The organism is Salinibacter ruber DSM 13855 (genome assembly GCF_000013045.1).
Lineage (GTDB): Bacteria > Bacteroidota > Rhodothermia > Rhodothermales > Salinibacteraceae > Salinibacter > Salinibacter ruber.
This window is the reverse complement of the sequence record NC_007677.1, coordinates 1,377,132-1,434,101: the sequence shown is the minus strand read 5'-3', so window position 1 is coordinate 1,434,101 and position 56,970 is coordinate 1,377,132. Positions and strand designations below refer to the sequence as shown.

The 56,970-nt window shown below is 61.4% G+C and carries 49 protein-coding genes, 1 other RNA gene and 4 pseudogenes (1 of these 54 cut by a window edge); 22 read left to right on the top strand and 32 right to left on the bottom strand.

The window, feature by feature from the left end; translation table 11 throughout:
* Positions 1-110 precede the first annotated feature (110 nt).
* On the top strand, positions 111-2,507 hold the full coding sequence (gene ppsA, locus SRU_RS06075; protein ID WP_112903718.1) for a phosphoenolpyruvate synthase: 2,397 nt from the start codon (positions 111-113) through the stop codon (positions 2,505-2,507).
* Between the two features lie 52 nt (positions 2,508-2,559).
* Here the strand turns inward: ppsA and SRU_RS06070 are convergent, their stop codons facing one another.
* Together SRU_RS06070 and SRU_RS06065 are read right to left on the bottom strand one after the other, a co-directional pair.
* A complete protein-coding gene (locus SRU_RS06070; RefSeq protein ID WP_011403891.1) occupies positions 2,560-4,173 on the bottom strand; it encodes a Na+/H+ antiporter NhaC family protein in 1,614 nt (537 codons plus the stop codon).
* 126 nt (positions 4,174-4,299) lie between these two features.
* Positions 4,300-4,614 (bottom strand): hypothetical protein, encoded by a 315-nt coding sequence (locus SRU_RS06065; RefSeq protein ID WP_011403890.1) that lies wholly within the window; start codon positions 4,612-4,614, stop codon positions 4,300-4,302.
* A gap of 266 nt (positions 4,615-4,880) precedes the next feature.
* On the opposite strand from SRU_RS06065, the gene SRU_RS06060 reads away from it, so the two are divergent.
* Positions 4,881-5,882 (top strand): D-alanine--D-alanine ligase family protein, encoded by a 1,002-nt coding sequence (locus SRU_RS06060; protein ID WP_112903716.1) that lies wholly within the window; start codon positions 4,881-4,883, stop codon positions 5,880-5,882.
* 46 nt (positions 5,883-5,928) lie between these two features.
* Here SRU_RS06060 and SRU_RS06055 read toward each other — a convergent pair whose 3' ends face one another.
* Positions 5,929-6,255, bottom strand: coding sequence for a DUF5615 family PIN-like protein (locus tag SRU_RS06055; RefSeq protein ID WP_118826301.1), 327 nt, complete (start codon positions 6,253-6,255; stop codon positions 5,929-5,931).
* Positions 6,252-6,470 carry a DUF433 domain-containing protein gene (locus SRU_RS06050; protein ID WP_011403888.1) on the bottom strand — a complete coding sequence of 73 codons (219 nt, stop codon included), beginning with the start codon at positions 6,468-6,470 and terminating at the stop codon, positions 6,252-6,254. The genes SRU_RS06055 and SRU_RS06050 overlap by 4 nt, the downstream gene beginning before the upstream one ends.
* Positions 6,471-6,692: 222 nt before the next feature.
* Here SRU_RS06050 and SRU_RS06045 point away from each other — a divergent pair, with 222 nt between their 5' ends.
* The 4 genes from SRU_RS06045 to SRU_RS06030 all read left to right on the top strand — a co-directional run bounded on the left by SRU_RS06045 (position 6,693) and on the right by SRU_RS06030 (position 10,698).
* Positions 6,693-7,898 carry a KamA family radical SAM protein gene (locus SRU_RS06045; RefSeq protein WP_011403887.1) on the top strand — a complete coding sequence of 402 codons (1,206 nt, stop codon included), beginning with the start codon at positions 6,693-6,695 and terminating at the stop codon, positions 7,896-7,898.
* 99 nt (positions 7,899-7,997) lie between these two features.
* Positions 7,998-9,413, top strand: coding sequence for a GGDEF domain-containing protein (locus SRU_RS06040; RefSeq protein WP_011403886.1), 1,416 nt, complete (start codon positions 7,998-8,000; stop codon positions 9,411-9,413).
* A gap of 98 nt (positions 9,414-9,511) precedes the next feature.
* Positions 9,512-9,904: an Mth938-like domain-containing protein gene (locus SRU_RS06035; RefSeq protein ID WP_112903709.1), complete on the top strand. Its 393-nt coding sequence runs from the start codon at positions 9,512-9,514 to the stop codon at positions 9,902-9,904.
* A gap of 14 nt (positions 9,905-9,918) precedes the next feature.
* Entirely contained in the window at positions 9,919-10,698 is a 780-nt protein-coding gene (locus tag SRU_RS06030) for a 4'-phosphopantetheinyl transferase family protein (RefSeq protein ID WP_112903707.1), read from the top strand.
* A gap of 28 nt (positions 10,699-10,726) precedes the next feature.
* On the opposite strand, the gene SRU_RS06025 is transcribed toward SRU_RS06030, so the two are convergent.
* The 3 genes and pseudogenes from SRU_RS06025 to SRU_RS06015 form a co-directional block, all read right to left on the bottom strand.
* Complete coding sequence (locus tag SRU_RS06025; RefSeq protein ID WP_237701991.1) at positions 10,727-11,947, bottom strand: amidohydrolase family protein; 1,221 nt, start codon at positions 11,945-11,947, stop codon at positions 10,727-10,729.
* Between the two features lie 61 nt (positions 11,948-12,008).
* Positions 12,009-13,301, bottom strand: coding sequence for an amidohydrolase family protein (locus SRU_RS06020; protein WP_011403883.1), 1,293 nt, complete (start codon positions 13,299-13,301; stop codon positions 12,009-12,011).
* 317 nt (positions 13,302-13,618) lie between these two features.
* A pseudogene (locus tag SRU_RS06015) lies at positions 13,619-14,478 on the bottom strand (IS5 family transposase).
* Positions 14,479-14,864: 386 nt separating this feature from the next.
* On the opposite strand from SRU_RS06015, the gene SRU_RS06010 reads away from it, so the two are divergent.
* Positions 14,865-15,971 carry a hypothetical protein gene (locus SRU_RS06010; RefSeq protein ID WP_112903701.1) on the top strand — a complete coding sequence of 369 codons (1,107 nt, stop codon included), beginning with the start codon at positions 14,865-14,867 and terminating at the stop codon, positions 15,969-15,971.
* A 24-nt stretch (positions 15,972-15,995) separates the two neighbouring features.
* On the opposite strand, the gene sucC is transcribed toward SRU_RS06010, so the two are convergent.
* Entirely contained in the window at positions 15,996-17,174 is a 1,179-nt protein-coding gene (gene sucC, locus SRU_RS06005) for an ADP-forming succinate--CoA ligase subunit beta (protein ID WP_011403880.1), read from the bottom strand.
* Between the two features lie 145 nt (positions 17,175-17,319).
* Here sucC and SRU_RS06000 point away from each other — a divergent pair, with 145 nt between their 5' ends.
* The 3 genes from SRU_RS06000 (at position 17,320) to SRU_RS05990 (ending at position 22,001) form a co-directional block, all read left to right on the top strand.
* Complete coding sequence (locus SRU_RS06000) at positions 17,320-18,405, top strand: LptF/LptG family permease (protein WP_103016141.1); 1,086 nt, start codon at positions 17,320-17,322, stop codon at positions 18,403-18,405.
* A 144-nt stretch (positions 18,406-18,549) separates the two neighbouring features.
* Positions 18,550-19,971 (top strand): cystathionine beta-synthase, encoded by a 1,422-nt coding sequence (locus tag SRU_RS05995; protein ID WP_112903699.1) that lies wholly within the window; start codon positions 18,550-18,552, stop codon positions 19,969-19,971.
* Positions 19,972-20,021: 50 nt separating this feature from the next.
* Positions 20,022-22,001 carry a DUF3467 domain-containing protein gene (locus tag SRU_RS05990; RefSeq protein WP_112903697.1) on the top strand — a complete coding sequence of 660 codons (1,980 nt, stop codon included), beginning with the start codon at positions 20,022-20,024 and terminating at the stop codon, positions 21,999-22,001.
* A gap of 191 nt (positions 22,002-22,192) precedes the next feature.
* Here SRU_RS05990 and SRU_RS05985 read toward each other — a convergent pair whose 3' ends face one another.
* Together SRU_RS05985 and SRU_RS05980 are read right to left on the bottom strand one after the other, a co-directional pair.
* Positions 22,193-22,435: a hypothetical protein gene (locus SRU_RS05985; RefSeq protein WP_103016138.1), complete on the bottom strand. Its 243-nt coding sequence runs from the start codon at positions 22,433-22,435 to the stop codon at positions 22,193-22,195.
* Positions 22,436-22,491: 56 nt separating this feature from the next.
* Complete coding sequence (locus SRU_RS05980) at positions 22,492-22,770, bottom strand: hypothetical protein (protein ID WP_112903695.1); 279 nt, start codon at positions 22,768-22,770, stop codon at positions 22,492-22,494.
* A 121-nt stretch (positions 22,771-22,891) separates the two neighbouring features.
* On the opposite strand from SRU_RS05980, the gene rsgA reads away from it, so the two are divergent.
* Complete coding sequence (gene rsgA / locus SRU_RS05975; protein WP_011403874.1) at positions 22,892-23,866, top strand: ribosome small subunit-dependent GTPase A; 975 nt, start codon at positions 22,892-22,894, stop codon at positions 23,864-23,866.
* A gap of 75 nt (positions 23,867-23,941) precedes the next feature.
* Here the strand turns inward: rsgA and topA are convergent, their stop codons facing one another.
* From topA to SRU_RS05960, 3 genes are all read right to left on the bottom strand, one after another.
* Entirely contained in the window at positions 23,942-26,530 is a 2,589-nt protein-coding gene (gene topA / locus SRU_RS05970) for a type I DNA topoisomerase (protein WP_011403873.1), read from the bottom strand.
* A gap of 292 nt (positions 26,531-26,822) precedes the next feature.
* The gene (gene dpsA / locus SRU_RS05965; protein WP_112903693.1) at positions 26,823-27,404 is read right to left on the bottom strand and encodes a DNA starvation/stationary phase protection protein DpsA; all 582 of its coding nucleotides are present in this window, start codon (positions 27,402-27,404) and stop codon (positions 26,823-26,825) included.
* Positions 27,405-27,652: 248 nt separating this feature from the next.
* Complete coding sequence (locus tag SRU_RS05960; RefSeq protein ID WP_202795398.1) at positions 27,653-28,900, bottom strand: acyl-CoA dehydrogenase family protein; 1,248 nt, start codon at positions 28,898-28,900, stop codon at positions 27,653-27,655.
* A 207-nt stretch (positions 28,901-29,107) separates the two neighbouring features.
* Between SRU_RS05960 and SRU_RS05955 the strand changes: the two genes are divergently transcribed.
* On the top strand, positions 29,108-29,611 hold the full coding sequence (locus SRU_RS05955) for a hypothetical protein (RefSeq protein ID WP_013061647.1): 504 nt from the start codon (positions 29,108-29,110) through the stop codon (positions 29,609-29,611).
* A 57-nt stretch (positions 29,612-29,668) separates the two neighbouring features.
* Here SRU_RS05955 and SRU_RS05950 read toward each other — a convergent pair whose 3' ends face one another.
* From SRU_RS05950 to mazG, 3 genes are all read right to left on the bottom strand, one after another.
* Positions 29,669-30,073, bottom strand: a complete 405-nt coding sequence (locus SRU_RS05950; RefSeq protein WP_011403869.1) for a hypothetical protein — start codon at positions 30,071-30,073, stop codon at positions 29,669-29,671.
* A gap of 91 nt (positions 30,074-30,164) precedes the next feature.
* A complete protein-coding gene (locus tag SRU_RS05945; protein WP_011403868.1) occupies positions 30,165-30,767 on the bottom strand; it encodes a hypothetical protein in 603 nt (200 codons plus the stop codon).
* A 93-nt stretch (positions 30,768-30,860) separates the two neighbouring features.
* Positions 30,861-31,706, bottom strand: a complete 846-nt coding sequence (mazG, locus tag SRU_RS05940; protein WP_011403867.1) for a nucleoside triphosphate pyrophosphohydrolase — start codon at positions 31,704-31,706, stop codon at positions 30,861-30,863.
* A 199-nt stretch (positions 31,707-31,905) separates the two neighbouring features.
* Here mazG and ssrA point away from each other — a divergent pair.
* From ssrA to SRU_RS05920, 4 genes are all read left to right on the top strand, one after another.
* Positions 31,906-32,274: a transfer-messenger RNA gene (ssrA, locus tag SRU_RS05935) on the top strand.
* Between the two features lie 1,075 nt (positions 32,275-33,349).
* A complete protein-coding gene (locus SRU_RS05930; RefSeq protein WP_164923569.1) occupies positions 33,350-35,101 on the top strand; it encodes a hypothetical protein in 1,752 nt (583 codons plus the stop codon).
* A 342-nt stretch (positions 35,102-35,443) separates the two neighbouring features.
* Positions 35,444-36,367 (top strand): ribonuclease H family protein, encoded by a 924-nt coding sequence (locus SRU_RS15755; protein ID WP_011403865.1) that lies wholly within the window; start codon positions 35,444-35,446, stop codon positions 36,365-36,367.
* A gap of 201 nt (positions 36,368-36,568) precedes the next feature.
* On the top strand, positions 36,569-37,042 hold the full coding sequence (locus SRU_RS05920) for a hypothetical protein (protein ID WP_164923568.1): 474 nt from the start codon (positions 36,569-36,571) through the stop codon (positions 37,040-37,042).
* 142 nt (positions 37,043-37,184) lie between these two features.
* On the opposite strand, the pseudogene SRU_RS05915 reads toward SRU_RS05920, so the two are convergent.
* Positions 37,185-37,837, bottom strand: a pseudogene (locus SRU_RS05915) (IS1 family transposase); the annotation flags it as partial.
* 86 nt (positions 37,838-37,923) lie between these two features.
* Between SRU_RS05915 and rnhA the strand changes: the two are divergent.
* The 4 genes and pseudogenes from rnhA to SRU_RS05895 form a co-directional block, all read left to right on the top strand.
* Positions 37,924-38,025, top strand: a pseudogene (rnhA, locus tag SRU_RS16025) (ribonuclease HI); the annotation flags it as partial.
* Positions 38,026-38,184: 159 nt separating this feature from the next.
* A complete protein-coding gene (locus tag SRU_RS05905) occupies positions 38,185-38,640 on the top strand; it encodes a hypothetical protein (protein WP_164923567.1) in 456 nt (151 codons plus the stop codon).
* A gap of 256 nt (positions 38,641-38,896) precedes the next feature.
* Complete coding sequence (locus SRU_RS05900; protein WP_164923566.1) at positions 38,897-39,262, top strand: hypothetical protein; 366 nt, start codon at positions 38,897-38,899, stop codon at positions 39,260-39,262.
* A 52-nt stretch (positions 39,263-39,314) separates the two neighbouring features.
* The gene (locus SRU_RS05895; RefSeq protein ID WP_164923565.1) at positions 39,315-40,370 is read left to right on the top strand and encodes a DUF3883 domain-containing protein; all 1,056 of its coding nucleotides are present in this window, start codon (positions 39,315-39,317) and stop codon (positions 40,368-40,370) included.
* Between the two features lie 161 nt (positions 40,371-40,531).
* Here the strand turns inward: SRU_RS05895 and SRU_RS05890 are convergent, their stop codons facing one another.
* The 4 genes from SRU_RS05890 to SRU_RS05875 form a co-directional block, all read right to left on the bottom strand.
* The gene (locus SRU_RS05890; RefSeq protein WP_164923564.1) at positions 40,532-40,690 is read right to left on the bottom strand and encodes a hypothetical protein; all 159 of its coding nucleotides are present in this window, start codon (positions 40,688-40,690) and stop codon (positions 40,532-40,534) included.
* A gap of 58 nt (positions 40,691-40,748) precedes the next feature.
* Entirely contained in the window at positions 40,749-41,330 is a 582-nt protein-coding gene (locus SRU_RS05885) for an IS3 family transposase (protein ID WP_011403862.1), read from the bottom strand.
* Between the two features lie 23 nt (positions 41,331-41,353).
* On the bottom strand, positions 41,354-41,647 hold the full coding sequence (locus tag SRU_RS16020; protein WP_164923730.1) for a transposase: 294 nt from the start codon (positions 41,645-41,647) through the stop codon (positions 41,354-41,356).
* Positions 41,648-42,434: 787 nt separating this feature from the next.
* Positions 42,435-43,316 (bottom strand): DUF6731 family protein, encoded by an 882-nt coding sequence (locus SRU_RS05875; RefSeq protein WP_164923563.1) that lies wholly within the window; start codon positions 43,314-43,316, stop codon positions 42,435-42,437.
* Between the two features lie 49 nt (positions 43,317-43,365).
* Here SRU_RS05875 and SRU_RS15630 point away from each other — a divergent pair, with 49 nt between their 5' ends.
* Complete coding sequence (locus tag SRU_RS15630) at positions 43,366-43,581, top strand: IS3 family transposase (RefSeq protein ID WP_259084996.1); 216 nt, start codon at positions 43,366-43,368, stop codon at positions 43,579-43,581.
* 186 nt (positions 43,582-43,767) lie between these two features.
* Here the strand turns inward: SRU_RS15630 and SRU_RS05865 are convergent, their stop codons facing one another.
* The 11 genes and pseudogenes from SRU_RS05865 to SRU_RS16010 form a co-directional block, all read right to left on the bottom strand.
* On the bottom strand, positions 43,768-44,418 hold the full coding sequence (locus tag SRU_RS05865; protein WP_011403860.1) for an AAA family ATPase: 651 nt from the start codon (positions 44,416-44,418) through the stop codon (positions 43,768-43,770).
* 414 nt (positions 44,419-44,832) lie between these two features.
* Complete coding sequence (locus SRU_RS05860) at positions 44,833-45,399, bottom strand: AAA family ATPase (protein ID WP_164923562.1); 567 nt, start codon at positions 45,397-45,399, stop codon at positions 44,833-44,835.
* Positions 45,400-45,456: 57 nt separating this feature from the next.
* Positions 45,457-48,606, bottom strand: a complete 3,150-nt coding sequence (locus tag SRU_RS05855; protein ID WP_011403859.1) for a type I restriction endonuclease subunit R — start codon at positions 48,604-48,606, stop codon at positions 45,457-45,459.
* 96 nt (positions 48,607-48,702) lie between these two features.
* Entirely contained in the window at positions 48,703-49,731 is a 1,029-nt protein-coding gene (locus tag SRU_RS05850; protein ID WP_011403858.1) for a DUF4268 domain-containing protein, read from the bottom strand.
* A 39-nt stretch (positions 49,732-49,770) separates the two neighbouring features.
* Positions 49,771-50,544: an RDD family protein gene (locus SRU_RS05845; RefSeq protein WP_011403857.1), complete on the bottom strand. Its 774-nt coding sequence runs from the start codon at positions 50,542-50,544 to the stop codon at positions 49,771-49,773.
* 37 nt (positions 50,545-50,581) lie between these two features.
* The gene (locus SRU_RS05840) at positions 50,582-51,808 is read right to left on the bottom strand and encodes a restriction endonuclease subunit S (RefSeq protein WP_011403856.1); all 1,227 of its coding nucleotides are present in this window, start codon (positions 51,806-51,808) and stop codon (positions 50,582-50,584) included.
* A gap of 42 nt (positions 51,809-51,850) precedes the next feature.
* On the bottom strand, positions 51,851-53,419 hold the full coding sequence (locus tag SRU_RS05835; protein WP_011403855.1) for a type I restriction-modification system subunit M: 1,569 nt from the start codon (positions 53,417-53,419) through the stop codon (positions 51,851-51,853).
* A gap of 133 nt (positions 53,420-53,552) precedes the next feature.
* Complete coding sequence (locus SRU_RS05830) at positions 53,553-53,819, bottom strand: hypothetical protein (RefSeq protein WP_011403854.1); 267 nt, start codon at positions 53,817-53,819, stop codon at positions 53,553-53,555.
* A 223-nt stretch (positions 53,820-54,042) separates the two neighbouring features.
* Complete coding sequence (locus SRU_RS16015; RefSeq protein WP_374982344.1) at positions 54,043-54,387, bottom strand: transposase; 345 nt, start codon at positions 54,385-54,387, stop codon at positions 54,043-54,045.
* Positions 54,388-54,576: 189 nt separating this feature from the next.
* On the bottom strand, positions 54,577-54,726 hold the full coding sequence (locus SRU_RS05820; RefSeq protein ID WP_164923560.1) for a hypothetical protein: 150 nt from the start codon (positions 54,724-54,726) through the stop codon (positions 54,577-54,579).
* 1,191 nt (positions 54,727-55,917) lie between these two features.
* Positions 55,918-56,007, bottom strand: a pseudogene (locus SRU_RS16010) (transposase); the annotation flags it as partial.
* Positions 56,008-56,825: 818 nt separating this feature from the next.
* Between SRU_RS16010 and SRU_RS05810 the strand changes: the two are divergent.
* A protein-coding gene (locus SRU_RS05810; protein WP_164923559.1) for a hypothetical protein crosses the window boundary here: on the top strand, positions 56,826-56,970 show its 5' portion. Its footprint extends 512 nt past the window's final position; the window shows 145 of its 657 coding nt (coding positions 1-145); its start codon is at positions 56,826-56,828; the stop codon falls past the right edge of the window.

Below are 56,970 nucleotides of genomic sequence, written 5' to 3'. Positions count from 1 at the left end.
TGCCTTTACAAGTCTAGTGTATACAAGGCAGGTTGTTTGGAACCAGCGCACATGCCTCTTCTGGACACCGGTCCTCCTCATTCCTTTCGTCAGTAGTTCCCCCATCCCCTATGCCCAACGCCACGACGCCCTCCAGGACAGCCTCCGCGATCCGTTGGTTCGAGACGCTCGACAATGAAGACATCTCCTTGGTCGGTGGGAAGAATGCCTCCCTCGGTGAAATGATCGGGGCCCTGAAGGACTCCGGCATTCGTGTGCCCGACGGGTTTGCAACGACCGCCGACACCTACCGACGCTTTTTGGAGGCGAACGACCTCACGGAGCACATTCGGGCGGAGCTCGACGCCTGGAACGCAGGGGAGCAGTCCCTAAACGAGACGGGCACGACCATTCGCACACGAATCCGGCAGGGGGCCTTCCCCGAGGACGTGGCGGAGGAGATTCGGGAGGGCTACCGGTCCCTCAGTGCCGCCTACGGCGCCGACGCCGCAGACGTGGCCGTGCGGAGTAGCGCAACGGCTGAGGACCTGCCCGACGCCAGCTTCGCGGGCCAGCAGGAGAGCTACCTGGACGTGCGCGGGGTCACCGCCGTCCTCACGGCCTGCAAGCGGTGCTTTGCCTCCCTCTTCACCGACCGTGCCCTGGGCTACCGCGAGAAGCAGGGCTTCGACCACCTCGACGTCGCCCTGTCGGTGGGCATCCAGAAGATGGTGCGGGCGGACAAGTCGGGCGTCCTCTTCACGATCGACACCGAGACGGGCTTTCCCGACACGAGCGTCATCAACGCGGCGTATGGGCTTGGCGAGAGCGTCGTGAAGGGCATTGTCAACCCGGACCAGTACACCGTCTACACCCCCTTCGTGGAGGACGAGACCCTCTCTCCCATCCTGGAGAAGACCCAGGGCGACCAGGCCCAGAAGATCGTCTCCACGGGTGAGGGCGGCACGACCACGATGCCGACCACCGAGGACGAGCAGTCCGGCTTCGTGCTGTCCGACGAGGAGATCCTCGCACTCACCCGGTGGGGGAAAATCATCGAGGAGCACTACGACCGCCCGATGGACGTGGAGTGGGCCCGCGACCGGGACAGTGGCGACCTGTTCGTGGTGCAGGCCCGGCCCGAGACGGTGCAGTCCCAGCAGGCCGCAGGCACGCTCCGCACGTACCGGCTGACGGAGGAGGCATCGCCGTTGGTCACGGGCGTCGGCATCGGGACGTCCATCGTGTCGGGGACGACCCGCGTGCTCGACAGCGTCGACGAGGCCGAGCGGTTCGAAGACGGGGACATCCTCGTCACCGAAATGACGGACCCCGACTGGGGCCCCATTCTGGAGCGGGCCGGCGGTGTGGTCACGAACCGGGGGGGCCGCACGTCCCACGCCGCAATCGTGAGCCGGGAGCTCGGCATTCCGGCCGTCATCGGCTCCGAAACCGCCACGGAGGCGCTCCGGGACGACCAGACGGTGACCCTGTCGTGTGCCCACAGCGACGCCGGGCAGGTCTACGAGGGGGAGCTCGACTACGAGAGCGAGGAGATCGACCTCGACGCGCTCCCGGACCCCGACACCCGAGTGATGCTGAACCTGGCGAGCCCGTCCGCGGCGCTCGACTGGTGGAAGCTGCCGGTGGAGGGGGTCGGCCTCGCCCGCATGGAATACGTCATCAACAACATCATCAAGGTCCACCCGCTGGCGCTGGTGGCATTCGACGAGGTGGAGGACAAAACCGCTCAGCGTCGCATCGAGAAGCTCACCGAGGGGTACGACGACAAGGGGGAGTACTTCGTCGACCACCTTTCGCGGGGCATCGCCACGATTGCCGCCGCCCAGCACCCCCATCCGGTGATCGTCCGCCTCAGCGACTTCAAGACCAACGAGTACGCCGACCTCATCGGCGGAGGGGGCTTTGAGCCCGAGGAGGCAAACCCGATGCTCGGCTGGCGCGGTGCCTCCCGCTACTACAGCGACGCCTATGAGAAGGGCTTCGCGCTGGAGTGCCGCGCCCTCAAGCGCGTCCGGGACGAGATGGGTTTCACGAACGTGGTGGCGATGGTGCCCTTCTGCCGCACGCCGGAGGAGGCCGACCGGGTGCTTGACGTGATGGCCGACCACGGCCTGAAGCGCGGCACGAATGGACTGGAGGTGTACGTGATGGCCGAGATCCCGGCCAATATCGCCCTGGCCGACAAATTTGCGGAGCGGTTCGACGGCTTCTCCATCGGCACGAACGACCTGACACAGCTCACGCTGGGCGTGGGCCGGGACGCGGAGCGCCTCACCCACCTGTTCGACGAGCGGAACGCGGCGGTGAAGCGGCGGATCGCGGAACTGATTGAGGACGCCCATGCCGCCGGGCGCCCGGTAGGCATCTGCGGGCAGGCCCCCAGCGACTATCCCGAGTTTGCGGAGTTCCTGGTCGAAGCCGGCATCGACTCCATCTCCGTCACCCCCGACAGTGTCCCCAACGTCCTCCGGCACGTTGCTCAGGCAGAAGCCCGCGCCGCGTAGCCGGGCGCCCCTCGCGTCCGCGCCGCCTGCATGAATCGCCTACGCGAGTCGCCTATACGAGGAGCACAACCAAGACCGTGTAGAGGACGATGGCCAGCCCGCCGGCGACCGACGCGAGGGGAAGCTGCGTGTTCACGTGGTCCATCAGGTCCGCCCCCGTCGCCAGTGACGAGAGGACCGTGGTGTCCGAGATGGGCGAGCACTGGTCCCCGTAGACGCTTCCCCCCACGACCGCCCCGAAGCAAAGCGTGATGAAGAGCGGGTCCTGCGAGACGCTCCACGCCAGCGGCAGGGCCACCGGGAAGACGACCGCGTAGGTGCCCCACGACGTGCCGGTGGAGAAGGCGATGATGAGACAAAGGACCACCAGCAGGCCCGGGAGCACGGCGGGCGGGATCGCCTCGCCGACGCTGGCCACCACGTACTCGGCGGTGCCCATGGCGTCGGCCACCTCCTTCAGCGACACCGCCAGCGCGAGGATGATGGCGCCGATGGTGACCCCCTTGCAGCCGTCGATGAACCCGTCGATTGCCTCCTGAAACTCCATTCCCTTGAACAGCGCCAGGCCCAGCCCCGCCAGCACCGCCAGCACGAACGCCTCGGCGATGAGAAGGGTGGGGTCCTCGGTATTGCCGAGGTAGAAGTAGGTGTACAGGTACGGCAGGATGGCGACCGCCAGCAACGTCCCGATGGGCCCAACGAAGTCGACGAGACCGGGCGTGTAGTCGTCCGGCACGTTCATCTCCGTCAGCTCCCGCGAGGTGAGGGGCGTGGCCTCGTCCCGGTCGAGCTTGCCGGTCGTGCGGGCCCGCTCGGTGGCGTCGCGCATCTTTTTGCTCGGGACCCACGGCAGCACCTCCCAGGCGAAGAGAAGCGTCAGGGCGACCGCAAAGAGCGCGTAGAAGTTGGCCCAGATCGACGAGAAGAAAAACGCGATGCCCTCCTGTGACGTCTCGATGAGCGGAATGGTGCCCGCCACCAGCCCGCCGACGTAGATCGGCCACACGTTGAACGGAATAAGGGTGGCGGCGGGAGACGCCGTCGAGTCGACCACGTACGACAGCTCCTCATGCGACACGTCGTGCTGATCCCCGATCGGGCGGGCCGTCGCCCCGGTGAGGACCGTCGAAATGGTGCCGCCCTGGTGGAAGAGAAGCCCCATCAGCCAGGTAAAAAACTTGGCGGTCTTGGGCCCGGTCACCATTTTCTCCCCCGCCCATTCCGCAAACCGAATCGCCCCGCCCGTCCGGGTCCAGAGCCCGATGAGCCCGCCCAGCGCCCACAGGTAGACCAGCAGGATCAGCGCAAAGTCCTCCGTCCCGATGGCCGGCAGCAGAAACGCGTCGATGATGTTGACCTGCCCCGCAATGATGCCGCCCGCCGCGATGCCAATGAAGAGGGCGCTCACCACCTCCTGCAGCCAGAAGGCCAGCACGATGGCGATGAGCGGCGGCAGGACCGACCAGAAGCCGTAGTGGCCGTTGGTCTTGGGAATGTCGCCGGCCACGTAGACCGCCGCCCCGAGCCCCCCCAGCACCAGCGCCGCCACCAGCCAGCGCCGCCACCACGGCGTCCCTCCATCAGGGTCCTCGTCGGACTCGGGAGCAACAGATCCGGATTCCTGCACGTCAGTGATCGAGGCGTCGGGCTCGGCGGCGTCGGGCATGAACGAAAAAAACAGGTTATTGGCGGCGCATCGCAGCCCCCAACTAAGGCATCGACGGACACGGACGCCAACTGCGCAGCACATCAACGGCGCAGCACAGTGGGGGCGGGGGCCGCGCGGGCCCACTCAACGAAGCGGCTCGTCGGGGGGTTCGGTCCCGTTGCCGTCAATCAGTCCCCCAACATCCCGCATAATCTCCTCGACGACCGACTGGGCCTCGGACTCGGCACGCTCCAGGGCTTCCACCGCCACCGTGGGTCCCTCGCCCCGTTGCTCCAGGACCACGAGCGCCGCGTGGCACGGGGCGCCGCCCGCCTCTCCCGCCCCGCCCATCGGACGGACGGTCGCCACCCGCCATCCCTTTTCGAGGTGACGATTTAGCTGCTTAAGCCCCTCGTGGCCGTCGGGCCCCGTGCGTACAATCAGCGCCTTCTGGGTCATCGGTTTGGAGTTTTGCTCCCGCAGAGTCGAGACGCGGAGTGAACGACGCTAGGCGGGATTTGTTGAACGGATCTGTCCGCCGTATGAGCACATCGGACCCCGACCTTAGAAGTCGCTTCAGGCTATTCGGGTGAGCCGTGACTCGTGACGCGTGACGGGGACGATTCCTCACGCATCACGCTTCACGTTTCACGACGCCCGCCCTAGCAGGAGCCCGACGAACGATCCCGCGCGAACAGACCCGACCGTCTCCCTCAACCTCTCCCATGCGCATCGGCCTCCTCTACGACACCTTCGACGCCTATTCGTGGGCCGACGACGACCCGCCGGACGCCGACGCCGAGTACGAGCCCGAAGAGACGGTCGACACCCTCGCGGCCGCCGTGGAGCACCTCGGGCACACCCCCGTCCGCGTCGGGACCGCGGCCGACCTGCGCGACCGGCTCGGGGAGGGACTGTCGCTCGACGCCGCGATCAACATCACGGAGGGGGCCCACAGCCGCAACCGGGAGGCCTACGTCCCGATTCTGCTGGAGATGGCCGGCGTCCCCTGCCTCGGCTCCGACGCCCTCACCCTCTCGGTGACGCTGGACAAGGCCTGGACGAAAGACCTCGTCGCGGCCGCCGACATCCCCACCCCGCCGCATCGGGTTTACAGCGCGCCCGAAGCCGTCGACGCAGACGACCTTCCGGGCGCTTTTCCCCTGTTCGTGAAGCCGCGCTACGAAGGGACGTCGAAGGGCATCACGCCCGACAGCAAGGTCGAGGACGTTGCGGCCCTGCGGCGCGCGGTGGACCGCATCACGACGACGTACGACCAGGACGCCGTGGCGGAGCCCTTCGTGGCGGGCGGCGGCGAGTTTACGGTGGCCGTCGTGGGGCACGACCCGCCCGAGGCGCTGCCCGTTCTCCAGCGCGGGGTGGAGCCGACGACAGGCCTCGGCCTGCACGCCCTGGAGCACCGCGGCGCCCCCACCGCCGATCAGGACTGGGAATACGAATTGCGGGGCACGCTCGCCCCCGCCCTCGAAGACCGCCTGCAGGCCCTCAGCCGCAGGGCCTTCGACACGCTCGACTGCCGCGACTTTGCCCGCGCAGATTTCCGGGTGGACGGCGACGGAACCCCCTGGTTTCTCGAAATCAACCCGCTGCCGACGTTTAAGCCCGACGATACCTTCGCGATCGTCGCCGAGCTCATGGGCCGCGACTACGTCGACTACCTCGCCGAGGTCTTCGGACGGGGGCTGCGGCGATTGGGACTCTCGTAAGCCACAGCGGAATGGTTGTGCTCGCGGGGTCGGCGAGAAGTCAGCGTCAGTTCAGCGTGACCACCTCTCGGGCCGACCCTGCCCGTGAACAGGCCTCAACCAAGCGGTCCATCCGAGACGTCAGGACATCGGGGGTTGCGGGATGGACATCCAAAACAACCACTCCGAGGGAAAAGGCATCGATATTCCGCTGGTAAGGGAGGCTCATATCCATCGTTACCAAAACTGCGAAATTGTTGTCCATGGCCGCATTCAGAAGCTCATCGTCTTCGTAGTCTTCCCAGCCGAGAAACTGGGCAGTGTAGACATCGTGGTCTTTTGGGAACAGTCGACGAAGCTCATGCGGAATGTTGTGGTCACGCAGAACCCTCACACTTCAGCCTTTCTGTCTGTCGTAAATGAGTCCCGAAGTGCTTCGATGAACCCATGCACCAGATTGGGGTCAATCTCATATTGTTCGAGGAAAGCATCGACCGTGTAGCTCTCCTCAAGATAATCGAAAAGAACCCGCACGGGAATCCGCGTCCCCCGGAACACGGGTGTTCCCCCTAGCTTCTCAGGAGTTACCTCAATAAAGTCATTTACCATGACACTATCTCTCCAGAAGAAAAGGGTTTGTTGAGCACCGCGAGCTGTGTACATCACCGTAGATCCCACTGGTTCCCTCTCGCCTCCCGCTGTGGACTTCTGCCTCGGGGAAGGTGAATCAACCGACTGAGCTACGTGTGCATTATCGGGACGGCGTCGATGCCTGAATTGACGGCGTTTAGGGAACGCTTCGCGGATTCATTCACAAAATGATCGCGCCGTATGTCTTCTTCCCCATCCCGCTCGGGGTCTGTTCCTCGGCACAAGTGGACCGACTGGCGCTGGCAGATGCAAAACCGCATCCACAGTGCCGAGGCGCTTCGGAAGTGGATTCGCCCGACGGACGACGAGCGCGCGGCCATCAAGCGGGCCGGGGACGCGTTTCGGTGGAACGTGACCCCGTACTACGCCCACCTGATGGCCCCCGACGACCCGTCGTGCCCGGTGCGGCGCCAGGCCGTGCCCACGATGGACGAGTTCGGGCCCGACATCGTCGACGAGCTCGACCCCCTCGACGAGACCGGGCACGAGCCGGTCAAAAACCTGATTCACAACTACGAGGACCGGGTGGCCTTCTGCGTCACCGCCGAGTGCGCCATCTATTGCCGCTACTGCCTGCGCAAGCGGATGGTGGGGGACGCCGAGTACTTCATGCGCACCGATGAGCACCAGGCGGCGATCGACTACATCGCCGCCCACGACGAGATTCGCGACGTGCTACTCACGGGCGGCGACCCGCTCACCTTCAACGAGGCCAACCTGGAGTGGCTTCTCAGCAGGCTGCGGGCGATCGACCACGTAGAGCTCATCCGCTTTGGCTCCCGCATGCCGGTGAAGCTTCCGTACCGGATTACCGACGATCTCTGCGACCTTCTGGCCCAGTACCACCCGCTCTGGATCAACACCCACTTCAACCATCCGAAGGAGTGTACCGGCGATGCCGCCGCGGCCATCGGCCGCCTCAAGGACGCCGGCATCCCCGTGGGCAACCAGACGGTGCTCCTGCGGGGCGTGAACGACGACCCCGACACAATGAAAGCCCTCAACGAAGGGCTCGTCCGCATGCGGGTGCGCCCCTACTACCTCTACCAGGCACAGATTATTGGCGGCACCGGCCACCTGCGTACACCCATCGAGGTGGGCATGCACATCATGCGACAGCTCCGGGGACGAACGTCCGGGTTTGCGATTCCAGACTACGTCCTCGACACGCCCCACGGCAAAGTGCCCCTCAACCGCAGCTATGTGAAGGGCCGAGCCGGCGACCACGTGCTCATGGAGAGCTACGACGGGACGCTCTGGGCCGAGCCGAATCCGGTGCCCGAGGGCCGCGATCTCCCGTTCCGGCTCCCGCCGGTCGACCTGCCTCCCGACGTCGATACCATTCCGACGAACGGCTCGCTGGAGGCACGCCCTGCCAGCGCGTAGTGCGAATCGGGATTCATTCTGTTGACATTACCGGTGGGTCGAGATACCTTCTATTCCCCGTCACTTTTCACTCGCACAGGGAGTTCCGTCCCGCCCCGAATGGTCCGTTTCCTGCTCGTGCTTTTGGCCGTCCTCGTCGTCGGACTTGCCGTTCTGTTCGGCCGTCCGTGGCTCTACGTCGCGACGGGTCTGATCCTCGTCGGCGGCCTCGGGGGGTTTGGCTGGTGGCTCTGGACCGCGTTCGGGCAGGACCAGGCGGCCCCAGAGCCCCCCAGCCCTGCGCCCGACACCGAGGACCCGTCGCTCGACGACCTCGGAATCATGGACATCCAGCCGAAGGAGGCAGGGCCCGACGCGTCGGAGCCCCCCTCGGACGAGGCGGCCGAGCACAGCGGCCCCCGGACGCCCCCAAACACGGCCGCCCCCGCTGAATCGGACGCATCCTCCGGGCCCCCTCCGACATCCGTCGACACGCCTCAGCCCTCGTCCGCCACGGACCCACCGGCACAGGAGGATACGGACGGAGAGGAGAATTCCGTGTTCGCGCCTCTGCTTGAAGCCGCGCGCGCAGCCCTGGACGCCCGAACGGTCGGTCTTCTCGTCCAGGAAGACGTGGCGCTGACCTACCGGATTGAGGCCCTCGCCAGCCGCCACCCGTCGGTTCGGAAAAGCGGCTCGTTCGACACCCAGACGCCCCTTCTGACCGCCACAATGTCGCGGGAATCGGTGGCCTACCGGTCCCTCACCGGGGCTGAGGTGGCGGTCGAAGACCTGGGCTACTACGACAATCCGCCGACGGTAGACCACCTGGCCCTCGCCCCCGTCGCCCAGCCGGATTCGTCCTCCACGACGTTTCTCGTGGCGGACGCTTCCTCGGACGTCGACCTCGGGGCGTCTCGGGCGCGCACTGTGCTGTCCCACTTCGCCGACACGGTGGCCCTCCTGCTCGACACGGACCGGTCGCCCGACGGGCCGGAGCCAACCTCCTCGCCCGAAGGCGCCCACGAGGTTGAGGACGCCGATTTGCTGGCCCCGAATGCAAACGGCACACCGGAGGCCGACCTCGAGGCGGACGAGGACCCGGAGGCGTCGCCCCGTCCCCGCCGCGAACTCATCGCGGAGGAGATGGAAACCGCCCGCTCATCGTCGGAGCCGCTCGCTCTGGCCCTCGTCCACCTCAACCGGGCCGAATCCATCGCCCGCCAGGGCGAGGAGGCCGTCGCCTCTGCCGAGCGCCTGTTTGAGGCCCGCCTGGAACAGAAAGCCCCCAGCCAGCGGGTCGAACGTTTCGGTGAGCTCACGTACGGCGTTTTCTTCCGGGCCGGGCCCGACACCATCGAGCCCTGGATCGCAGACTTCGAGGCGGCAATGGCGCAGGAGCAGGGACAGCTCGAAGGCGGAGCGAGCGTCGGCGTGGCCCTGTGGACCGACGAGACCCCCGAGGCACTCCGGACCGCCGCCACGGAGGCCCTGCGGGAGGCGTACGAGACGGGCACCTGCACGATCGTGACGTAGTCGGGCGTGAACCTGCCCCCCAGAGTGGCGTTTTGGGAATGGTCTCCTCATTGGGGGATACGTCACACGTCGCTTCCGTCACGCGCCCTTTCGTCGCCATGCCAGAGCTCGATTCGTCGCCGCGCATCACGCACGTGTCGTGGGGCCGCCTTGAGGTCGAATGCGCATCTGACGACGGCACCCGGTCGTTCAAGGATGCCAAGTTGTATCCGGGCGGGGCGCGCACATGGGACTGGAACGAGACCGGCACGTCCCACACGCCGGGCATTCAACCGGCCGACGTGGAGGAACTGCTGGAGCATGGGGCCTCGGTCGTGGTCTTGTCCCGCGGCATGAACGAGCGGCTCCAGGTACAGCCGAAGACCCTCGATCGGCTCGACGACGCGGGCGTGGACATCCACGTGCTTCCGACCGACTCGGCCGTGGACCGGTACAACGAGCTGCAGGCCGCCGACGAGGCCGTCGCGGGCCTCTTTCATTCCACCTGCTAGCACGGCGCCCCGACATGCACCTGCCCGCCCCCACATGGACGTCGTCGTGGCCGACGGGGCGCCCGGTGGGCGTCTGGCGGCTTCGCCTGAATGCCCTCGGCGGCGATCCGGAAGCGGTGCTGCGCCGGCTGACCGTTCCGTCCGAGCACGACCGGGCTCGTCGCTATGCGTTCGCGGCCGACCGGCACCGCCACCTCGCCGGCCGTGCCCTCGTCCGCCTCGTCCTGTCCCGCTGGCAGAACTGCACGCCCGCCTCGCTCGCAATCGCGGAGGGCCCTCACGGCAAGCCCAGACTGCAGGACCCGCCGGCCGATGGCCCCCGCCTCCACTTCAACATCGGCCACACCGGCCCCGTGGTCGTCGCGGCCGTCAGCGAGGCTCAGCCCGTAGGAATCGACGTGGAGCCCCACACCCGATCGGTCGACGCCCCGTCGCTCGCGGAACGGGTCCTTACCGCTTCGGAGCGGGACCGATGGCGGTCCCGGCCCGCCTCTTGCCGACAGGCGGCCCTCCTGCACCTGTGGACGTGCAAGGAGGCGTTTCTCAAAGCGACCGGCGAGGGCCTACGTCGTGCGCCGACGACCGTCGAGAGCATCGCCGACGGCTCCACGGTCGTGGCACTCCGCGACGCGCCCGGTTCCAGCGCCCCCTCTTCCGCCCCCGCAGATGAGTGGTCGGTTCGGCCCTTCTCGGCGACGGACGGCGTCCTCGGGGCGATCGTGCGGAAGGGCACGATGCCCTCCCCGGTCTCCTGGGTCGACGCGACGGACATCGTGACGCGGTCGGCCGAATGAGGCCCCTGTTCCCCCACTTGTCCCCCGCCTACTTGCACTCGTCGCTCACGACCTCTCCCCCACTCAGGACGGTGCAGACGTGCGTGGTGTACTCGAACGGGTCGCCGTCGAAGAGCGCGAGGTCGGCGCGCTGCCCCGGAGCCACGGTCCCGACGTTGTCCAACCCGAGGATCTCGGCCGCCTCGCGGGTGATGCTGGCCAGGGCCGCCTCGCGGGGCAGGCCGTGGGCCATCGCGATGGCCGCCTCGTAAAGCGCGATGCGCGTTTTCGGCACGTAGGGCTCCCAGCCGGTCTGGATGGCAACGGGGACGCCCGCGTCGTGCAGGACGCCCGCCGTGGTGAAGGCGGCGTTCTGCGTGGTGCCCGAGGGGCGGGCCATGGTCGGGTGCAGAATGACGGGGACGTCGGCCTCCGCGATCTCCTCGGTCATCAGGTACGCCTCCGCCGCCCCGTCCAGAATCAGGTCAAACCCGAACTCCTCCTGCAGGCGCAGGGCCGTCTGGATGTCGTGGGCCCGGTGGGCCGTAATGAGGGCCGGCACCTCGCCGCGCAGCACATCCTGCAGGACGTCCTGCCCCAGATCCCCTCCCTCCGGTTCGCCCCCGTCCATCGCGGCCTGCGCGTCGTGCAGGGCCTGCCGGAGCATCGCGACGCCCTTGGCCCGGGTCCCCGGACTCTCGAAGCGGGCCTGCGCGTCGGGCCCTAGCGTGAAGGCGACCGTGGTGATCGAATCGCGCAGGGAGGCCTCGACCGTCGTGCCGGCGGTCGAGAACGTGGCCGTCTGCCCGCTGATGAGGGCGCCCGGCGCGTGGCCGGTGTGGACGGTGGTGAAGCCCAGCTGCTGGACGAAGGACACGAGCTGCTCCCGTGGGTTGTACGCGTCGAGGGCCCGGAGCGCAGGCTGCATGGGCTCGGAGGTGTCGAGCTGGTCCTGGTCGGCAGGCACGTTGTAGATGCCCGACAGGCCCACCGTGCCCCGCGGGTCGATCAGGCCCGGGGTGACGACGGACGCCTTGTGCACCTCGGCGGACGCCGGCACGTCGACCTCCGAGGTGGGCCCGACGGCCGCGATCGTTTCGTTTTCGATGAGCACCACTCCATTTTCGATGGGGTCGCCGGTCATGGTGTACAGGGTGTCCGCCCGCACGGCCCGCTGCGGCTGGGCGGAGGCCGTGGGCAGGCCGCCCCACAGCAGGAGCGCGGCGAGCAGAACGGATAGGCAGCGGGGGCGAAGACGCGACGTCGACATGGCAGAACGCTCAGTTGAGAGACGGAAGCAGACGGACAAGAGGGAGGATGCGAGACAGGCGTTACTCATGGACGTGCTGAGCCGCCCCGTCGTAGACCCGGTACCCGCCGGTGGCAAACTCGCGGTCATCGGGGTCGGACCGGTCAAAGACCGGCGTGCCCTCGACCCAGGTCTGTTCGATCTTGGTGTACACGCTAAGCGGGTCGCCGGACAGAACGATGAAGTCGGCGTCCTTGCCTTCCTCCAGTGATCCCACCTCGTCCTCCAGCCCCAGCATGCGCGCCCCCGCCAGGGTCACCGATTCGAGCGCCGCCGCCCGCGACATGCCCGCCCGCACCCCGAAGGCCGGGGACCGGAGGAACAGCCGGGAGTCGGTGATGGGGTCGTCGGTGTGGTAGGCCACGTCTACGCCCGCCTCCTCGAGCACACGCCCCGTGCGGTACACGAGCTCATCGGCCTCGTGCTTGCCGCCTGGGGAGTCGAGCACGATAATGGAGGCCGGCACGTCGGCTTCGGCAATCTCGTCGGCCACCTTCCATCCTTCACTGACGTGGTGCAGCACGAGGTCGAAGCCGAACTCTTCACTCAGCCGGATCGCGGTGAGAATGTCGTCGTGCCGGTGCGTGTGAAAGTGCACCGTCCGCCGCCCCTCCAGCACGTCGATCAGGCCCTCCATGCGAAGGTTTCGGTCCGGGGCCTCGGACGGATCGTCGGCCTGTTCTTTCTTGCGCTGGTATTCCTGCGCCGCCACGAACTGCTCGCGGGCCATGGCCGCGGCCCGGGCCCGGGTGCCGGGGAAGGCCCCGCTTGCCCGCTGGGGGTTCGTGCCGTTGGCCATCTTCATGCCGCCGCAGTCCTCGACCGGTTTCTCCTCACAGGCCGACAGTTCGGACACCGTGCCCCCCTCACGCAACTTGAGGTAGGTGGTCTGGCCGCTCATCAGGTGGCCGGAGCCCGAGATCAGCTGGACGGTCGTGATGCCGCCGGCGCGGGCCCGGTTCAACGACGGGTGGCGCACGTTGATGGCATCGATGGTGCGGGCGTCCGGATGCATCGCCGCGGACCCATCCCCGCCGCCCACTTCCCCGATGTGGGAATGCGTGTCCACGAGGCCGGGCATGATCTCCTTCCCCGCCACGTCGTGCTCCACCGCCCCCGCCGGCACGTCGACCGACCCGGCCGGCCCGACGGCCTGAATTGTGCCCCCCTCCACCACCAAGACGCCCTGCTCGATGGGCTCTTCACTGATCGGGTAAAGGGTGGCGTTTCGGAAGACGTGAGGCCGGTCTTGAGCCTGGGCGGGCGCGCAAAGGTACAGTCCCGCGAGGCTCAGGAGGAGAAGGGCAGTCCGCATGCGAAACAGAGGACGGTTCGAAAAAGACAAGTTGCGCTGGATTTATAAAACGTATGACGTGCCCTTCGCACTCGCAAGCGAGCCAAAGACGGCGCGGCAGTCTGGGGAGAAGAGCATGCATCCGCCCCTTCTATCTTTCTTTTTGGAAAAGCCCTCCAAGTTTAAACCGAACCGGACGCCGAGCGCTTGGGCTGAGGGGGAAGGCGTCGAAGGTTGTGAATCACCGCACGAGCGGCTTCTCCGTCTCTCTGGAGGACACCGAAGCTACTTTGGTGGCGTGCACGCGTCGATGAGAGCTTTTAGGCTCTGTCTGAGAATTATCGCCTCAGATACTCGCCGATGAAGGCCCACTGGAGCATCGCCCGGTAGTGGCTGGCTTTCTTCTCATATCGGGTTGCGATTCGCCTTCGCTCCTTCAGACGGCCCACCAGGCGCTCGACAACATTCCGGCGTTCATATTTTTGCTCATCGCAAGTTGGGGGACGTCCGGGCCCGGTATGCATTCCCTTTCGGGCCGGAATTACCGATTCGATATTCCGCTTCCAGCACCACTTTCGGTTTTCTTTCGAGTCGTAGGCTCGGTCCCTTTAGGCCGCCTCAGGCCGTTTTCTGGGCCGCCCGGTGGGCCGAGGCACCCGAACTTGGTCCATCACGTCGGTGAAAAAAGCTGATTCGTGGCGCTGCCCCGCCGTGAGAAGAGCACCCATCGGAAGTCCGTTGCCATCGGTAACAAGATGGATTTTGGTGGAGAACCCTCCCCGACCGTATCCGAGAGCAGGGCTTACTCCCTCGTCTTCTCGGGCGGCTCGGTCCCCTTTTTATCGTCGGTCGGTCCTCCAGCCGCAGAGCGGCTCGCCCGTATCGTGGTGCTGTCCACGTTGAACTGCTCCCAGTCGATATGGCCTTCAGCGTCAAGTTCTCCCTGGAGCTTCTCGACAATCGACTGTAGAGTGCCATCTTCGGCCCATCGTCGGAATCGGTCGTAGACGGTTTTCCATGACCCATAACGCTCCGGAAGATCCCGCCAAGGCGCCCCCGAACGGAGCACCCAGAAGATGCCATTCACGACCTTCCGATGATCCTCGTAAGGCCGACCTCTTCCGTCGACTTCAGGAAGCGCCTCTTCGATCCGTTCGAATTGCTCGTCGGTCAGTTCGTAGCGACGACGTCGGGCCATAGCTTCAGATCAGAACAGCTCCACTTGCGACTCGGTTGCTTGATACCGGCTTTTTGTCAGACAGTGCCTAGATCATAACGCGATATTGGGTCAGACAGACGACGAGGCACCCGTACTCAACCAATGACAGACCCCGTCGCCGCGATCGTCTTCAAGAATTACGGTCGGCATCGTCTTCGGAGCAGGGAGATACAGCAAGCACGAAGTTTTGATTGAGCAGCATCGACTGGATGGCATGGATCCGTGCCTGTGCCCTGCGGGGTGACGCGGTTCGGGCCCTCTCCTATTGCCGAGACAGGTCCCATTTTCTCTCGCTGAGAGCTTCCTTCGCCAAGTGACCCTTTCGCTAAGTGCCGAACAGTTTACCTCCTAACGCCCTAGCGTAAATGTCTCGTCCCTCCGTTGCTTTTACGTGGCAACGTGCACTTCGTAGCATCACGGCACGACGCCACCTCGCGCTCGCCCTGATCACCTGTGGTGTTCTCGCGGCGCTTCCCCCAAGCGCGGCCTACGCACAAGACGCAACGTCCCCGTGCACCGACACCGTATCGGCCGCGGAGGAGGCGTACTTGAACCGCAACTACCAGGAGGCAGTCACACTCGCCTCTCAGTGCACAGACCGGTCGGCCTTCGAAGACGAGATCGTGATCCAGGCGTATCGGCTCATCACGCTGGCGTCACTGCGACAGGGCGCCCTCGTGCAGGCCCGTTCCGCGGTCACCAATATCCTCCACATCGATCCCGAGTACACGGCCGATCCGGTCAACGACCCGCCCGCCTACGACCTGTTTATTTCTCTGGTGCGGCAAGAAGAAGATACCGAAGGTACAGCAGACGCGGAGACGGAGACAGAAGAGCCTTCTCCTGCTCCCCCGCGACGCAACGAGGGCGGGCCCTTTCTTAAACTCATTGGGGTCGGACTCTCGGATTACACCGGCGACCTTCCGATTGGAAACACCGGTCATCCCTTTGACTTCCAGGAAATAAGCACCGGATCTGGGGCCCCGTACCTCTTCACGGCCGAGATCGGCTACGAATTCCCTTCAAACCTAGCCCTCGTGCTCGGTGTTCAGACCGGCAACTACCCAATTGTTGGACACTCGACGGGGAGTAACGACATCTCGGACTCTTGGCGACACACGCCGCAACTTCTGGTTCGCTATACGTTTGGGGCTGCGGGCGAGTCGGTTGCGGCATACCTGGACGCAGGCGCTAACGTTACCTTTGGGGGCGAGGGCATTGCCAGTCCGGGGTTTGGCCCCTCCGTGGGCGGCGGGATCGACATTCCACTGAGCAGCACGTGGTCCTTCTTCGTGGAATCCCGCTTCAATTTCACTCTTCCGGACAACGCCATCGACGGCACAAGTTATCCCGAGGACGTTCAAGTAGAACGCTCGCCCAAGGGAAGCATCACCGGCCCCTTCGACTCGGTGAATCAACTTCTCGGGATTGGCCTCCGCATTCGGTTCGGCGGCGCGGCCGCGCAGGAGTAGCGCGCCCCGTCCTGCGGGCCTGCACTAGTCTTCCCCCAGCGCCGCGGTCACCTCGTCGGCCGCCTCCTTCAGCAGGACCGCCGACCGGAGCGACAGGTCACTCTCGTCGAGCAGGCGCTTGCCCTCCTCGGCGTTGGTGCCCTGCAGGCGGACGATCAGCGGCACGTCGATGTCGATGTTCTTGGCCGCCTCGATGACGCCCTGGGCCACGCGGTCGCACCGCACGATGCCGCCGAAGATGTTGAGGAGCAGGGCCTCCACGTTCGGGTCCTCCAGAATGATGCGGAAGCCCGCCTCCACCGTCTCGGCACTTGCCGCCCCGCCCACGTCGAGGAAGTTTGCAGGCTCCCCGCCCGCCAGCTTGATGATGTCCATCGTCGCCATGGCGAGGCCGGCGCCGTTGACCATGCAGCCCACGTTGCCGTCGAGCGTGATGTAGCTCAGGCCGTGCTCGCCGGCCTTCACCTCCGTCGGGTCCTCTTCGTGGAGGTCGCGCATCTCTTCCAGGTCCGGGTGGCGGAAGAGCGCGTTGTCGTCGAGGTTCACCTTCGCGTCGACGGCCTCGATGTCGCCGCCGGGCGTCTGCACGAGCGGGTTGATCTCGGCGAGCGTGCAGTCGTTCTCTTCGAACGCTTCGTACAGGCCCTGAATCGACGCGACGGCCTGCTTGAAGGCATCGCCCTCCAGCCCCATGGCGAACGCGAGCTGGCGGGTCTGGAACGGCCGCAGGCCAATCGACGGGTCCACCCACACCCGCTGAATCTTCTCGGGGGACTCCTCCGCGACCGTCTCGATGTCGACGCCGCCCTCGGTCGACACCATGATGGCGTTCATGCTCGTCTCCCGGTCCAGGGTGACGCCCAGGTAGTACTCCTGATCGATGTCGACGCCCTCGGTTACGAGAATCTTGCGGACCGTCTGGCCCTCCGGGCCGGTCTGGTGGGTCACCAGGTCCATGCCCAAGATGTTGTCGGCGTGCTCGCGGACCTCCTCGACGCTGTGGGCGAGCTTGACGCCGCCCCCCTTGCCGCGCCCGCCGGCATGGATCTGCGCCTTCACGATAAACAGGGTGGCGTCGTTCTCCTCCTCCAGCCGGCGCGCCGCGTCGACGGCCGCGTCGACCGTCTCGGCCACGATGCCGTCCGGAACCGATACGCCGTAGTCGCGAAAGAGACCTTTTGCTTGGTATTCGTGGAGCTTCATGGAGTGGGGCGGATTGGATGAACGTCAGATTTGCTGGCAAGTAAACGGTCGGGGAGGACAAGGTCTAGCAGGCTGCTCATTTTTGCGGGGTGTTCGCAAGCGGTCCCGTCCGCCCCGCCTTCTTCCCTCACGCCCCCCCGCCGCCATGTCGACCTTCGAACGGCACATCATCAAGCGGCTGCTGAAGGGCTTCGTGCTGTTCGTGGGGGCCCTCCTCGTCTTCTTCATCGTGCTGCACTGGGTCGAGTACAGCGACGACTTCCTCGACGGCGGGGCCACCATTTGGGAGGTGTTTACGGTCTTCTACCCCAACTACGTCCCGGAAATCATCCGGCTCACCTCCCCGCTGGCGCTGTTTCTGTCCTGCATCTACCTGACCGGCACCCTCGCGCAGGAGCTCCAGCTCGTGGCCCTGCAGACCTCCGGGGTGTCCCTCTACCAGCTCATGCGGCCGTACCTGGGGGTGGGACTGCTCGTCACCGTCTTCATGTTCGGGTTCAACGGGTGGGTGGTGCCCAAGACAAATGAGGTGGTGGTGCGCTACGAGAACGAATACCTGCCCGGCAACCAAAAGAGCGTCCAGACGAGCGAGATTCACCGCCGAAACGGCCCCAATAGCATCCTCTCGGTGGGCTACTACGACGCGGACCGCGAGCGGGCCCACACCGTCTCCCTCCAGCAGCTGGCGGGGGACGCCCGCCTGGCCCGCCGCGTCGACGCCAACCGGATGGAATGGGACGACTCCCTCGAGGTGTGGAGGCTGGACGACGTAACACGCCGCACGTTCGTGAAGGGCGAGACGCAGCGCAAACGCACCATCGCCTCGCTGGACACGACCCTTCAGGTCTACCCCCGCGACCTCGCCCGTTCAAAAAATGACGTGGCGGCCATGACCATTCCGGCGGCCGCGGAGTACCTGGCGGCCCTGCGCCGGTCCGGCGTTGGGGGGCTCACGCGGCCGCTGGTCGCCTACTACAATAAGTTCGCGTACCCCTTCGCCAACCTACTGTTGGTTCTGATTGGGGTGCCCATCGCCTCCACCCGCCGCCGCGGCGGGCAGGCTGTTCGGTTCGCCATCGGGCTGCTCATCGCCTTCGTCTACCTTTCCGTTCAGAAGCTCGCGGAGCCGCTCGGGTACGCCGGCACCCTCAGCCCGGCCTGGACCGCCTGGCTTCCCCACCTCACGTTCGCCGTGGTGGCCCTGCTCGTGCTCTGGTGGGCCCGCAAATAGCGGCTCCGGTCCAGGCGTGCGTCGTCCGCCCCGAAACCGTTGCCCGTCGTGTTATTTTTACGAGTGGCGGCGGAGTCTCACCTATGGACTTCCCTGCCCTCGTTCTCACCCCCCGTCCGCTCACCTGCTTTCCTTCCTATGCCTATGTGGCACGACAGCGTCCTCGGCACGATCGGAGACACGCCCCTGGTTCGGCTGAATGAAATTGGCAGTGACCTCCCGCCTACGATTCTCGCGAAGGTGGAGTTTTTCAACCCGGGGGGCTCGGTGAAGGACCGGATTGGGCGTGCGCTGATTGAGGAGGCCGAAAAGGAGGGGCGCATCGAACCGGGCGGCACCATCATCGAAGGGACCAGCGGCAACACGGGCGCGGGGCTCGCCATCACCGCCATCGCCAAGGGGTACCGGTGCATTTTCACCACCACGGACAAGCAGAGCCAGGAGAAGGTCGACGTGCTCCGGGGCCTGGGCGCCGAGGTGCTGGTGTGCCCCACCAACGTGGAGCCGGACGATCCCCGCAGCTACTACTCGGTCGCCCGCCGCCTGTCCGAAGAGATCCCCAATTCGATCTACCTGAACCAGTACGACAACCCCGCCAACGCAAAGGCCCACTACGAGACGACGGGGCCGGAGCTGTGGGAGCAGACGGAGGGCCAAATCACGCACTTTGTGGCGGGGGCCGGAACAGGGGGCACCATCAGCGGCACGGCGAACTACCTGAAGGAGCAGGACGACGACATTAGCGTGATTGGGGTGGATCCCTGTGGGTCGGTCTTTCACAAGTACTTCCACGAGGGTGTCTTCGACGAGGACGAGATCTATCCCTACTTCACCGAGGGGGTGGGGGAGGACATTCTTCCCGACAACATGGACTTCGACATCGTCGACGACTTCGTGGAGGTCAACGACAAGGCGTCCATGCAGATGACGCGCCGGCTGGCGCGGGAGGAGGGCCTCTTCATCGGACAATCCTGCGGGTTGGCCGTTGCCGGCACCCTCCAGTGGGTGAAAGCCCATCGCGACGAGCTCACGCCGGACGACGTGGTGGTCGTCCTGCTTCCGGATTCGGGCTTCCGCTACCTGTCGAAGACCTACAACGACGACTGGATGCAGAACCACGGCTTCCTGGAGAAGAGCCCCGACGTAACGGCCGACAAGGTCCTCAACGTGCAGCAGGAAGAGACGGACGTGATCGCCGCCGCGCCGGACGACAACCTCGGCAACGTCATCGAAACCATGACCGACCAGGGCATCTCACAGATGCCCGTCCTGGACGCGGACCAGGAGGTTGTCGGCAGCATTACCGAAACACGCGTCCTCAACGAGCTCATCGAAGACCCGGAGTCCCGCAAAGCCCCCGTTCGTGAAATCATGGGCACGCCGTTTCCGGTGGTTCCTGCCTCCCTACACCTCGAGCACCTCTCCGCCTACCTAGAAGAAGACGCGGGCGCCGTGCTGGTCGATCACGGCCCGGAGAGCCAAGGCAGCTACTCGATTCTGACCAAGAGCGACCTAATCAGCGCGCTCGCCGATGTGGGGCAGAGCAACGGCAACGGGGCCGCGTAGCGACGCTCGAATTCGCCTCTCCCCTTCTCCCGCACCGCCTCCGCCCTTCGATGTCTGACGTCGAGTCGCCGCCTCAGTCGTCCCGGGAGATTGCCGAGGCGTTTTCCGCCCCTCCCCCCGACGACGCCCCCGACCAGACGGTCCGCACGAGCCGTCTGCGCATGCCGGACTTCGACGGCCTCCGGGACGGTCCGGAGGAGCTTCCCCTCGACGTGGACGAGGAGATGGCCGAGGGCACCTACGCAAATTCGGTCCTGGTCCGGTCGTCGCCCGAGGAGGTCGTGGTGGACTTCGTTCGGATCGTCCCCGGGACGGTGCAGGCCCGCCTGAAAAGCCGGGTCATCGTGCCGCCCCAGAACGCCGAACGCCTTCTCGACGCCTTGGAGGAGCACCTCAACACGGAGCCCTCCCCCGACAGGGAGCCCCTCCCCGATGCGCCCGACCGGCCGGACGAGCACGACTCACCGTCCGCCGATTCTCCGATGACGGAACGCGACCTCGACCCAGACTCGCTGCCCTCGGGCAACGGCCATCCCTCGCCCGGCGAGAATGCGTCTGGTCCGGTTCCCACCGTAGAGCCCGAACTGCTCACCGCCACCTTCTCCCTGTCGGGCGACGCGCGATACTGCAACGACCCGTGGACCTCCATCCTCGGCACCCCCGATCGCCCCTGGGCCCGCCTGTCCGACGAGGACCAGGAGGTGGCCGAGTCCGCGGTGCTCCGGGCCCGAAAGGGGGCCCTCGTCACCAACCGGCTCGTGTCCGCCCAAACCCATCACCGCGAGGAGCCCCTTCCCGTCCTGCTCAACTTCATTCCCGTGCACGACGACGCCTCCGGGGGGGACAGCCCCCGTGCCGTCACGGCGAGCGGGGAGGTGCTGGCCGAGCCGCCGTCCTGGATGCTGAGTCAGACCCAGCGGCACCGCATGGAAACCCTCGGCCGCATGACGATGGGCGTGGCCCACGACCTGAACAACCTGCTGAGCGGCCTGATCGGCCACATTGAACTTCTCAAGGACCAGGTGGAGCGCGCCTCGCTGACCGATTCGATCCGCCCCTCCATCGAAACCATCGAGACGACGGCGGAGGACGGCGCGGCCCTTATCGAGAAGCTCCAGCGCTACATCCGTCACGACACGCAGCAGCACTTCGAGCCCCTGAGCCTGACGGACCTGATCGAGGACTGCATTACCCTCACCGAGCCGTACTGGTACAACGAGCCCCGCCGCCAGGGCATCGAAATTTCGGTCGAGACCGACCTGGCGGACGTCCCGGACGTTCTGGGGGCCGCGTCCGAGTTGCGCGAGGTGTTCGTCAACCTCGTCCTGAATGCCGTCCAGGCCATGCCGGAGGGCGGCACGCTCCGCTTCGACACCTACACGGACCGGGCCGGGCAGGTCTGCGTGGACGTCGGCGATACGGGCATCGGCATGAGCGACGAGGTGCAGCAGAACATCTTCGAGCCCCTCTTCACCACGAAGGGCGACGACGGCACCGGCATGGGCCTCGCGGCCAGCTACGGCATCGTGCAGGAGCACGAGGGCACCATCGACGTGTCGTCCGAGCCCGGCGAGGGCACGCGGTTTACCCTCACCTTCCCGCCCGCCGAGGGCGATCCGGCGCCCGCCGCCGAGGATCCCGTGGACGAGCCGTCGGACGAGCCGGCAGCGCCCGAGGGGGTGTCCATCCTCGTGGTGGACGACGAGGAGATGGTCCGTTCCACCGTCACGCGCCTCCTCACGCTCAGCGGCCACGAGGTGGATCGGGCCGCATCGGGGGCGAAGGCACTGGAGATGTTCTCCGCCGGCGCGTACGACATCGTGTTTACCGATTTCGGCATGCCCGAGATGACGGGGGCGGAGTTGGCCCACGCCCTGAAGGACGAGGCCCCCGCCCTTCCCGTGGTGCTGTTGACCGGCTACACCGAGACCGAATCTGCCCACGACGAGGTGGACGGCATTCTCTCCAAGCCCTTCAAGCGCGACGAGCTCGACACCGCCATCCAGAAGCACGTCTTCTCGTCGTCCTGACCAGCCCGCTTGCTGCTGCCGGACGCGAGACAGGCCTGCTGGTGCGTCCGCAGCGACCGTGGAAGGGCGGACTGAGGCCATCGAGATGCCCTCTGTCAGTGCGGCCCGGCCTTCAGCGGAAGCGGACGGGGGGTGGGCCCGGCTCTCCACCGAAGGGAGAAGTGCCGAAAAGAGAAGTGGACGTGGGCCCGTTACGCTTCAGGCTCGGCATCCCGGCGCGGGGTTTCCTCGATCACACGGGCCTCCTCGATGTTCGGGTCAAGCTCACGGTCGAACGCCTTCTTGGACTCGGCGGCGATACTCGAGACCCGGTCGGCGGTCGCCTCCACCAGGTTGGCCGTCAGGCGAAGCACAGTGCCCCCCGCATAGACCGTCTTCCCGAGCCAGTTCAGGTTGTGGGGTTCGCGGCGCTCCGAAGAACGTTCCTGGGACATGTGTCGGGGCGTGTCGATGGAAAAGGCGTCTGCTGCCACGGGCCCTCTGCCCGGGGCTAGGCGTCCGCGTCGGCGGACGCCCCTCCGTCCTTCGGGGCCTGTCGCTGGGCCGTTTCCGGCTCCGCGGCGCCCGGTCCGGCGGGCCGAGACGCGCACGACGACCGATGCGGACGCCGAACAGCGTCCTCGAGTCCATCGGCAAGCGCCTTCCCCGCCTGCTCAATGCCCTTCGCCAGGGCCGAGGCAGAGGCCTCAATGAGGAACTGAGCCTGCTGCTCCACCTCGAGCTCGTCGAAGCGGCGGCGGGTCTGCTCGTAGTCGTCATCGGTCGGCATGGGAACGAACTGTTGGGCGCGAGGCCTCGTTTGGAAGACAGCATTTACACGGAAGTGCCGAGTGTCGGCGTCACGCTGACGTGCAGCAGGAACAGATGGTTTCCCGATCAAACGTTCAGGTATGACCTCTCCCCCCCCGACGGACACGTCCGATGGCCCCCTTCTCGAAGGGGTCGTGACGAGCTCGACCGGCAGCTGGTACGACGTGCAGGTCGGGGACCGGACCATTCCCTCGCGCATGCGGGGCAAGTTTCGGCTGACCCGACAGGACGTCACCAACCCGATTGCCGTCGGGGATCGAGTAACGCTCCGGGTGGCCGACGAGGACCAGACCGGCTTCATCACGGACATCCACGAGCGGACGAACAAGCTGAGCCGGCGGGCCGCGGGGCCGCGGGAGGGTCAGGAGCACGTCCTCGTGGCCAACGTCGATCGCATCTGGAGCGTGCAGGCCGTGCGGCGGCCCGCCCTCAACCCGCGGTTCCTCGACCGCCTGCTCGTCGGGGCGGCCGCGCAGGACGTCCCGGCGGGCCTGATCATCAACAAGATCGACCTCATGACGCAGGACGACCTGCCGGACGTCATGGACCTGCACCTGCGGTACGCCGACCTTGGTTATCCGGTGCTTGCGACGAGCGCCACGGAGGAACTCGGGCTCGACCGGCTCCGCGACGCCTTCGACGGGCAGGTCAACGCCATCACTGGCCCCTCCGGCGCCGGCAAGTCCACCCTCCTCAACGCCCTGGAGCCGGACCTGGAGCTGCGAACGGGCTCCGTGAGCTCCACCACCGAGAAGGGCACCCACACCACCACCCATGCCGAGCTGCATGCCCTCTCGGACGACAGCTACGTGGTGGACACCCCCGGCGTTCGCGAGTTTGGGGTGCGCGACGTGCACCCGAAGGACCTGGCCCACTACTTTCCCGACCTATCCCCCTACGTCAACGCCTGTCAGTTTCCGGATTGCACGCACGACCATGAGCCCAATTGCGCCGTGAAGGCCGCCGTGGAGCGGGGCGACGTCCACGCGGAGCGGCACGAGAGCTACCTGGCCATCCTGGAGTCGCTCCGGGAAGAGCAGGCGCCGGAGTATTGATGCGTGCTGCGTGAAACGTGATGCGTGGTGGTGCGTGGTCTTGGGTTCTCCCGTGTCCCACATGCACCCCACGATCTACTCCCGCACCTTCTGGGTGGCCTCGTCCCCCTTCTCCGCCAGCAGGTCGAGGGCGTCGTCCATCGTCACGTCGTCGATCGACTGGTCGTCCTTGAGGGACGCGTTGGTGCCGTCGTGCTTCACGTACGGCCCGTAGCGGCCATTCCATACCTCCACCGGCTCGTCCGATCCGGGGTGCGGGCCGAGGACCCGATCCGGCTCGTTGCGTGCCTCCTTGCGCCGAATCAGCTCTAGGGCGCGCTCCAGCCCCACCTCCAGCACATCGTCGCCCTTCTGCAGCGACGCGAAGGTGCCCTCGTGCCGCACGTACGGCCCGTAGCGGCCGATGTCGGCTTCAATCTCCTTCCCGGTGTCCGGGTGCTCGCCGAGGGTACGGGGCAGGTCGACGATCCGGACGCCAAGGTCGAAATCAACGTCCTCGGGCTCCACGTCCGGCGGGAGCGAGACGCGCTTCGGGTCGTCCTCCTCTTCGTCGTCGCCGAGCTGGACGTACGGGCCGTAGGGGCCGGACTTGAGCAGCACCGGGAGGCTGGCCTCCGGGTGGATGCCAAGCACGCGGTCGCCCCGGTTGGCCTCCTCCAGAATCTCGCGCAGGCGCTCCTCCGTGGTGTCGCCGGGCGCCAGGTCGTCGGGGATCGAGGCCGTGACGGTGGCCCCGTCCATTTCGCCCTCGACGTAGGCGCCGTACTTGCCCACGCGCACCACGTACTCGCCCCACTGGTCGGGGAACGACATCTCGCTGATCTGCTTGGGGTCGATGTCGTCGAGCCCCTGCTCCACGCGCGTCTCAACGCCCTCCTCTCCTTTGTAGAAGTCCCTTAGGTACGGCGTCGGGTCCTTCCGCCCCCGGGCGATGTCGTCGAGCACGTCCTCCATCTCCGCCGTAAAGTGGACGTCCACCAGCGGCTCAAACTGGGTCTCCATCAGGTTATTCGTGGCGAAGGCCGTGAAGGTGGGCACGAGCGCGCTGCCCTTCTTCCGCACGTAGCCGCGCTGCTGAATGGTGCCGATGATGGAGGCGTACGTGGAGGGGCGGCCGATGCCCTCCTCCTCGAGGGTCTCGACGAGGGAGGCCTCCGTGTAGCGGGACGGCGGCTTCGTCTCGTGCCCGAGCGGCTCGACCGACCGGACCTGGAATCCATCGTCGTCGGCCGACTGCGCCGCGGTCTCCCCCACCTCGAGCGGCGGCAGGGGGCGCTCCTGGTCCCGCAGGGCCGCCTCCGGGTCCTCGCTCCCCTCCACCAGCACGCGGAAGAAGCCGGGAAAGTCGAGCCGCTTGCCGGAGGCGCGGAAGCGGGCCACGTCCCCGTCCACCTCGGCGTCGAAATACACATTCGTGTAGCGGACCTTGGCGTCCGCCGTCTGGGTGGCCAGCATCCGCTTCCAGATCAGGTCGTAGAGCGCCGCCTCGATGCCACTCAGCCCGAGTTCGTCCTTGGTTTTCATCTCCGACCCGGCCGGCCGGATGGCCTCGTGCGCCTCCTGGGCGCTGTCCGAGGAGCTGTACTGGCGCACCCCGTCGCTCAGGTACTCGTCGCCGTACCGCTGGGCGACGGTGCGCCGGGCCCCCTCCACCGCCTCGGACGACAGGTTCGTCGAGTCGGTCCGCATGTAGGTGATGTAGCCGTTCTCGTAGAGCGACTGCGCGACGCTCATCGTCCGGCTCGAGGAGAGGTTGAGCTTCCGGTTGGCCTCCTGCTGGAGGGTGGACGTGATGAACGGCGGGAACGGCGACTTCGTGCGCGTCCGCTCTTTGATGTCGTCGATGCGCCACCTCGTCTCCGGGAGCCCCTCGGCAAGGGCTGTGGCCTGCTCCTCGTCGAGCAGGACCACGTCCTCCCCTTCGGTCAGCGACTCTTTGAGCCGCCCGGTGTCCTCGTCGAAGTCCTTGCCGGACGCGAGCCGCACCTCGTTCAGGTGCGTCATCTCGGCCTCCACCCCAATACCCTGCTTGGCCAGCTGCGCGTCGAGGTCCCAGTAGGTGGCCGGCACGAACGTGATGCGCTCCCGCTCCTTCTGCACCAGCAGCCGCACCGCCACGCTCTGCACGCGGCCCGCCGAGAGCTTCGGCTTAATCTTGCGCCAGAGCAGCGGCGAGATCGAATACCCCACGAGCCGGTCTAGGATGCGACGCGTCTGCTGCGCCTCGACGAGGTGCTGGTCGATGTCGCGCGTGTCGTCCAGGGCCCGCTGGATGGCGTCCTCCGTAATCTCGTGGAAAACCATCCGCTCGACCGGCACGTCGGGATCGAGGGTGTGGATGAGGTGCCATCCGATCGACTCGCCCTCCCGATCCTCGTCCGTCGCGATGTAGAGCCGGTCCGCGTCCGACACGGCCTGTTTCAGGTCCCGGACGACCTCCTTTTTGTCCGGCGGCACCACGTAGAGCGGCTCGAACCCATTGGTCACCTTCACCCCGAGCCGCGACCAGTCTTCGTCCTTGTACTCCGAGGGAATTTGGTCCGCCGACGCGGGAAGGTCCCGAATGTGTCCCATGCTCGCCTCGACGCGATACCCGGTTTCCGGAAGAAATTCTCGGATGGTCCGGGCCTTGGTCGGGGACTCAACGACAACCAAACGCTTCATAGAAACTAGAATATTCGGAGGTGACAAAGAGGCAGGCGGTCGACGGCGAGATGACACGGCGACCCGTTGGGAAAAGAGCGCCGGTAGATCACGCTCGCTACGGGACGGTCGTTCCGAGGGACTTTGTGATCGATGTGTTTTGAATCCGGCACGGCGACCCGGATGAGCCCCCTCGGCCGGGTCGTTGTGTCCCCACACGGCCCCCACGCACACAAAAAGCCCGGTGCCGGACAGGCCGACACCGGGCTCGTGCGTGTGTTCGTCCCCACGGATGCGGGCACGCGGGGGTGGGCTAGGCGGTTTCGCCGTTCGGACGCCCGTGCTCCAGGCTGTCTTCACCCAGGAAGTGATCGAGGTGGTGGGCCCGATCCTCAACCTTGGTCAGTGCCTTCTTGAGCGTGCGCTCGGTCCCCGGGTCTCCGAGGTCCTGCGCCTCCGAGATAACCTCCCGCAGGATCTCGGCGAGGGTGCGCTCCGCGTCCAGGTCGTGCTGGAGCATCTGTCGGACGCGATAGGTGCCTTCCGGCTCGTGCTCCACGTGGGACAGCTCCGCCTGCGCGTCCGGCGCACTGGTCGGGATGCCGCCCAGGGCCGTGATGCGCTCGGCCACACGGTCGAGGTACTTGTGGACCTCCTCATAATTCTCCTCGAGGAAGAGGTGGAGGTCGTTAAACTGCGGTCCCTCAACGAGCCAGTGGTGCTTCTGGTACTGGTGGTACAGGGTCCAGAGCGTGCACTGGATCTCGTCGAGCTTCGGGATCAACTGCTCGACAACCTCCTCGTCCAGCCCGATTGGGTTGTCCTCGATCATCTGCTGCGGGCGCCAGGGCTCGCCGTGTGCAGTGTCGGTCGTTTGCGTCTTGGTCGTAGGCATATGGGTCAGGATATTGGTTTATTCAGCGGATGCGGTGTCGGAGTGTCGTGTCGGGGCCGTCACTCCATCACCAATGCCCCGTGACAGACTGACGGCTGGCCTCATCTCAGAGGGCAAATCCGGCCGTTCCATAGCACTATAGTAATGCACAAATCCGGTGCCAGACCCGACCGGTGTGTCGTCCGTTGCGTCGTTGTAACGGCCCCCATCGGCGTCGGCGTTCGTCATCGCGCGGGCGGGCCGCTTTCCTACGTGAAGGCGTTCAGTCCCGTGACGTCCTCCCCCACGATGAGGGTGTGTACCTCGTGGGTGCCTTCGTAGGTGACCACGCTCTCCAGGTTGTTCATGTGGCGCATCACCGGATACATGCTCGTGACGCCGTTCCCCCCCAGCACCTGCCGGGCCGACCGGGCCACGTCCAGGGCGGTCTGGCAGTTGTTGCGCTTGGCGAGGGAGACCTGTTGCGGGCGCATCGTGCCGGCCTCCTTGAGCGTGCCCAGGCGCCAGTTCAAGAGCTGCGCCTTCGTGATCTCCTGCACCATGTCGACGAGGCGCTCCTGCATGAGCTGGAACCGGCCGATGGGCCCCCCAAACTGTTCGCGGTTCTGCGCATGCTGCCGGGCCGTATCGAAGCAGGCCATGGCCGCCCCGATGGTGCCCCAACAGATGCCGTACCGGGCTTGGGTCAGGCACGAGAGGGGGCCCTTCAACCCCGACACCTCCGGCAGGCGGGCCGCATCCGGAACGCGCACGTCATCGAGCACCACCTCACTCGTCACCGCCGCCCGTAGCGACCATGAATCGTCGATGGGGGGCGTCTCGACGCCGTCGCGGTCCGTCTCCACCAGAAAGCCGCGCACCGTGTCGTCCTCGTCTTTCGCCCAAATTACGGCGACGTCGGCGATGGTGGCGTTGGTGGACCACCGCTTGTGTCCGTCGATCACCCAGCCGTCTCCGTCGCGCCGGGCGCGGGTCTTCATCTCGGCGGGGTTGGAGCCGACGTCCGGTTCCGTAAGCCCGAAGCAGCCAATGGCCTCGCCATTCGCCAGGGCCGGCAGCCAGCGCTCCCTCTGCGCATCGCTGCCGTACTGCCAAATGGGGTACATCACCAGGGCACCCGTGACCGAACAGAACGACCGGAGGCCGGAGTCGCCCCGCTCCAGTTCCTGCATGATCAGGCCGTAGGCGATGTTGCTGTGCCCCTCGCCGCCGTACTCGGGGGGAAGCGTGGAGCCCAAGAGGCCGTGCTCGGCGAATGTCGAAATCAGGTGACGGGGAAACTCGCCGCGCTGGGCGTACTTCTCAATGATGGGCATCACCTCCTCCGTCACGACGGTTCGCACGTCGTCCCGGACGTGCCTGGCCTCCTCGGACAAAAGCGCTTCGAGGTCGTAAAAGTCGGGCGGATCGAAGGCGGTCGGGTCCCACGTCTCGGAGGTGGACACGTCGGGGGCAGACGGCGCCGTCTTAGGATCGGGCGGAGCGGGCTGAGGCATGACTGTCGCGTCGAAAGATGAGAGAACGGCGAATACACGCGGAGGAAGGGCGGCACGCGGCCGGCCGCGTGCCGTTCCTATTGATCATCGCCTCACGGAAACGTACGTTCCGAAAGGCAGTCGAGAGGATCTCGGCAGTCTCTGTCCCTTCGGACTGGTACGTGCTACGACGCACCCTTCTCCTTGATTCCACCCCCTCGTTCTTCCATGCGACGCCTCTCGTGTCTCCTGCTCTTTCTCGGGCTCACGCTCTCTCTGGCCCCGGCACAGGCCCAGGACGACCGCCCCTCTCGGTTCGGACTCGGCATCCAGATGCTCGGAAGTACGGCCAGCGGCAACGTGGGCCCCGGCCTTCACTTTCGGGCGTCCACGCCCCTGAACTCCGATGTATCACTGGCGCTGGGATCCGGCCTGACGGGCTTTATCTTTCGGGGGCGCGACCAGGCGGCCTTCGCCCTCGACCCGCAGGTGTCGGCCATCGTATCGTTCTCCACCGCTCGCGCCCAAAACATGTACGTGCACGCTGGGGCGGGCGCCTACGTCCCGTTCGGCGACACGAACACCGAGAGCGGCCCGACCTTCAACCTGGGCGTCGGCCGGGCGTGGCTGCTCGACGAAAGCTCGCTGTTCGTCGAGTTCAACCCTGGGTTCCTCGTCGGCCAGGAGTCGACCACCCTGGTCCTCCCGATTCGGGTTGGGGTCATCCTCTGATTGGTCTCTGATTGGTGCGCCTCGACCCCGACCAGGCCTGCCGCCCGGATGTTGGGCTCAGCCGCCCGACCGGGAGTCGGAAGGTGCCGCGGCGTCGTCCTCCGACGCCGGTGGGGGGTCGGGCGCTGCCCTCGCCCCCAGTGCCTGGTCCTCAATCCCGTTTGCGGCCTCGTTCAGAAGGTGATCGAGCGATCGCAGGTCGCCCTCGGGCCCTTCGGTCCCGGCCTCGTCCCCCAGCGCGCCGTACAGGTGAACCCATCGCTCAAACCGGTCGCCGAGCTTCATCACGGCGTAGAGCGTGGAGCTCCCAAAGACGAAGTCCAGAACGGCCGCGCCGAACGATAGGGGCATCAGGGCCACGTCTTTGAACCCTTCAAGCCACAGCTTGGCCTGAAAGATCACCACGTCCCGGACGACCTCGGACCGGGACGGCTCGTCCGGCGGGGCGGGCGATTCGGACATGGGATGTGCAAGGAGGGTCCATCGGACACTACGAGACGATGGAATAACGGCCTCTCCCCGAGGAAGTTACGACCCCGCACCGCGACGGGGGTTACAGCACCCGCCGGAGAATGGACTGCAGGCGCTCGTGGTCGTCGTCCAGAAGCCGGCTTAGGGCACGTCCGGCCCGCACGACCGGTTCGCGGCCGCCCTCCTCCCCGCCGTGGGCCGCGTGGATGCCGCGGAGCACCGCCACGAGAAGGTCGTCGACGGGCACGTCCGGGTCCGGGTGCTCGACGAGGGTACGGAGAAAATCGTAGGGCGCCGCGAAGGCCCGAACCTCCGGGTCCGTGCAGGGCGTGACGAAGTCGTGGATGTCCGGGGGCTGTGGCGGGAGGGTCTGCCGGATGTCCCCGTCGGGCCCCCGGCAGGCCAGCATCTGGGCGCGGACGGTGGTGCGGAGCAGCTCATCGACCATCGGCATCTCCTGGGCCCGCTCTTCGGGCGAGAGGCCGAGCGCTACGGCCTGCCGGTTCGTGTCGTAGCTTCCCGTCTCCACGTGGCTTACCAGCCCGTAGAGCGTCGGCGCCCCGTCCGGCTCCACCCGCACCCAGGCCCCAAAGTCCGGCGCGTCGGCCTCCTCGTATACCTCGGCCACAAATTGTCGGGTCGTGGCCTCAATCACTTCTCCCACCGCGGCGGTCTCGTCGGCCATCGTGTGCGCACAGTTATTCCAAAAACCAGAAGCGCCTGCGTCTCAGGCGTATGTATTTCCCAGGGCAGGGTTGCGGCTCGTTCCTCGCGCGGTTCATTCCTCCCGCGTCTTCGCGTCCCTCCAGAGCCGACGCAGCTCCGCGAGGTCCGCCTCGTCGATGGACGTCCCCTGTCCCGACAGACGCGACTCCACGTCCTGAAAGCGTCGGGTGAACCGATCGGTGGTTTCCCGCAGGGCGTTCTCCGGCGTCACGTCCGTGTACCGCGCGTAGTTCACCAGGGCGAACAGCAGGTCGCCAAACTCGTCCTGCCGCCGTTCCGGGGACCGGTCGTCCGCCACGGCCTCCCGAAACTCCCCCAACTCCTCCTGGACCTTGTCCCAGGCCTCGTCTCGGTCCGGAAACTCGAACCCCACGCCCGCTGCCTTTTCCTGCACCCGCTGGGCCCGCAGCAAAGCCGGTAGTTGGGCCGGCACCCCATCGAGCACCGAGGCCTCCTCCGCCTCGCCGTTCTTCTCCCGCTGCTTGATCTCCTCCCAGGAGGCCGCCACCGCATCCGCGTCGCCCGTCGCCGCGTCCCCGAAGACATGCGGGTGGCGCCGGACAAGCTTATCCGTTTCTGCCTCAATCACGTCCGCGAGCGTGAATCGCCCGCCCTCCTCCGCAATAACGGCGTGAAAGAGCACGTGCAGAAGCACGTCGCCCAGCTCCTCCGCCAGTTCGTCCCAGTCTCCATGGTCGATGGCCGCCACCACCTCGTAGGCCTCCTCAATAAGCAGGTGCTTTACCGACTCGTGGGTCTGCTCCCGGTCCCACGGGCAGTCGCGCCGCAGCTGTTTAACGATGGCCGCCAGGTCCGCGTACGCCTCCAGCCGCTCGGCGGGCTCGGCGAACTGAGATTCGTAGATCTTGCCGGCAGGGGACGCGTCTGGGTCGGGCATGGATGCAAGCGGTGCCGAAGGGTTGCTGCAACAGCAATTGGTTCTAGAATCCCTACCGGCGGAAGCGCCGCGTGTTTGTGTGTCGGGTCGGCGGCCTCCTCCCCCGCGGGAACATCGCCAGCAACGTTGCGTCGAAATAGATGCGCAAATGCACAGTCCAAGGCATGTGGACTGCTCTGCGCACCGCTCTTTCACATATGGGGATGACACGGCTTCGACGTGTAGTAAGCGTGCAGCAGACTGACCTGCCGAGCAGCCTGATTCGCTTCGTAAAACCTGTCAGGAACTGTAACTGCGGACGATTATTCGTACGCGATGGCGGCGTAACAGCCCCCATCTGTCTCGCGTCGCTCCTGGCCCTTGGGGAGCGTGAGACATCGACAAAAAGGGTGTAGCCGCCGCGTTCTCCGACTGCGGATGCGCCGGTGAAATCTAATCAGTCTCAGCGCCGCCCTGGCCTTGTGAATGGGCAGACGGGCGACGTGAACCGCCAATGCATTCACTATGCAGGTAGAGGTTTGCCTGTGCGGCTACACGGACCCGGGTTCGACTCCCGGCATCTCCACAACGCTCTCTCCCTAAACCCCGTAGGCCCAACGGCTTACGGGGTTTTCTTTTTGGCTTGGGTGCATTTTTGGGTGCATTCGTAGACATCCTCGAATATGGCATTAATACTTCTGGCTTTTCTAGTCTGCTACCTTCTCTGAAGTGCGAGGCGAACTGGCGGGACCTGTTGAGCACCGGGAAGCCTCAGAATGACATCCCGACCAACGCCAGGCCGAAGCATAGTCTGTGATCATGGGTGCTGACGCAGGAGGTATTCCAAGAGATGCCAACAGTCGGTATGCCCCACTTCTCTACTTCCCGGAAGCATTTCTTTTCAATGCCTACTCCGACCCGACCTCCTCCTGGAAGCCTTCTCGGTGATTGATCTGATATTGTCCACCATGGGACAACTCGGATAGAGGGTTAGTTGGCCTTTTCTTCCTCCTCCTTCTTCTCACCTCCAAAGCCGAGCTTCTCAGTTTGATAGCGGATGCCACCCCTGGTAACACAGATCAGGGATTGAGGTGTGGATTCAGTGCGCCTCACCTTTTTCTCTTGCTTCGAAGCACACCGGTAGCACGCACGAAAAACCCCCTCTCAGCGGTGTAAAACGGACAAATCCACTTCTAACCGCTGGTACTTTCCCTCTTACTTGCTGTGATTGTTGATACAGCATCTTCGACCAAGCACCATTCAAACCGACTCGAAGCACCTGCCAGAAAGACTGCTTATCAATGCACGACGATCATCGATCCCCTTTAAGCGACACCGGCCACTCAACCGAGGACGTATCTCGCTGGCAACTCCCCGCATCCTTACCTCCCGCCAATCTACACCGTCCTGCCAGTAACACGGGTTCAGAGCTTTTAAATCCTGATCCTGAAGATACGTCTCATCCGGTTATACCTGTTTCTACTACTCGTACTTCCCCACCTTCTTCTACCAAGACACGGTATGCCACCCACTCCTCGAACGAAAGCTGTTCTTTGGGGCGGGCATATACCCCACATGGTATTTCAACATGGCATACCGAAAGAACGAAGCATAAAAGAGCAAGACGGGCCTTAGCGGAGGTTCAAGAGGGTCGAAGCCGACTCATGGCTACTTTTGGGGCGGAATTTTTGGACGAAACCGGTTGTGCAACCAGTGTAGAGGTCGTACGACTTTGGCGATATCGAAGCCGTCACGGGGATGAGAAAGGGCGTCTGACGATCCCGAACCTCATTTCCGAGGACCTCTACCGCGCAATCGACAGTCACCTGCCGCATGTAGCCCGCGACGAGACGCTTCGCCGGGCCTTGGTTTACCTTGGGTTGGTCGCCCGACCCGACGACCGCTCGGGATATCTGCCCTTCCACCAGCAGGCGGTCGCCCACATCCGCCAGGCCCCGAGCTTAGCGAGTAGGGGTGAGGCAAAAGTGTACCAGCTTGCTTGCCGCCTACAGGGTACGCTCAGAGAGGATACCGATGCAGATCCCCCGTTCGAGATCGTTAGTCACCGGAAAGGGAGAAACTGCACGCAGATACGCGACCTGAGCCTCCCGGCACCAGTAGAGCGAGCGTTCGAGGCAGAATGCGCTGAGGTGTTCATACAGGGAGACAAGGCAAACCTCCAGAAGTGGACCCTGGATCACCCAAGGCACCGCAGCGATCGGCGGAAGGACACCCGGCAGAAAGCCGATCGGACTACGCACCACCGGGACGTGCCCGTCCGCGTCCAGCAACTACAGCAGCGTCTCAACCAGCTGCCAAAGCAGCGTTTTACGCGACTGGTCAAGAGGGCGAAGTCCGAACTAGCCAGGCTAGCCCGCCAGCGCAAAAGCTCCACCGATGGACGCGGGATTCCGTACCAGAGCCAGTTGCGGACCATCGCAGATCGACCGAAACCGCTTTATAAGTTCACAAGCAGGACACTTCGCCTCACGCCCGCCGGCCCGAGTCTCGCTTCGCTGCCGACGGAGATGCGGCAGGCCGTGTTCGACGACTACCTGGAAGTCGACATGTCCTCTGCCCATTTGGCCCTAGCTGCCTCGTCGTGGGGCGACTTGGAAAATCTGCGGGACTTCCTCTCCTCGCCCGCCGATACCGCTAGTCTCGACGCCCGACAGTCGCAGGGCCCACAGCAACCACAGTCTGTTAACGCCGACTGGAAATCAATCGATAGGGACTGGTGGCACGAACTGACCGGATGGCTCAGCCGAGAGCTACCTGCCCACAGGTACAACCCCGAACAAGATTTTGAACAGGTAAAGAGTGTGCTCAAGGGCTTCACGTACGGTCTCTTCTTCGGCATGAGGAAGCAGAACCTACGCACACTCGGCACTCCATATGCGGACTCTACCGACCGCGCCGAGTACCTTGAATCAGCGAGGATGATGGTCAGGCTTTTCCTCGGTAACCGTTCGGAGCCGAAGAAGGCAGTGAGCAAGATTGGTGAGGCACTCTTCCGCCACCCACTCGTGGGCCAGCTCCTCCAGAAGCGCGAGGAGATCCTCAGTCGGATCGACACACAGGGCGGAATCGAGGACTGCTTTGGCCGACGCATCGAGACGAGCGACGAGCGGGACGCGAAAAGCGTGCTCGCGGAGCATATGCAGAACGCGGAGCTGCGGGTCATGCTACCAGTAGGAGAAGCTGTCCTGGAAGACGACGAACTGCGATTCGGCCTTTGGCAGCACGACGGCGTCACGATTAAACCAAAACGACACAAGTCCAGGAAGTATCGGAACACCTACGAGAAAGCCTGTGAGGCCCTCCAGAAGGGTTGCAGCGCACTATCCGCCCAGTTGGAGGGCCCTCCCATCGAAACCGACTTGACGGTGGACTATGGCTCTGAATTTCTGGAATAGCAGACAGCCTGCTCCCGCTCCGAATGGAACCTTTCGAAATTAGGGGAGGCACTGTGAGAGACTCGATAGTGACGGATCACTTTGACCTAGACCCGTCTTGATAAAACCTAAATTATGACAATTTGACAGTATACGTTTTCCATGCTGGGACAACCGGACATTAGATCCTCGCCTCCGCTCATCGCTTCTAACCTCGTTTAGTGGACCTGCATAACGGCGTTTGAAAAACGACTTCGGAGGAGGGAGTACTAGTCTCGGTTCACTACCAACCCTATATTTTCGCTCTCCTAAATTGACGAGGAGACATAGATCGATGGACACTAATAGGATACAGTTTATGATATGGCCGACATAGATGACATAGACCCAAACGAGTTAGATCCGAATACAATCCGTTTCAATGGACATGAACTTGGGGTGGTTACCGACCTTCCCGGCGGCGTTTGCCGGCTCGTTCTCAAGCCTGTCCACCAGCGGTACTCGACCCTCACGAAACTGGTCGATAAGCACGGCGGAACCGTCATCGATATCGAGAGGACTGCTTCCGAGGTCGAAGAGGAGATCATTCGGCTCGTCGGGCGTGAGCAGGAAACGACCGGTGGCGAGATTCCAGAACCCAGCGGTGGACAGCGGTACGAGGTGGCAGGTAACACCTATCCCATCAGAAAAGCTCTCAAGCAGATCGGATTCCGATGGGACGCCGAAGAGGAGATTTGGTACACCTGGGATCCGGAGAAATGGGACCAAGTGTTCGGTCCCGTGATCGCGATTCAGCAGACCAACCGACGAATCAAAATTCCCAAGTGCATCACCCCTTCTCTTATCCCATCCTCCACTCCTGAGGGTCGCTATCGCATCTCAACCGACGGGGCCTGCATCAGTAATCCGGGACCTGGCGGATGGGCCGCTGTCATCGTCCATGATGGAGAGGTTCGGCGCATCATGGGCCGAGTGGACGACACGACCAACAACCGTATGGAACTGTGGGCAATTGGAGAGGCCCTGTCTGAGATTCCAAGCGATTCGGAGGTCGAGATCCGTTCAGACTCCCGATACGCGATCAAAATTGCTTCGGGCGAATGGAATGCCAGTGAGAACCGTGCCCTCGTCGAAGCTGTCCGCAGGCAAGTCGACCGGCATGAAGTTGAGTGGACGAAAGTGGAGGGGCACTCCGGCGACCCAGAAAATGAGGAGGCTGATGATCTGGCCGAAGCAGCAGTTCGTGGCTTTCCGGAAGGACGCTCCTATTGTCCAGATGCTATCTGAGACATCGGTAGTGGTGCATATTTCAGGAGGACAGATCCATCGAGACTGGATTGATCGAACAGAGAGGAAGGATGAGGAAAAATAAAACGGTGGGCACGACCAGAGCTCTTCACTTCAGAACCACATACCCACCCAATCCATTCGTGAAATTCTGACATCAGTTATTTCGGTTGCTTCCCCCTCAACGCCCGATTCAGACTCATGGTCGTTTTTTTACTCTGGATAGCATTCAGCGCCGGAATTGCATATTTCGCGCGAGAAAGGGATAGAGGCCCGATCAAATGGTTTGCAATAGCCATATTGATAAGTCCACTCATTGCATTCATAACACTCGTTGTTTTGGAGAGCGAGTCGGATTTTTCACCTTCGTCAAACCAGGCACCTATTGATAGTTCGAGCGGACAACCAGAAGACACTGGTATTGAAGTGAAGAGAGTCGACCCCCTCACCGTAGACGAGTTCTCCGAGAAGGTGGGTAATTACAAAGAGCTCAGAGAGACCAATATGATAGACGAGGAAGAGTTCAAAGACGTGAAGTCGAGGCTTCTTGAGGGCCTAACCCATGGAATGGAGGGAGACAGTCCAGAGGAAGTTCTATTTGAGGTCAGAGAGATGCGAGACAACGGGATACTTTCGGAAGAGGATGTGCTTGAAATCAAGTCGGAGGTGCTTTAGCCTATCCCGAAGGGTAATGATATGCTCACCGTACGAGATAAGGCGATCGCTATCGGTTGGACATCATGAGCTTGTTCATTGTGCTACCCCGCGAACAGTTTCGTCGTCAGATAGAGCAATATTTCTGACTAAGGGCTGCTCACGTCCGCCTGAGGTATCAGGCCAACTTCTGCCGAAGTCGTCCGAAGAGTCTTTCGACGTGGGCCATCTCGCCACCGCACTTTCCGACCTGTTGATGGCCAGGATCGTTCTCAAACGCTGGGAGAAGCTGTCGCTTCAGGGGGCTTCCAGAAGTCGCTGAAGCTTTTGGCTTGGCGGTAACCTTCCGGAATTTGGCTCCAGAGCCGGGCGCAGGTTATGGCCGAACGGTCCCCGATCACGAACGCCACGACTTGTCGGGTCCTGCGACAGAGTTGGGCCTTGAGCCATCGTTTATTTGACCGTTTTCGGACATATGCGTAGCATTCATCGGGATCAAGGATATCGTTTCCTTCGGCCAGCTTGACCCCATCGATTAATGGATCGGCTTCGCGTCCCTTTTTCAAGCCATCGGTTTAAGGCGATAGCGACTGACTCAAAAGATGCGGCTAATCGCCCGTTCTGAATCGCGTTTGCAGTAGGTCCGAAGAATCTTCTCTTTCTCCTCTTCTGGGTAGCCTCGAGGTTCTAAAACCAAACACCTTGTGCGCCCCCCAATCCTTTCAATCTTGCTACTGGGAGCCACTAGCGCTGTGGCCGTTTTTCGACGACACAGGAGGAGCCGCATCCTCTGCACTCATAGGTCTCTTTGATCACCGGGCCGGATGTACTGATGAGCCAGACGCGGCTTGGTTCAAATAGAGAAGTTCACTACTTGTTGAGCCACTACCAAAAATCTCGTCAGAGCAGTCCACAGTCAGGTCGAAAAGCATTGTATCCAGTGGACAAAAGTAAAAGGGCGCTCCGGCGACTCAGAAAACGAGGAGGCTGATGATCTAGCATAAGCACTGATGATCTAGCATAAGCAAAGGCCCGCAGATGTCGGTGGAACTGTCGAACACCCAAATAATCATAGCTTTTTGGGACCTTCGTACATTTATTCTACCGTTTTTACAATTTGAATTTACTAACTAAATTTTTACTTGCAAACCCACACTAGGAGTATGATTCCAGCCCTTCTATTTTGGTTATCCTTGAGCGTAGCGATGGGTTACTACGCGAACCGAATGGATCGAGGCGCGATCAAGTGGTTTGCAATCTCCCTGCTCGTAAGTCCAGTATTGGGGTTCGCAGCAATTAATATAATCGAGAATGGAGTGGAACCTTCTCCACGGGCGGAGATGAACTGGAGACGACAGGGAGGCCACGACGGTGAAAGAGCTAATCCCTTGAGTATAGAGGAGTTCTCCAAAAAAGTACGAGACTACAAAGAGCTTCGAGAAACCGAAATGATAGACGAGGAAGAGTTCAGAGACGTGAAGAAAAGTCTCTTGAAACGTTTGATTCATGGAATAGAGGACGACAGTGTCGAAGAAGTCCTTTTCGAAGCCCGTGAAATGCGCGACAGTGGATCACTTTCGGAGGAGGACGTACATGAAATTAAGTCAATGGTCCTGTAGACCGTTCGGTCTGTCCGTCTCCGACCGTTTTTCTAACAGGCCGACTTGAAGAGCTGAGAAGCTGTTTTGCGGATAGATATTCAGCCGAGACACAGCGGGCGACGTGCACAAACGGGGCCCAGGCAACCCCTGTAGCAGCGCTACCGTGCGAGTGCCGAACCCGTTCTACGCATGATCTGCGAAGTCGCAGGCCACAGACATTCCGCTAAACAACTTCTGAGATTCACTCGATCCATTCTCTTAATCTACCAACGCCATGGGACTGAAAGACAAATGGAAAAATTTGAAGGAAAAGGCACCTGATGAAGTAGAGGAGAGTATGGAAAAGGCCGAAAAAAGTGCAGAGAAAGCAAAGGATAAGTATAAAGAAAACTTCTCAGAAGAGGCCCGCTCCAATATCGAGTCCGCTGCTGGCAAGGCGGCTGAAACCGTGCAGTCCGGTGTAGATCGAGCGAGCGAAAAGAAGCGAGAGCTTACCGGGGAGAAGCTCATCCAGGAGCTTCTTCAGCGCTTAGAAAAGCAGCAGGAATACAACGATCTGCTTGCCTCAAAGCTGGAGGGAGCCCTACATCGGATCGACAAACTTGAGGATGAAGTGGAGCAGCTCAGGAAAACACACTGACTTACGCTTTCTTCCTGAGCTGTTTCTTTGAAAAAGCTTCTCGGACTTCGGTATGCCTGAAACTACCATTGAAGAGTTTGCAGACAGGTACGACGCCGGAGACGCCGACGGTATCTTCCACCGGTGGAAGGCCGACGATCTGCTACATGGCTCGATAGGGCCGGGCGTCGTTCTGGCCGATCTCATTCACGAGGATGGACTGAATGATCAGGTCTCTGAAGAGCTGCGGGATGCCTTCCGAAATTTGACGAGTGGTGAGGTCCATTCATACCAGGAGGCGCGAGAACGCATCGCGGAAGCGCTCCGTGAAGGTGGGAGCGGCGTCAGTCAGCAATGGATCAGCACGATTAAGGGGCGAGTTGGAGAAAACCAGTTCCTGGAAGCCGCTTCCGAAGAGGTCGAAGGGAAGGTTCAGCTTGCTGAGTTAAGTGACCAGAAGGGATATGACATCGTGTATCAGCCCCCAGGCGGCGACACTCGGTACATCGATGTTAAGACATCCGGCGACCCGGACTATATCACGAGCGAGATGGCAGAAACACAGGCCGAGCTTGAGGCTAGTGAGATCACAACTCCGGACGGTGAGGTCGTTGCGGACATAGAGTTTGCTGTCCCATCGAACGTCTTTGAGGAGGTTCAGAGCCAGGCGGCAGAGCAAGGATTGGATCTGAATCTCATCCCTATCGATTCTCCCTCATGGCACGCTACGGAGATTGTTGAAGCTGGAGTTGACGCAGTAGGCCCCGAGGCTTTTGAGCATCTGTTCGAGGAGATCTTTGTCGGTACGCTCACAGCCAGTGCCCTTCATAGTATGAGGGAAGGCTTTCAGGTCTACAAGGGTGCAAAGAACACCCAGCAGGCCTTTGAGGACGCTGCTGAGGAAACAGCACTTTCCGGCGGAAGCTTGGGAGCTGGGTTTGTCGTAGAGTCGGCACTCCGGGAGGCTGCTCTTGTCGGCGAGCCGACCACTATGGCCATCACCTTCGGGTCTAGCATTGCCGTTCGAACCGTACTGGGTGATTTCGCGAAGCGTGCTGATCATGCTGAACTGGTCACTCATCAGAACGCTCGTCTCCGCAAAAACTTGGAGACACTCCAAAGCTTATGAGCTATCAGCTATCCGGATGCGTGCCCGAATTTTTGGGCCAGTTGAGCGACTATTTCAGGCTAAGACGCAGCAGCGATTTAAGGTTCTGATTCGTAAGCAAAGAGAGTTTGCCCGAGATGTTTTTGGGGTGGAATCTGCCCGATCGAGGAGTGCCCCCGCTCCTAGTTATAGCAGATGAACCGCTCGTCAAAGACGGTTCGCAGGGCCGGCAAGGACGAGGCTTCCGTGATCCGTGAGCCGACCTCACCCTTCGTCCGTCCCCAGAGCGACTCGATCCAGGGATTGCCTTTCGCCCCGCTTTCGGAGTAGCTGATGCGCATTTCGTCATCGAGGAGGATCGCCCGTAGCCACCGATAGCTGGTGTAGACGCTGCCTGGGTCATGATGAATGATCTTCCCGCCGAGCTTCTCGTCCAGGCTCGCCATCCGTTCGCGAACCTGCTTCCAGCAGCGCATGGCGAGCTTGCGATTCCCGCTCGGCCCGACCGCCCAACCCGGACCCGCAGAAGCTCTCCAGACGGGCCACGGCCATCAGGTACGCCTTGCGGTTTCCCTCCGCGTACGACAGCTCCGTAAAGTCGGTTGAAAAGGCCTCAAGCGGCCCCGGATCGAGGCCGGCTACAAGGTTGAGGTTCCCGGCAGCATCGCCGAGAATCTCCTGCACGGGTGAGGGGCTGTGCCCCGACACCTGACGGGCCAACCCCAACTCATGCTCGCTAAGAAGCCGTCTGAGCCGCTTATGGTTGACCGCCTGACCGGTGCGCTCCTCAAGCTCCGGCAGAATCCGGCGGTAGCCGTAGCTTGGGTGCTCGCCGATAATCTCACGAATGTGGTCCATCAGCTCTTGCTCTTCTTCGGAAGGCTCATCCGAGCGGTTCTTCCGGTAGTAGTAGGTGCTTTTCGGCAGATCAATCGCCTCAAGGCACCGGTTCAGTCCGTGTTCTTCTTTGTGCTGATCCACCAGGCGGACTTTTTCGGCGGTGGTCAGCTCTCGCCCAAAAAATTCTTCAGCAGGGCGATTTCGACTTCCTTCTGACCGACCATGCGTTCGAGTTTGGCGATTTTCTCCTTCTTCTCCTTCAACTCGTCGGAGCCGCCAAAGGCTCTGGAGCCGTTTTCTTTCAGCTTCGTCTTCCAGCCGGAGAGCGTAACAGGATGAACGTCGTAGGCCCTGGCGACCTCCGCGTCGGTTCCTTCGGACTGGAGCGCTTCGGGTACGACTTGGAGCTTAAATTCTCCGGCTGTAGGTGCGTTGTCCCATGGTGCGTATCGTTGGATTGGCTACGGTTCACAGGAAACCAAACGTCCTGCGTCTCAGCCTCAGTCTTAGTCGACCTGCCAGTCCAACTTTTCGGGCGCACCTCGAAGAGTCTTGCCGGCCTTCTGGCAGTCTTTGATCTCAAAGATTTTCAGGAAGTCGTTCCGGGTCTCATACGCCTGCTTTATTCTCGGGAAATGGTTCAGTGCCGCTTCAAATCCACGCCTCCATACAGGCCGTCAAGTGCTGACAAACGGAGGGCATTGATCGATGGCTAGTCGTGCGATGTGTATATCGAGCCGAGAAACTAGCAGAAGGCCTCAGTCCCGACAGATCTATCCTCGATAGCCTACTTGTTTCCTGAGTAGGGATGCAATCAAACTGGTCGCACGGTAGAAGCTAAGAAAGGCAGCAACTAGCAAACCAGCCTCAACGGCAAGAAAGATATCATACCAGCCTGCCGCTATCACACCCTGGGTCAACAGGCCTGTAATACTCGAGATGGCAAGAAGGACCCAATGGAAGATAGACCTCACAATGTAAGATATGAGGTCATCTAATGCCCCAGATCTTGATACCGACTTCAAATACGGTCTATCTGATAGAACGAAGAGAATTGAAAGGGCGGTAGATAGAAAACCTACTATCGTACCAGAGATTGCTGCAGCACTAGCGAGCACGCTAGAGATGTTTGAGGCAAGTGGGGTCTCGTTAACCGTAACATCCGTTAGTAGAAAAATGCCAATCAGGCATAGTCCGATTGTTGAACCAGTGAATACTGGATACGAGGACTCAATATTTTTTCTATTAAGAGCGAAGCTCACGGATTGCCCCTTGATTCCTGCGATAGCTCGCTTCCAAATTTTGGACCCGTGCCTGATACGGAAGAATCCTGAAGTTACCTGGCTCAACACTCATCTCGTCCCGAAAATGTTCTTCGACTAGCCGTATCTTTTCCGACTGATCATCCGGGCCTCTGCCATTTATCCTGATTTCTTCAGCCTCTATCTCCCCGTCAGGTGTAATAAACTCAGCAATGGAGTTGCGGATCGCGTCTAGGTCCAAATTTTCACTTCTCCACTGCCTGCCACAGGTAAATCGAATTTCCATTTTAGGAGCCTCTACGTGCTCTGCAAGACCTTCTATTTTTTGTTTTGCAGAATGCCCAGTGTTCTGAAGAGACGCCGCCGTACCCGTGTTTCCGATCTTCACAGAAAAGACGTGTGCTTTTTCTAACCGGTTAAGCCGATCCATTCCGTCTTGACGCATGTAGGGTAAGAGTTCAATATCTTGACTGGCATCGCTAAAAACATTGAAAAAAAATGCGAAACGAGATGGAGTAATACCGCGCCTGGTTGCCTGCAGCACCAAAGTGTTCAGCTGAGGGTCGTACAAAAAAGCCGTCCGGTACCCCATTCCTTCACCTTCAGAGAGCTTCACCGGCTCAAGGTCCCCTAATACTTCAGCTTTCGTCGCACCCCGCTCCATGTCAACTCGAACAATGTCGCCTTTATAGTACTGTCCGTCGTGTTCCAACTGGTAAGCCCAGTTCACATTTTCACCATCGTATACAAGCCGCTCCTCGCTATCCTCAGGATGCCCCAAAAGGTTTTCTAATGCATCTGACAAGTCCAGATTTGGGTCGGGAACGGAAACTCGGTAGTAGTCAAGCTTAACATTTCTAGCCATAGGGTAGCAGGGCAAAATAGCTTAAGAGAACCGAAAGTGATGACTCAGCATTGCGGGCAAGACCAAAGACTTCTCAGCGCGTAACCTGCAGGCCTCTCAGGCCTGCCCCACGCTCAAAACAGCAGCGAAGCGGGACTTTTTCCAGTACATCGAGGTGTGGTATAATCGAAAACGCCTCCACTCAGCGCTTGGATATGTGAGCCCGGTGGAGTTTGAAGCACAGCATCATCCCCCCAGGGAAACCTCCCTGGCGGCTGAAGGGTGATCAAAAACACCCGGACACTTGCCCTTTCTAAAGTGTCCGTTCGATCGGGGAAAGCTCAAGTCGTCATCTGGCGTTTTGCTCAGGTCCTCCGGCTTCTCGCGGAAGAGTTTGTGCAGGAACGGGAAGGTCGACGTGGGCCGTCAAAAACCGGTCATTGGGCATCGTGATGAGCGATGTTGAGCGGGATCAGTTCTCACTCCCGTACTTGAAGAGATCAACCATCAGGTCTGTGGCCTCATCGAAGAACCCACCGCCGAACGGTTCGCTTAGTTGGCCATGCTCGTCAATGAAAATAGACCGGACATCAGGCGTAGATGTGTCCGTGCTGTCCGTCGCGTCGACGTAGAGGACCGAGGCGCTGTCGGGATCACACCGGCCTTTCGCCACCAGGTATTGGAGACGCCGGACGAGGTACTCGCTGTGGGTCTCGACAAGCACCTGATGGCCGCTGCCAATGAGCTCCACCAGCAGGTCGGCAAGCCGGGACTGGAGGTTCGGGTGGAGGTTCGCTTCCGGTTCCTCCAAAAGCAAAACGCTGGAGGGATGTCCGACCGTGAGCTTCAGAATGAGGGGCAGGAGCTGCGCCGTCCCAGACCCAAGATCTGCCAGGTACCGGCGCCCTCCGTTCCGGCGAACCGACGCGGCATAGAGGTATGGAGCCACGGACTCGACGTCAAGGTCGGACCCAAGGTCAAAGACATCCAGCCATTCCTCCACGTCATCCTGGACCGTCGGATGTGCGTCTTGATGCTTTTCCAGAAGGGGAGTGAGCGGGTCTTGAGGGCCGTAGTACCGCTCCGGGCGGGCCTGGAAGGAAGGCAAGTGTGTCGAGTCCATGCGGTCGAAGCTGTCATTTATTTTTTTCGACTAGCGGAGACAAAACCGCCATTCGTGCCGCGTCCCACATATCTTCCTTGTTGGAGGGGAGCCATGCCGGACTGGACCCCACCCAATTCTCTAAAACGTCATGGGTGGGATGTATTCGAGGGGGGGTGGCTCTTCCTCCGAGTTGACGTCTGCACTCTCGGTCATACTGAGCTCAAACGGCCCAGCTGATAAATCGAGCGGGGACTTTTCGGTGTTGTGCTGCCGAGTCGTGCGTATCATATCGAAAATTAGACCGATCAGACTCGCATCGACGGTATAAGACTTCGATATCGTGCGCCGATATGGGCCAGTAGGACTGAACATTGTTTTCGGTCCGGAGGTCGTTTTGTCAGAGTCTTTCTTCCGGATTCCGGACTGCTCACCTCAAAGTAGTCCGAACCACAGTTCACTGGGCATGGCGTCATTATTGGACTCCTCACCCTCTTCCCGAGTGAGCCAGTCCAATGGATCTTGCGCGGGCTTCGCCGGCTCGGCGCCGACCTCATTTACGGGACCTACCTCGACACTTTTCGAAAGTATTCTCTGCTCGGCTGATCCTCGGTCTCCTGCCGGATGCAGAAACACGTCCCAACGCTTGAGCACGAATCCATTTCTGAACGGCACGAATATAGACTCAAGCGAGAGATCATCTGCGAGGTGAAAAGTTGGACCACCGGATTTTCCAGGACTTGAAGCCACCTCTGTTGAAATTCGTCTCCCCAGCGTCAGAGATTCTGGCTCCCGGTTGCATAACAGGTTTTCGAACCTGCGAAGTCTCCCGCGGCCCGATGTCAGATCCAGGCTGTGTCCATTCTTCGTCAGACGTACGAGGTCGAGTGCCGTGCTCTTGCCTGCGTTATTCGGGCCCACCAGCACCGTAAGAGAAGACAGTGGAAAACGCGTCTCGTCTCCAAACGCCTTGTAGTTCTCACAGCGAAGTTCGCGGAGCATTGAACTGGACCTGCTGTGATAAAAAGTAGAAGCGCGAATCTCCCCAGAGCGATGATATTATTCAGGCCAGTCCCCGTACAGCGATTCGGCCTGCTCCATAATTTCCTCCTGGACGGCCTGCATGTCGTCTCCATCCACCTCATTTCGGCGGAGAACGCGCTTGACGGCACTTCGGACTCCAGCCCGGACGTTCTCCCGGTGGGGCTTCGTCCAATCCACCTCCACGTTGCTCTTGACCACATCGACAATCTCCCGCACGAGGTCGCAGAGGAAGTCCATGTCGTAGACGTCCTCGCGGACCCCATCAATGGCATCGAGAAAAGCGATCTCCTCGTTGGAGAGATCATACTCCTCCATCCGGTCGTCTTCTTCCATCGCCTCCTTCTTGATCTCCACCAGCTCCTTCATCACCTCCGCCGCCGTGATGGCATTGCGGCGGTACTTCTCCAGGGTCTCCTCCAGAATCTCTTGGAGCGAGCGGTACTTCTCTAGGTTCTCCCGCTTTCGGACCTGGATCTCGTCTTGAAGGAGCTTCTCCAGGACCTTGATGCGCAGGTTCTCTCGCCCATCCCCCGACTTGAACTCCTCCAAGAACTCCTCATCGAGGATAGAAATATCGGGTTTGTCCAGGCCCGCAGCTTCGTAGATGTCGACCGCCTCCTCCGCGTCGATGCTGCGCTCGACGAGATCCCGGATGGCCGCGGCCCGGTCTTCATCTTCGTCTCGGCCATCACCGCCTCCGCCTTCCTTCGTCCGTTTGAGCTGGGTCCGCACGAACTGGTAGAAGGCGACCTCATCGGCATAGTCTTCGACTTCATCTCGGTGCTGGATGAGGCTGTGGGCCTTCCGGAGCCGCTTCTCCTTTTTGAGGAAGTCGTCCCGCCGGTCGTCGGTCTCTAAGTAAAAGTCGTACAGGCGCCCTACGAAGTCCTCGAAGTCGATCTTCGAGAGGTCCCGCCAGCCCGCGATGTCATCTTTATCGGTGCCGCCGGGGAGCGTCTCTCGAACCGCAGACAGGGCCTCCTCGAACTGCCCGAAGGCCGCCTCTTCGAGTTCCTCCGTCGGCTCGTCGAAGCCCTGGTCCGTGTAGCGCTTCGTGGCCTTCTTCAGCTCGGTCCCGATTCCGATGTAATCCACGACGAGGCCCGCGGGCTTGTCCCGGAAGACCCGGTTTACCCGGGCGATGGCCTGCATCAAGTTGTGCCCCTTCATCGGCTTGTCGATGTATAGGGTGTGGAGGCACGGGATGTTGGTGCCCGTGAGCCACATGTCGCAGACGATGGCCAGCTTGAGCTCGTCATCCGGGTCCTTGAACCGTTCCTTAAGCTGTCCCCGCTGCCGTTTGGTCGTGATGTGGCCTCGCTCGTTCCACTCCGGGGGATCCTCGGAGATGTTGCCCGTCATGACAACCTTGATCTTCCCCTGGTCGAGGGCCGGGTCATGCCAGCTCGGACGCTGGTCTACGATGGCCTCATACAAACCCACGCAGTTTTCCCGGCTCATCCCTACGATCATGCCCTTCCCCTCGATCGACTGGCAGCGCTTCTGAAAATGCTCGATCAGATCCTCTGCCAGCTGGGACTGCCGCTCGTCGGTGCCCGCGGCCTCTTCCATGGCCGACCACTTCTGCTTTTCGACCTCCACGTCCTCCCCCTCGGCAATCTCGCTGAGCTCCTCGTCGATGTTCTCGTTGGTGAGCTTCAGTTCGATGAGGCGGGGCTCGTACTGAATCCCAACGACGGCCCCGTCTTTCTTGGCCTGCTTCATGTCGTAGGAGTGGATGAGGTCGCCGAAGACCGCCGTGGTGTCCCGGTCATCCTCTGCAATCGGTGTCCCGGTGAAGCCGATAAACGACGCGTTGGGCAGGGCCTCGCGGAGGTACTTGGCGTAGCCGTAGGCGGTGAAGTGCTCTCCGGTTTCCTCGTCGTAGCGCACCTCCCCCTCGAAGCCGTACTGCGTACGGTGGGCTTCATCCGCAATGACGACGACATCGTCTCGGCCTGTGAGCTGGGGATGCTCGGTCTCCTCACCCTTCAGCTGAAACTTCTCGATGGTCGTAAAGACCACCTCCCCGCCCTCGGTTTGGAGCCGCTGCCGGAGGTCCTCGATGCCCTCGGCCTGGTGAACGGACCCGACGAGGGGCTTCGCTGCCACAAAGGCGTCGTAGAGCTGCTCATCAAGGTCATTGCGGTCCACCTCGATCAGGATGGTCGGGTTGCCTAGGCGCCGCCGCAGGATGCCGACCAGGAAGACCATCGATAGGCTCTTCCCTGCCCCTTGCGTGTGCCAGATGACCCCGATCTTTTGGTCCCCGCCCGGGCCGGTGGCTCGGAGGGTTTCCTCCACCGCCCGACGGACGCCGAAGAACTGGTGGTAGAGCGCCCCCTTCTTCCGGATGCCGCCCCCGACGGTCTCGTGAACGATAAAGTTGCGGACGTAACTCAAAAGCCGCTCCTTCGGGAAGAGGCCTTCAATCAGCGTGTCGATGCTTTGGCGCCGGTCGTCGGCAATCGTCTCCCCATCGGCGCTCATCCAGGGCTTGAACCACTCCCGGGAGGCGGAGTGGACACCTTGTAGGGTCTCCGTGCCGTCAGACAAGACGCAAAACGCGTTGAAGGAAAAGAGGCGACCGAGTTCCTGCTTGTAGTGTTGGAGCTGGTTGAACGCGTTTTCGACATCTACGTCCTCCCGGTAGGGATTTTTCAGCTCGAAGACGACCAGCGGCAGCCCGTTGACGTAGATGATCAGGTCCGGGCGGCGGTCATTGTCCCCGTGAATTGAGAGCTGTTGTACGACCCAGAAGTCGTTCTCCCCGGGACGCTCCCAGTCGATGGGGTAGACGTGCTCGTAAGCCTCCGTCCCATCGTCCTTCTCATAAGGAAGGTCAAACCCTTCGGTGATGAGCCGGTGGGCCTCCTTGTTACGCTGGGCTAGGCCAACTCCATCGGGACTGGCTACCGTCTGGACAGCTTGCGTGAGGGCCGTCTCATCGAGAAATGGGTATTGTGCCCGGAAAAACCGCCGGAGCGTGGGCCGGTGGACGACCTCCGTGTCCGGAAAGGTCTCGGGATCACGAAGATCTCGCCCGTGGACCGACCGGTAGCCAAGGTTCTCCAGGCGCTCGATGGTGGTCTCCTCGAACAGGTTCTCGTCAGGATCACCGAGAGGCTGTTCTTCCAGAAGTGCTATCTGCAGTTGGTCAGACATACTGGAGCGAGCAGAAAGCTGAGAGGAGGGGACGCTTCTAGCAGAGATGTCTACGTTGCAGGCCCAAAGTCAAGACCATGAGGGCACACTTCGTATTTATAAGTGGGTGGTCTCTGGATTTTCGTCTCGTACGTTGGCCTCCTGCATTGAAGACTCTTCTGTCTTTTCCGTCCAGTCGTCCGGGTTCGACTGCCTCAACCGAGGAGCAAAGGCACGGTGAAAGGCGTCTAACATCCCTGCAAGTTTGCGGTGCTGCTGGGGCCACGCTTCTCGATCAGTAGGGTTAGCCGGCCACTCGTAAGCAACAACAAATCGCTTCATGTCCGGCTTCGGCTGCCAATCAAGTTCTTTTCCAATTTCCTCCTCGATGGTCTCTCTATCCGCTTGAAGAAGATGGAAGAGAGGCTCAGCCTCTTCCTCATCGGTTAGCGTGAGTTCGACTGAAGTCTTTTCATTTCGAGAGCTAATGCGTGCAGTAAGACGGCATCTCGTGCGTCCTACCGCATAGCGAGCCCAGCTGTTGGGTCTGGGTGTTCGAGGTTGGACGCGACTCTCTCGACTCTCCAGACGTTCCTTTAGCGTAGCCCAGTATTCTCGACGGAGCTTATCGCTTTCACTTAACTCTTCACCCCTGGCCGCCGAGCTGACAGTCTCTGACCAGTCATTCGGCTTCGAGACAATGTTGAACTTCGGGGCAGGAGAGGAGTCCCCGATTTGCCAAAGCTCAATCTCCAAGCCAAAGAAGTTGATGTCCTCATCGGTAATCTTATTCAACCAGTCGAGGGCGCTTCGGTGCTGGTCTGAAAACTGACGGGCAACCCACACGATGGTGACGGCATCGAGACCCGCGGCATACGTCAAGAGCTGACCAAGATGAGGATGATCGGTTCGTTCCAGTTGGTTTTCGATCAGGACCCATTGATCATCTATGGTATCTTTGCAAAGCACATCCGCGTTGAAGGGCCCAACGCTCTTCTCTGTACTGTCAAGTTGTAGCTCGATTCCAATTGTGTCCCCGAGGAGGTTGAGATTCTTCTCCTGCGCAAGCCAGGGCGTAAAATCCCTTGCCTCATTCTCCCAGACAGATCGAAGGTCAAGCTTTTCGAGCGTTCCAAGGTCCGACATTGCTGAATCACTCTTGTGGAAAAGATTGAGACTGTCCGTTCAGGAGTTTTTAACAACAAGACACCCGGCCATCTTGTCATGCAAGGCCTGGTGCCTCTCCGTAAACGCGGCCATGATAAAGCCAAGCAGCAAGGGTGCTCCCGAGATAATTTTTCCGAAGTGCCGTCCGGAAGCCTTCCGAAATCCGATCCCGTCGTAGCCCATGTTCGCGTCCGTCACCTTCAATCCCATCAATTGCTTCCCAGGCGTAGCCTGTCGCTTTGAACTTTCAAACCCTGCGAAGTAAAACCAGGTCACCAGAGATCCAATTCCTCGTGTCAGAAGATCAGGATCCGCAGAGGAGTCCACAGAGAGTGCGACGGCTCCCAGAATGACAGACACGACGACAGTGATCAGTATATCGATCCCGTATGCTACCAGCCGGCTTCCAAAGCCTGCATAGGTAATGCCAACTGTCTTGGAGCCAACTCTATCGGTGGACTCTGCCGACAACGTCGCATCTCCGTCTGTGTGGATGTCGTCCTCTTGAGACGGAGAAGTGGGCTCGTCGGTCTCAGGTTTGGAATCCTGCTGTTTGGTTACCTGGCTATGCTCTTTCTTCGAGATTGGAGGGGGGGATGGGGATTTTTCGTCGTCGGGAAGCGGAGGTGGGCTTGGATGGATGTCCTCAACCTCAGAGGCAGTTTTCCAGTCCTCCATCCCTCTGCTCCACACGAGATTATCTAGGCCCAACTCACCGTTGTCAATCAAACCCTGAATTTCGTCTTTGGTAACGGGCCCATGCTTTTCGCCGTCGACGGCGTAATACCACATAGCAGACCACCAATCAGACAGAAGGTTCGGGAAATGCCTACGCGGACGCGTCGACAGCCTCGTCAGCCATTTCCTCAGCCGCCTCCACCTCGATCTCTCCCGAAATCAGCTTCGGGAGGAGGTAGTCGCGGGTTTCGGCGAGGGTTTGGTTTTCCGACGTGTTGGACCGGATGAGCTTAAAGAGCGGCTCTACTCGATTATGGAATTGGTCCATTCGGCTCTGATCGAAGTCCTCGAAGCCATACTCGCCAAGCAAATTCTCCTGGACCCGCTGTCGTCCGGAAGAGCCCGTCATCGTCGAGATGGCATACTCTCGGAACCGCTCATCACGGGCACAGCAGTAGACGAAGCAGGGGCTTGTGCCCTCTCGGGCCCGCATGACAGTGAACTCTGTAGATCCAAATGCCATCTCCCCGTCGTCAAGAAAATCGACGAAGGCGGTTTTCCCATTTTCTAGGCTCGGTGTGATCCGTGCCATGAGGGTGTCGTGGTTCACAAACCGCCGACCAGAGGTATATTCCTTCTTCCCATAGTCAGTGACGCTCATACGGTTGGGCTCGACATCGGCCATCCCCACGTAAGTCAGCACCTCATCGTCATCGGGCACTGGCATTCGGGGTTTGATTTCGACGAGCTCTTCAAGTCCGATGTCACCCCCCTCCACGCTCCCATCGAAGTAGTGATAGTACAGTGTCTGGGCCATCTCCTCCAGGGTCTCGTTCATCCGGCGGTTCAGCTCGATCTTGTCGTCGAGGGCCCCGAGGATGTTGGCGATTCGGTGTTGGATGGTGAGTGGTGGGACCTCAATCTCAATCTCCTTCAAATCCCTCACTGGAATCTGAGGTTGAGCTGAACCAGATGCATAGTTCTTCAGCCTTTTTTGAAAGCTGGAAGACTTCATTGTGTAGTAAAGAAACGAAGGGCTCAGACTTTCATCGTCTGATCGAAGTATCAGAAGTTGAGCATTTATTAGGCCCGTCTTATACTTTGGAGACTCAAAAAGAGCAACTTTACCAATGCTTCCGCGGGTAGTTATAAGTATGTCGTTGGGCCTAAGTCTACCTTTCTTTATTTCTTCAAACTTAGAAGGACTAACGAAATCCAAATCGTCAAGTCTTAGACCTTTCTTTGTCACATTTTTAGTGCTCAAGAATAGAAATCCCTCATCTTTCAGTTCATCCCTAGTCGGATACCGAGAAGAACGGTCACCGTCAATAAAATCGACTGGTAGATCATCAAGGATCCTCCTAATCCATTTCGCCATAGTACAAGAGAGTGGTTAGTATTGCTCGGTAGATGGGCTTAATTACAGTAGGTCAGCTAACTGCTTCTCTATTTGACTTTGCAGCCGCTCCGATTCAGCAAACTGATCCTCCAGTTCATCGACGAGTTGGGGCATCTTCACCTCAAAGGGCACCCGGTCCCCATCGTCGTCCTCGAAGCCGACGTAGAGTCCCGGTGTGAGCTTGTAGTCGTTCGATCGAACTTCCTCCAGTGAGGCCACACCGGAAAAGCCCGGCTCTTCCTCGACCTTTTCATCGGGCATCCGGAAGTTGCGGTATGCTGTCTCCAGCCGTCCAATCTCGTCGTCGGTAAGGACTCGCTTGGCCCGCTCGGGAAGCTCCCCCATATCTCGGCCGTCGAGAAAAAGAATTTCGTCGGACCGCTCCCGCTCCCCGTTGGAGCCATCCCGGTTTCGGGAGAGAAACCAGAGGCACGCCGGAATCCCGGTGCCGAAAAAGAGCTTATCGGGGAGCTGCACGATGCAGTCCACAAACCTCTCGTCGACGAGGGCCTTTCGGACCGGTTCCTCATTCGTGAGGCTCGTCGTCATCGACCCGTTGGCCATCACGTACCCCGCCGTGCCGCCGTCCTCCAGGTGATGCAGGAAGTGCATCATCCACATGTAATTGGCATTGGAGTCCGTGGGCTGGAGGCGACGGTCGCCCACCTGGAGGCGCGGGTCATCGCCCGGAATCTCGTCTGCGCCCCAACTCCGGATGTTAAACGGCGGATTGGCGATCACGTAGTCCGCCTTCAAGCCCTCATGCTTGTCGTTCAAAAGGGAGTCTCCAGATTCCAAGTCCCCCTGCAAGTCGTGCATGAGCAGGTTCATCTTGCAGAGGCGGAGGTTTTGGTCGACGCTCTCCTGCCCATAGAACGACAGGCTCTCTTTGTCATCGGTGAACTCGGCGGCCTGTACGAACATCCCGCCAGACCCACATGCCGGATCAAAGATCTTCGAGCCATCCTCCGGCTCTAGCATGGCCACCAGCGCCTGGACCACCGATCGCGGGGTGAAGAACTCCCCACCTTTCGAGCCTTCGGTATCGGCAAAGTTGGTGATAAAGTACTCGTAGACTCGGCCTAGAACATCGGCCTGCTGCTTGCCCTGGCCGGTGAAGATGTCCCGGGAGAACAGGTTGATCAGGTTGGCAAGGTTTTCCTGGGTCAAGTTGCTCCCGGCATACATCGGTGGAAGGACGCCTTCTAGGTCGTCGTAGCGCTGCTGCAACAGCTCCATTGCGCGATCGACCTTCACCTTGATGTCGTCGTCCTGGGCGTGCTCGACGAGGTAGTCCCAGCGGGCTTCTTCTGGAATCAGAAACGCCCCTTCCTGACGGTACTCATCTACTTCTCTCAGGTCTTCCTCGACGTAGTATGAGTCCGGATCTTCGGCTTTTTCCTCCAGCTCCTCCCGGCGCTCCTCGTAGCGGAGAGACAGGTACCGGAGGAAGAGAAGCGGCAGGACATAGTTCTTGTAGTTCGCCGGAGCGATGGTGCCCCGGAGATCCACGGCGGCCTCCCAGAGCTCGTCTTCGATTTCGAGGTCGGCGTGGAGCTTCCGGCCAAAGAGATTCTGCTGTTCGCTCATGCAACAAGTGTGAGTGTAGTTCAGCGGAGAGTTGAGCGCGTTTCGAACGTAAAACCAACCGGGCGGAGATGCAGACCCGATCGGATGAATCAGAGGCTCTCTGGACTGTGGAACCGTATGCGAAACTGAGTCCTCACCCCCTCTCTGCGTCCCGCAAAGCCCCGGCACACGATTCCAGCTGGGCAGCGATGTGGAGCACCTGCTCACGGGGAGTCGGTAACTCAGAGGAATCCATGTCCACGTCGATCTCATCTCCGTCCAAGCGGTGGCGCACGGCCTCCAGGTTTCCGTGGCATTCCACAAGCACGTCCATAACGGCCTGGGCGGCTTCCGAGAGGGAGACCTCTGTATCGTCGTCGGGTGTACTGTCGCCGGAGACGGGGTTGTCGGTTTCGATCATCGTTTTATGAGTATGAGCAAACCTCAGTCGCGGGTTGAATCACACAGTTTCGATGATTCCGGCGCGCTCCATGTCAAAATCTAAGATCTTCAGCAACAGGCTCGCCTGTGGGCCACGCCATGACCTGGAGTAGACCCGATCCGCAAACCGGCGCCACAGCCCTGAGAAGCTACTTTCGATGCGCTGGCGGACCTGACTGACGGTGGAGAGGCCTTCTTTTTTCTCATCGGATGGCACCCGCGCGTAGAGTCTGGGCCTGGCCGCACGGCCAGTCGAAGGTCTCTTTTCCGCTGTAGCCCTGGTCGCCGAGAAGTATTCCTTCCGCAGTAGAAAGAGCGAGAGCCCGAACAACCCAACGGTCATCCCAACTGCGACGGCCATCCCAATTGCCAGGAAGAGGTATTGCCGTGAGCACTGCGCCAGTGGGCTGATGAATGAGGGCATGCACCTGAAATCCGAAAAACCACCCTTTAGCTGACCGTCCGAAATAGGCCCCGTCTTCTCCCGGAAGCCTCACTCGACCGTGCCGAACCGGCTGGCAGAGCGGAATGGGAAACGAATCAACCACGTAGAGTCGCTTCAGGGTTTTGGCGGCTGCTTGCAGAGCCGCAGCCCTGACCAACCGACCAACCAAATCCGTCAGTCGGTTCAAACGGCGGACCCATTGCTTGTAGCCGGGACGCGTTGGAAACGCCTCTGGGGCGTTCTTTGAGACAAGCTGGTAGGTTCGTTTGAGCGTATCGGTTTAAAAGTACCCCTACATCAACGCAATCGTGATGACTTCAGCGTCGGTAAAGGCCGGATCATCATTGTTCGAGCGCCGCCAGTTTACTGATCCAGAATGGGCCTTCAAGTAGTCATCAACGAACACATAGCATTCGACAAGTCGGTGTTTTAGGTTGTCCATGGCCGCCGGAGCGAGTCGGTGATGGATAAAGCGGTCACTTCATCCTACACACCGAGCGCTTCGACGGCCAACTTTTATTCAACCCGTGACTGGCGTCAACTCAAACAGAAGAGCCTCGGCTGATCTAGCCGAGGCCCACTGTATCTATCGATGTATGAAAGCGCAGGGGGTCACTAGTTCTCCCTGACTAATATTTGGATTGCCCTTCCAAGGCTAGCCGTACCTATTATGGAAAGGATTGCCGCCTTGACTTTGGGCGGTAGCTTTTCAATTGCTTGCCGTGCCGTCTCTCCGCTCTCGATTGCTGTCTTTAGAATACGAATGTGGTTATCGCTTAAAGTAGACGCGAGGGTTGAGGCTTTAATTTGACTCATGGAGTCGAAACGTGGGAAGTTTGAATCAGCGTTTCGAAGCGCTCAGTCAGCTGGATGCAATGCTTATTCAAATTTCGACTGAGGTTCTTCAAATATGGATTCGGTGTAAATGGTTCCCAAGAAGATTAATAAAAATGAAGAGTGACTATTAGACACCAAAATCTACGATTCCCCCTCGTGCTTCACCAAGAGGGTGAAGTCCTCCTTGAGCTGTCTCTCCTTCCACGTTTTTAGGTTCTCTCATTCGGTAAACTCCACATGATCGGTGTCTAGGCTGCGTCTGATAATTATCGGTTCAGGTATTTCCGGGCGAACGCCCAGAGCACCATGGCTTGAAGCTGTCGCTTCGGTGTGACTCGCTTTCTTTTCACATAGGCCACCAGGCGGCGGCGCTCCTTGAGGTGTCCAATACAGCGCTCAGCCGTATTTCAGTCGCGGTACCTCTGGTCATTGCAGGTTGGCGGGCGTCCGGGTCCCCCACGGAGGCCTTGGCGGGCTGGGATAGCCGACTCGATGCCTTTGCCAGTGAGCCAGTGTCGGATCCAGGCGGCATCGCAGGCTCGATCGCCAGCGACGGCGTCTGGGCGCTTCCGGGGCCGTACCCGGGACCGAGGTATCGATACTTCGCCTGTAAGGTCGGTGAAGAAGGCTGATTCGTGGCGTTGTCTGGCCGACAGGATGGCCCCAAGCGGAAGGCCTTGCCGGTCTCGGGGCAGGTAGACCAGAGGTTGAGAACCCACCTCGCAGGACCGACAGGTCCATAGCCGAGCGCCGGGCCTACACCTTCGTCTCGCCCGGTTCGGGCCCCTTTGTGTCACCCATCGGTCCGCCAGCGTCGGAAGCGGTCATGGGCGGCCCACCAACTGCCGTACCGCTCAGGCATGTCTCGCCAGGGAGCGCCGGAGCGCTTTGGACTAGAAGATGCCGCCCGTGACCTTGCGGTGATCGTTGCAGGGACAACCGCGGCCTTCGACCTCTGGAAGAAGAGGTTCGATACGTTCGTATTGCTTATCAGTGAGCCAACAGCGACAGCTTCCAGCGGCGTCGAGGCATAACAGAACGCCCTGATCAGTCCGGTAGACTGTGCAACCCGTTCATACAGGCTTTTTATCAGACAGTGCCTAGCTCTGGAGCATCCCGGTGAGGGGGAGAGGGTACAAGATGAAATGAGGGGTTGGTGTCTCGGGCTTTCTCTTCGATGCCTCGCGTCAGTTCCTCCAGGGCACCAGAAGAAACGGGAGAGTTGCTTCGGTCAGTCATAAGGGGTTGCGGTTGAGGTCAGCTAGAGCGTCGAATATAGGTCCTTTTCAGATCGGATGGAGCGAGCTCTTCCCCTGTAGACGACCGATTTATCCGCTCTCAGGGGAGTCGCTCAGAGGGGTCCGTCTAAATAGGAGGGTTGTAAGACAGCTCGGCTCGGTCTATCCAGCCGGATCAGTTACACAATTATCGGGACACAACCAACCGGAGCCCCCTCACTTCCTCTAGGCCCCGCAAATTTCCCGCAGATTTAGGCACAATGGTTATGGCGCGGTGAGGTCTTAACCAGCAAGCCGGAGCGGCGCGACCGCCGTATCTTTGTCGATCTCGCCTGCGCATCGGCCCGTGACCTGTTTCCCGTAGCTGTCCCACCTGGGACAACTTTCCCTGACTCAGCGGAAGCAGGTTCCCTGCCGAGAGCACTCCTCTACCTGTCATGTTCTCCCGAATTGCTCTTGCTCTACTATGCCTAAACCAAAGTCTTCTACTGAATCGAGCTCATCCACTACGAAGGTTTCGGGGAACGCCCCGACCGACGATCCGCCCATCCTGGACCTGAATCTAGATGGCCGTACGTACGAGCGTCTCCCCGTTCTGGAATGCGACGAGA

Coding starts and splice junctions, on each gene's coding strand:
- SRU_RS05855 (WP_011403859.1), bottom strand. CDS start 48,606: ATGTCTGACCAACTGCAGATAGCACTTCTGGAAGAACAGCCTCTCGGT.
- SRU_RS05865 (WP_011403860.1), bottom strand. CDS start 44,418: ATGGACTCGACACACTTGCCTTCCTTCCAGGCCCGCCCGGAGCGGTAC.
- SRU_RS05845 (WP_011403857.1), bottom strand. CDS start 50,544: ATGTGGTATTACGCCGTCGACGGCGAAAAGCATGGGCCCGTTACCAAA.
- SRU_RS05850 (WP_011403858.1), bottom strand. CDS start 49,731: ATGTCGGACCTTGGAACGCTCGAAAAGCTTGACCTTCGATCTGTCTGG.
- SRU_RS06030 (WP_112903707.1), top strand. CDS start 9,919: ATGCACCTGCCCGCCCCCACATGGACGTCGTCGTGGCCGACGGGGCGC.
- mazG (WP_011403867.1), bottom strand. CDS start 31,706: ATGCCCGACCCAGACGCGTCCCCTGCCGGCAAGATCTACGAATCTCAG.
- SRU_RS05860 (WP_164923562.1), bottom strand. CDS start 45,399: ATGCTCCGCGAACTTCGCTGTGAGAACTACAAGGCGTTTGGAGACGAG.
- SRU_RS05830 (WP_011403854.1), bottom strand. CDS start 53,819: ATGATCGAAACCGACAACCCCGTCTCCGGCGACAGTACACCCGACGAC.
- SRU_RS06070 (WP_011403891.1), bottom strand. CDS start 4,173: ATGCCCGACGCCGCCGAGCCCGACGCCTCGATCACTGACGTGCAGGAA.
- SRU_RS05955 (WP_013061647.1), top strand. CDS start 29,108: ATGCGACGCCTCTCGTGTCTCCTGCTCTTTCTCGGGCTCACGCTCTCT.
- SRU_RS06000 (WP_103016141.1), top strand. CDS start 17,320: ATGTCGACCTTCGAACGGCACATCATCAAGCGGCTGCTGAAGGGCTTC.
- SRU_RS06010 (WP_112903701.1), top strand. CDS start 14,865: ATGTCTCGTCCCTCCGTTGCTTTTACGTGGCAACGTGCACTTCGTAGC.
- topA (WP_011403873.1), bottom strand. CDS start 26,530: ATGAAGCGTTTGGTTGTCGTTGAGTCCCCGACCAAGGCCCGGACCATC.
- SRU_RS05950 (WP_011403869.1), bottom strand. CDS start 30,073: ATGTCCGAATCGCCCGCCCCGCCGGACGAGCCGTCCCGGTCCGAGGTC.
- SRU_RS06065 (WP_011403890.1), bottom strand. CDS start 4,614: ATGACCCAGAAGGCGCTGATTGTACGCACGGGGCCCGACGGCCACGAG.
- SRU_RS05990 (WP_112903697.1), top strand. CDS start 20,022: ATGTCTGACGTCGAGTCGCCGCCTCAGTCGTCCCGGGAGATTGCCGAG.
- SRU_RS06020 (WP_011403883.1), bottom strand. CDS start 13,301: ATGCGGACTGCCCTTCTCCTCCTGAGCCTCGCGGGACTGTACCTTTGC.
- SRU_RS05995 (WP_112903699.1), top strand. CDS start 18,550: ATGTGGCACGACAGCGTCCTCGGCACGATCGGAGACACGCCCCTGGTT.
- dpsA (WP_112903693.1), bottom strand. CDS start 27,404: ATGCCTACGACCAAGACGCAAACGACCGACACTGCACACGGCGAGCCC.
- SRU_RS05890 (WP_164923564.1), bottom strand. CDS start 40,690: ATGCGCATCAGCTACTCCGAAAGCGGGGCGAAAGGCAATCCCTGGATC.
- SRU_RS05960 (WP_202795398.1), bottom strand. CDS start 28,900: ATGCCTCAGCCCGCTCCGCCCGATCCTAAGACGGCGCCGTCTGCCCCC.
- SRU_RS05820 (WP_164923560.1), bottom strand. CDS start 54,726: ATGGACAACCTAAAACACCGACTTGTCGAATGCTATGTGTTCGTTGAT.
- ppsA (WP_112903718.1), top strand. CDS start 111: ATGCCCAACGCCACGACGCCCTCCAGGACAGCCTCCGCGATCCGTTGG.
- SRU_RS06035 (WP_112903709.1), top strand. CDS start 9,512: ATGCCAGAGCTCGATTCGTCGCCGCGCATCACGCACGTGTCGTGGGGC.
- SRU_RS06050 (WP_011403888.1), bottom strand. CDS start 6,470: ATGGTAAATGACTTTATTGAGGTAACTCCTGAGAAGCTAGGGGGAACA.
- sucC (WP_011403880.1), bottom strand. CDS start 17,174: ATGAAGCTCCACGAATACCAAGCAAAAGGTCTCTTTCGCGACTACGGC.
- SRU_RS06040 (WP_011403886.1), top strand. CDS start 7,998: ATGGTCCGTTTCCTGCTCGTGCTTTTGGCCGTCCTCGTCGTCGGACTT.
- SRU_RS05835 (WP_011403855.1), bottom strand. CDS start 53,419: ATGAGCGAACAGCAGAATCTCTTTGGCCGGAAGCTCCACGCCGACCTC.
- SRU_RS05840 (WP_011403856.1), bottom strand. CDS start 51,808: ATGGCGAAATGGATTAGGAGGATCCTTGATGATCTACCAGTCGATTTT.
- rsgA (WP_011403874.1), top strand. CDS start 22,892: ATGACCTCTCCCCCCCCGACGGACACGTCCGATGGCCCCCTTCTCGAA.
- SRU_RS05895 (WP_164923565.1), top strand. CDS start 39,315: ATGCCTGAAACTACCATTGAAGAGTTTGCAGACAGGTACGACGCCGGA.
- SRU_RS05980 (WP_112903695.1), bottom strand. CDS start 22,770: ATGCCGACCGATGACGACTACGAGCAGACCCGCCGCCGCTTCGACGAG.
- SRU_RS05905 (WP_164923567.1), top strand. CDS start 38,185: ATGATTCCAGCCCTTCTATTTTGGTTATCCTTGAGCGTAGCGATGGGT.
- SRU_RS05930 (WP_164923569.1), top strand. CDS start 33,350: ATGGCTACTTTTGGGGCGGAATTTTTGGACGAAACCGGTTGTGCAACC.
- SRU_RS06060 (WP_112903716.1), top strand. CDS start 4,881: ATGCGCATCGGCCTCCTCTACGACACCTTCGACGCCTATTCGTGGGCC.
- SRU_RS15755 (WP_011403865.1), top strand. CDS start 35,444: ATGGCCGACATAGATGACATAGACCCAAACGAGTTAGATCCGAATACA.
- SRU_RS05920 (WP_164923568.1), top strand. CDS start 36,569: ATGGTCGTTTTTTTACTCTGGATAGCATTCAGCGCCGGAATTGCATAT.
- SRU_RS06045 (WP_011403887.1), top strand. CDS start 6,693: ATGTCTTCTTCCCCATCCCGCTCGGGGTCTGTTCCTCGGCACAAGTGG.
- SRU_RS05875 (WP_164923563.1), bottom strand. CDS start 43,316: ATGGCTAGAAATGTTAAGCTTGACTACTACCGAGTTTCCGTTCCCGAC.
- SRU_RS06025 (WP_237701991.1), bottom strand. CDS start 11,947: ATGTCGACGTCGCGTCTTCGCCCCCGCTGCCTATCCGTTCTGCTCGCC.
- SRU_RS05945 (WP_011403868.1), bottom strand. CDS start 30,767: ATGGCCGACGAGACCGCCGCGGTGGGAGAAGTGATTGAGGCCACGACC.
- SRU_RS05985 (WP_103016138.1), bottom strand. CDS start 22,435: ATGTCCCAGGAACGTTCTTCGGAGCGCCGCGAACCCCACAACCTGAAC.
- SRU_RS05900 (WP_164923566.1), top strand. CDS start 38,897: ATGGGACTGAAAGACAAATGGAAAAATTTGAAGGAAAAGGCACCTGAT.